The sequence below is a fragment of the Amycolatopsis sp. NPDC104587 genome, assembly GCF_055583645.1.
Genome location: NZ_JBVJNO010000007.1, coordinates 54,691 through 100,996 on the forward strand (window position 1 = coordinate 54,691; position 46,306 = coordinate 100,996).

General features: G+C 71.3%; 42 protein-coding genes and 1 tRNA gene. 29 read left to right on the top strand and 14 right to left on the bottom strand.

What is annotated here, in order from left to right:
* Positions 1 to 6: 6 nt before the first annotated feature.
* The 3 genes from ACZ61C_RS22135 (at position 7) to ACZ61C_RS22145 (ending at position 4,509) form a co-directional block, all read left to right on the top strand.
* Positions 7 to 1,281 (top strand): deoxyguanosinetriphosphate triphosphohydrolase, encoded by a 1,275-nt coding sequence (locus ACZ61C_RS22135; protein ID WP_465309570.1) that lies wholly within the window; start codon positions 7 to 9, stop codon positions 1,279 to 1,281.
* A 325-nt stretch (positions 1,282 to 1,606) separates the two neighbouring features.
* Positions 1,607 to 2,701, top strand: a complete 1,095-nt coding sequence (locus tag ACZ61C_RS22140; protein WP_465309572.1) for a serpin family protein — start codon at positions 1,607 to 1,609, stop codon at positions 2,699 to 2,701.
* Positions 2,702 to 2,703: 2 nt separating this feature from the next.
* Entirely contained in the window at positions 2,704 to 4,509 is a 1,806-nt protein-coding gene (locus ACZ61C_RS22145) for a glycosyl transferase (protein WP_465310205.1), read from the top strand.
* 4 nt (positions 4,510 to 4,513) lie between these two features.
* Here the strand turns inward: ACZ61C_RS22145 and ACZ61C_RS22150 are convergent, their stop codons facing one another.
* A complete protein-coding gene (locus tag ACZ61C_RS22150) occupies positions 4,514 to 5,194 on the bottom strand; it encodes an alpha/beta fold hydrolase (RefSeq protein WP_465309574.1) in 681 nt (226 codons plus the stop codon).
* 58 nt (positions 5,195 to 5,252) lie between these two features.
* On the opposite strand from ACZ61C_RS22150, the gene ACZ61C_RS22155 reads away from it, so the two are divergent.
* Complete coding sequence (locus ACZ61C_RS22155) at positions 5,253 to 5,783, top strand: DinB family protein (protein WP_465310206.1); 531 nt, start codon at positions 5,253 to 5,255, stop codon at positions 5,781 to 5,783.
* A gap of 1 nt (position 5,784) precedes the next feature.
* On the opposite strand, the gene ACZ61C_RS22160 is transcribed toward ACZ61C_RS22155, so the two are convergent.
* From ACZ61C_RS22160 to ACZ61C_RS22175, 4 genes are all read right to left on the bottom strand, one after another.
* Positions 5,785 to 7,200: a serine/threonine-protein kinase gene (locus tag ACZ61C_RS22160; protein WP_465309576.1), complete on the bottom strand. Its 1,416-nt coding sequence runs from the start codon at positions 7,198 to 7,200 to the stop codon at positions 5,785 to 5,787.
* 98 nt (positions 7,201 to 7,298) lie between these two features.
* Positions 7,299 to 7,688 (bottom strand): VOC family protein, encoded by a 390-nt coding sequence (locus tag ACZ61C_RS22165; protein ID WP_465309578.1) that lies wholly within the window; start codon positions 7,686 to 7,688, stop codon positions 7,299 to 7,301.
* Entirely contained in the window at positions 7,685 to 8,032 is a 348-nt protein-coding gene (locus ACZ61C_RS22170) for a VOC family protein (protein ID WP_465309580.1), read from the bottom strand. The genes ACZ61C_RS22165 and ACZ61C_RS22170 overlap by 4 nt, the downstream gene beginning before the upstream one ends.
* Positions 8,033 to 8,097: 65 nt before the next feature.
* Positions 8,098 to 8,550 (bottom strand): MarR family winged helix-turn-helix transcriptional regulator, encoded by a 453-nt coding sequence (locus tag ACZ61C_RS22175; RefSeq protein WP_465309582.1) that lies wholly within the window; start codon positions 8,548 to 8,550, stop codon positions 8,098 to 8,100.
* 24 nt (positions 8,551 to 8,574) lie between these two features.
* Here ACZ61C_RS22175 and ACZ61C_RS22180 point away from each other — a divergent pair, with 24 nt between their 5' ends.
* From ACZ61C_RS22180 to ACZ61C_RS22190, 3 genes are all read left to right on the top strand, one after another.
* Positions 8,575 to 9,933: an MFS transporter gene (locus ACZ61C_RS22180; RefSeq protein ID WP_465309584.1), complete on the top strand. Its 1,359-nt coding sequence runs from the start codon at positions 8,575 to 8,577 to the stop codon at positions 9,931 to 9,933.
* Between the two features lie 22 nt (positions 9,934 to 9,955).
* Positions 9,956 to 10,522 (top strand): carboxymuconolactone decarboxylase family protein, encoded by a 567-nt coding sequence (locus ACZ61C_RS22185; protein WP_465309586.1) that lies wholly within the window; start codon positions 9,956 to 9,958, stop codon positions 10,520 to 10,522.
* 63 nt (positions 10,523 to 10,585) lie between these two features.
* A complete protein-coding gene (locus ACZ61C_RS22190; protein ID WP_465309588.1) occupies positions 10,586 to 11,356 on the top strand; it encodes a hypothetical protein in 771 nt (256 codons plus the stop codon).
* On the opposite strand, the gene ACZ61C_RS22195 is transcribed toward ACZ61C_RS22190, so the two are convergent.
* Entirely contained in the window at positions 11,328 to 12,281 is a 954-nt protein-coding gene (locus ACZ61C_RS22195) for a sigma-70 family RNA polymerase sigma factor (RefSeq protein ID WP_465309590.1), read from the bottom strand. The genes ACZ61C_RS22190 and ACZ61C_RS22195 overlap by 29 nt on opposite strands.
* Before the next feature lie 32 nt (positions 12,282 to 12,313).
* Here ACZ61C_RS22195 and dnaG point away from each other — a divergent pair, with 32 nt between their 5' ends.
* The 3 genes from dnaG to ACZ61C_RS22210 are packed head-to-tail and all read left to right on the top strand — an operon-like array spanning position 12,314 to position 15,563.
* The gene (dnaG, locus tag ACZ61C_RS22200) at positions 12,314 to 14,230 is read left to right on the top strand and encodes a DNA primase (RefSeq protein ID WP_465309592.1); all 1,917 of its coding nucleotides are present in this window, start codon (positions 12,314 to 12,316) and stop codon (positions 14,228 to 14,230) included.
* 1 nt (position 14,231) lies between these two features.
* Positions 14,232 to 14,753 (top strand): hypothetical protein, encoded by a 522-nt coding sequence (locus tag ACZ61C_RS22205; protein ID WP_465309594.1) that lies wholly within the window; start codon positions 14,232 to 14,234, stop codon positions 14,751 to 14,753.
* A gap of 48 nt (positions 14,754 to 14,801) precedes the next feature.
* Entirely contained in the window at positions 14,802 to 15,563 is a 762-nt protein-coding gene (locus ACZ61C_RS22210; RefSeq protein ID WP_465309596.1) for a trans-aconitate 2-methyltransferase, read from the top strand.
* Here ACZ61C_RS22210 and ACZ61C_RS22215 read toward each other — a convergent pair.
* Positions 15,560 to 15,730, bottom strand: a complete 171-nt coding sequence (locus ACZ61C_RS22215) for a hypothetical protein (protein ID WP_465309598.1) — start codon at positions 15,728 to 15,730, stop codon at positions 15,560 to 15,562. The two genes, ACZ61C_RS22210 and ACZ61C_RS22215, sit on opposite strands and share 4 nt — an antisense overlap.
* 166 nt (positions 15,731 to 15,896) lie before the next feature.
* Here ACZ61C_RS22215 and ACZ61C_RS22220 point away from each other — a divergent pair.
* A tRNA-Asn gene (locus tag ACZ61C_RS22220) sits at positions 15,897 to 15,969 on the top strand.
* 87 nt (positions 15,970 to 16,056) lie between these two features.
* Here ACZ61C_RS22220 and ACZ61C_RS22225 read toward each other — a convergent pair.
* Entirely contained in the window at positions 16,057 to 17,124 is a 1,068-nt protein-coding gene (locus tag ACZ61C_RS22225) for an FkbM family methyltransferase (protein ID WP_465309600.1), read from the bottom strand.
* 125 nt (positions 17,125 to 17,249) lie between these two features.
* Between ACZ61C_RS22225 and ACZ61C_RS22230 the strand changes: the two genes are divergently transcribed.
* Both ACZ61C_RS22230 and ACZ61C_RS22235 read left to right on the top strand, forming a co-directional pair.
* Positions 17,250 to 17,750, top strand: a complete 501-nt coding sequence (locus tag ACZ61C_RS22230) for a SigE family RNA polymerase sigma factor (protein WP_465309602.1) — start codon at positions 17,250 to 17,252, stop codon at positions 17,748 to 17,750.
* Complete coding sequence (locus ACZ61C_RS22235) at positions 17,750 to 18,775, top strand: hypothetical protein (protein ID WP_465309604.1); 1,026 nt, start codon at positions 17,750 to 17,752, stop codon at positions 18,773 to 18,775. The genes ACZ61C_RS22230 and ACZ61C_RS22235 overlap by 1 nt, the downstream gene beginning before the upstream one ends.
* Before the next feature lie 5 nt (positions 18,776 to 18,780).
* Here ACZ61C_RS22235 and ACZ61C_RS22240 read toward each other — a convergent pair whose 3' ends face one another.
* On the bottom strand, positions 18,781 to 19,797 hold the full coding sequence (locus ACZ61C_RS22240; RefSeq protein WP_465309606.1) for a LacI family DNA-binding transcriptional regulator: 1,017 nt from the start codon (positions 19,795 to 19,797) through the stop codon (positions 18,781 to 18,783).
* 149 nt (positions 19,798 to 19,946) lie between these two features.
* Between ACZ61C_RS22240 and ACZ61C_RS22245 the strand changes: the two genes are divergently transcribed.
* Positions 19,947 to 21,206: a polysaccharide lyase family 7 protein gene (locus ACZ61C_RS22245; protein WP_465309608.1), complete on the top strand. Its 1,260-nt coding sequence runs from the start codon at positions 19,947 to 19,949 to the stop codon at positions 21,204 to 21,206.
* A gap of 3 nt (positions 21,207 to 21,209) precedes the next feature.
* On the opposite strand, the gene ACZ61C_RS22250 is transcribed toward ACZ61C_RS22245, so the two are convergent.
* From ACZ61C_RS22250 to ACZ61C_RS22265, 4 genes are all read right to left on the bottom strand, one after another.
* Positions 21,210 to 22,631, bottom strand: a complete 1,422-nt coding sequence (locus ACZ61C_RS22250; RefSeq protein ID WP_465309610.1) for a M1 family metallopeptidase — start codon at positions 22,629 to 22,631, stop codon at positions 21,210 to 21,212.
* A 73-nt stretch (positions 22,632 to 22,704) separates the two neighbouring features.
* Complete coding sequence (locus tag ACZ61C_RS22255) at positions 22,705 to 23,910, bottom strand: RNA polymerase sigma factor (protein WP_465309612.1); 1,206 nt, start codon at positions 23,908 to 23,910, stop codon at positions 22,705 to 22,707.
* On the bottom strand, positions 23,907 to 24,260 hold the full coding sequence (locus ACZ61C_RS22260) for a YciI family protein (RefSeq protein WP_465310207.1): 354 nt from the start codon (positions 24,258 to 24,260) through the stop codon (positions 23,907 to 23,909). Before ACZ61C_RS22260 ends, ACZ61C_RS22255 begins: the two co-directional genes overlap by 4 nt.
* A gap of 23 nt (positions 24,261 to 24,283) precedes the next feature.
* Positions 24,284 to 25,000, bottom strand: coding sequence for a dihydrofolate reductase family protein (locus tag ACZ61C_RS22265; protein WP_465309614.1), 717 nt, complete (start codon positions 24,998 to 25,000; stop codon positions 24,284 to 24,286).
* 255 nt (positions 25,001 to 25,255) lie between these two features.
* Between ACZ61C_RS22265 and ACZ61C_RS22270 the strand changes: the two genes are divergently transcribed.
* A complete protein-coding gene (locus ACZ61C_RS22270; protein ID WP_465309616.1) occupies positions 25,256 to 26,170 on the top strand; it encodes a hypothetical protein in 915 nt (304 codons plus the stop codon).
* A gap of 55 nt (positions 26,171 to 26,225) precedes the next feature.
* The gene (locus tag ACZ61C_RS22275) at positions 26,226 to 27,926 is read left to right on the top strand and encodes a beta strand repeat-containing protein (protein WP_465309618.1); all 1,701 of its coding nucleotides are present in this window, start codon (positions 26,226 to 26,228) and stop codon (positions 27,924 to 27,926) included.
* Between the two features lie 81 nt (positions 27,927 to 28,007).
* On the opposite strand, the gene ACZ61C_RS22280 is transcribed toward ACZ61C_RS22275, so the two are convergent.
* Positions 28,008 to 28,790, bottom strand: a complete 783-nt coding sequence (locus ACZ61C_RS22280; protein ID WP_465309620.1) for a maleylpyruvate isomerase family mycothiol-dependent enzyme — start codon at positions 28,788 to 28,790, stop codon at positions 28,008 to 28,010.
* A gap of 100 nt (positions 28,791 to 28,890) precedes the next feature.
* Between ACZ61C_RS22280 and ACZ61C_RS22285 the strand changes: the two genes are divergently transcribed.
* From ACZ61C_RS22285 to ACZ61C_RS22345, 13 genes are all read left to right on the top strand, one after another.
* Positions 28,891 to 29,262 (top strand): hypothetical protein, encoded by a 372-nt coding sequence (locus ACZ61C_RS22285; RefSeq protein ID WP_465309623.1) that lies wholly within the window; start codon positions 28,891 to 28,893, stop codon positions 29,260 to 29,262.
* A gap of 4 nt (positions 29,263 to 29,266) precedes the next feature.
* On the top strand, positions 29,267 to 31,024 hold the full coding sequence (locus ACZ61C_RS22290; RefSeq protein WP_465309625.1) for a hypothetical protein: 1,758 nt from the start codon (positions 29,267 to 29,269) through the stop codon (positions 31,022 to 31,024).
* 19 nt (positions 31,025 to 31,043) lie between these two features.
* Positions 31,044 to 31,865, top strand: coding sequence for a hypothetical protein (locus ACZ61C_RS22295; protein ID WP_465309627.1), 822 nt, complete (start codon positions 31,044 to 31,046; stop codon positions 31,863 to 31,865).
* Between the two features lie 68 nt (positions 31,866 to 31,933).
* Positions 31,934 to 33,136, top strand: a complete 1,203-nt coding sequence (locus ACZ61C_RS22300; RefSeq protein WP_465309629.1) for an ROK family transcriptional regulator — start codon at positions 31,934 to 31,936, stop codon at positions 33,134 to 33,136.
* 267 nt (positions 33,137 to 33,403) lie between these two features.
* The gene (locus tag ACZ61C_RS22305) at positions 33,404 to 34,564 is read left to right on the top strand and encodes an ROK family protein (RefSeq protein WP_465309631.1); all 1,161 of its coding nucleotides are present in this window, start codon (positions 33,404 to 33,406) and stop codon (positions 34,562 to 34,564) included.
* Positions 34,561 to 36,063 carry a sugar ABC transporter ATP-binding protein gene (locus ACZ61C_RS22310; RefSeq protein ID WP_465309633.1) on the top strand — a complete coding sequence of 501 codons (1,503 nt, stop codon included), beginning with the start codon at positions 34,561 to 34,563 and terminating at the stop codon, positions 36,061 to 36,063. Before ACZ61C_RS22305 ends, ACZ61C_RS22310 begins: the two co-directional genes overlap by 4 nt.
* Positions 36,060 to 37,058, top strand: a complete 999-nt coding sequence (locus tag ACZ61C_RS22315; RefSeq protein WP_465309635.1) for an ABC transporter permease — start codon at positions 36,060 to 36,062, stop codon at positions 37,056 to 37,058. Before ACZ61C_RS22310 ends, ACZ61C_RS22315 begins: the two co-directional genes overlap by 4 nt.
* A 20-nt stretch (positions 37,059 to 37,078) precedes the next feature.
* The gene (locus tag ACZ61C_RS22320) at positions 37,079 to 38,134 is read left to right on the top strand and encodes a substrate-binding domain-containing protein (RefSeq protein WP_465309637.1); all 1,056 of its coding nucleotides are present in this window, start codon (positions 37,079 to 37,081) and stop codon (positions 38,132 to 38,134) included.
* 94 nt (positions 38,135 to 38,228) lie between these two features.
* A complete protein-coding gene (locus tag ACZ61C_RS22325; protein ID WP_465309639.1) occupies positions 38,229 to 39,371 on the top strand; it encodes a Gfo/Idh/MocA family protein in 1,143 nt (380 codons plus the stop codon).
* A complete protein-coding gene (locus ACZ61C_RS22330; RefSeq protein ID WP_465309641.1) occupies positions 39,368 to 40,372 on the top strand; it encodes a sugar phosphate isomerase/epimerase family protein in 1,005 nt (334 codons plus the stop codon). The genes ACZ61C_RS22325 and ACZ61C_RS22330 overlap by 4 nt, the downstream gene beginning before the upstream one ends.
* A 9-nt stretch (positions 40,373 to 40,381) precedes the next feature.
* Complete coding sequence (locus ACZ61C_RS22335) at positions 40,382 to 41,236, top strand: TIM barrel protein (protein WP_465309643.1); 855 nt, start codon at positions 40,382 to 40,384, stop codon at positions 41,234 to 41,236.
* Between the two features lie 19 nt (positions 41,237 to 41,255).
* Positions 41,256 to 42,236, top strand: coding sequence for a multicopper oxidase domain-containing protein (locus ACZ61C_RS22340; protein WP_465309645.1), 981 nt, complete (start codon positions 41,256 to 41,258; stop codon positions 42,234 to 42,236).
* 10 nt (positions 42,237 to 42,246) lie between these two features.
* Positions 42,247 to 46,194, top strand: a complete 3,948-nt coding sequence (locus ACZ61C_RS22345; protein WP_465309647.1) for a ThuA domain-containing protein — start codon at positions 42,247 to 42,249, stop codon at positions 46,192 to 46,194.
* The last annotated feature ends 112 nt before the right edge of the window (positions 46,195 to 46,306 follow it).

Sequence of the window (46,306 nt, forward strand, 5' to 3'; positions counted from 1 at the left end):
GAGCGGGTGAACGACGGCTACACCGAGCACGACACCGCCCGCCTGCTGCCGGAACCGGCGAAGGGCGCGGCGCTGCCCGGCACGCGCGCGGACGGGCGCAGCGCGTTCTCCCGCGACCGGGCCCGCGTGCTGCACTCGGCGGCGTTGCGGCGGCTCGCCGGCAAGACCCAGGTGGTCGGGCCGGGGGAGGGCGCGGAGGTCACCGGCGTCCCGCGCACCCGGCTGACGCACTCGCTGGAGGTCGCGCAGATCGGCCGGGGCATCGCCGAGGAGCTGGGCGCCGACCCGGACCTCGTCGACACCGCGGGGCTGGCGCACGACATCGGGCACCCGCCGTTCGGGCACAACGGCGAGCGCGCGCTCGACGAGGTCGCCACCGCGTGCGGCGGGTTCGAGGGCAACGCGCAGACGCTGCGCATCGTCACCCGGCTGGAGCCGAAGCTCCTGGAAGGCGACGCGACGTCCGGCCTCAACCTGACCCGCGCGTGCCTGGACGCGACGACGAAGTACCCGTGGGTGCGCAAGCCCGGCCAGGCGAAGTACGGGGTGTACGCCGACGACGCCAAGGTGTTCGAGTGGTTCCGCGAAGGCGCCCCGGCGGAGCGGACGTGCCTCGAGGCCCAGATCATGGACTGGGCCGACGACGTCGCGTATTCGGTCCACGACGTCGAGGACGGGGTGCTGGCCGGCCGGATCAAGCTGGGGGTGCTGGCTCATCCGGACGAACGCGCGGCCGTCGCCGCGGCCGCCGCGAAGCACTTCTCCGGCCAGTCGGTGTCCACTTTGGAGGGTGCGGCCGAGGAGCTGCTGGCGCTGCCGGTGGTGGCCGCGGTGATCGAGGCGGGCTCCGACGGCTCACCCGGCGCCCAGGTGGCGTTGAAGAGGCTGACGAGCGAGCTGGTCGGCCGCTTCACGACGGCGGCGGTCACCGGCACGCGGGCGGAGTTCGGCGAGGGCCCGCTCGGCCGCTACCGGGCGCGGCTCTGCGTCCCGGAGCAGGTCGCGGCGGAGGTTGCCCTGCTGAAGGCGCTCGCGCTGCGGTACGTGATGAGCGACCGGCGCCGGCTCGCGATGCAGGAGGGGCAGCGGGAGCTGCTGGCGGAGCTGGTGCACGCCCTGGCGCGCCGGGCCCCGGAGTCGCTCGACCCGCTGTTCGTCCCGGCCTGGAACGCCGCACCGGACGACGCCGGCCTGCTGCGCGTGGTGGTCGACCAGGTCGCCTCCCTGACCGACGCCCAGGCCCACGTCTGGTACTCCTGGCACGTAACCCGCCTGCACTGACCCGCCCCGCGCGTGTCCGGCGAGGCATCACGCGTGTCTGAAGGGGCATCACGCGTGATTGGCGGGGCATCACCCGTGTCTGAAGGGGCATCACCGCGATGCCCGCTCAATCACGGGTGATGCCTGTCGGATCACGCGTGATGCCCCTTCCGTCACGCGCGTGTCGTCCGGCTGGGTGCGGGTGTCGGGCGGGTGGGGAGGTGGACCGCGGGGGGTGGGTGGTTCTGGCACCGGGGATGGGCCGTTCGGTGGGGGATTTGTCACCCGTGGGCGGAGTTCCGCGTAGCCGGTCGACGGGGTGAACCGTTCCGGTAGTCTCGCCCGCATGGCCACGGACAGCCACCTCAGGTTCGCCCTCGCCGTCCACGCGGCCCTCGGCTCCGACGGCGGGAACTCCTGTTTCTCGCCGTATTCGGTGGCCAGCGCGCTGACCCTCGCCGCACTGGGCGCCCGGGGCGACACCCGCGAAGAGCTGGTCGCGCTGCTGGGCGACCCGGCCGAGCAGACGTCGCTCCTGCGGGACGCCGCTCAGCTCGTCGAAGAGGCCCGCGGCGCCCAGCAGCCCGAGCTGGCCGTCGCGAACACGCTGTGGGCCGACGACCGCCTCCCGCTCGAGGACTCCTTCAAGACGGAGCTAGCCGGGTGGCCCGGCGCGGCCGTCGCGAGCGCGCCGTTCGAGAAGGAGCCCGAAACCGCCCGGGCGACGATCAACGAAGACGTCGGCCGCACGACGCACGGGTTGATCCCCGAGCTGCTGCCGGCGGGCTCGATCGACTCGAGCATCGCGGCCGTGCTGGTCAACGCGCTGTACCTCAAGGCCGCGTGGATGAAGCCGTTCCGTGAGGCCAACACCTCGGACGCGCCGTTCCACGCGCCGTCCGGCACGCGCGACGTGCCGACGATGTGGCTGAGCGAGAGCGTCGGGTACGCGCACACCGGCGGCTGGCAGGCGGTGCAGCTGGCCGCGGCGGGCGGCCTGCAGACCGTCGTGCTGCTCCCGGACGACGACCTCGCCGAGGCCGAAGCGGCGCTCGACCAGGCGGCGCTGACGAGCCTGCTCGGCAAGATCCGCTTCAAGCCGCTCGAGCTCGCCCTCCCGAAGGTCTCGCTCGACATCCCCAGCCAGCTGACCCGCGTGCTGCAGGGCCTCGGCGTGCGCACGATGTTCACCGACCGGGCCGACCTGAGCGGGCTCTCCCCGGACCCGCGGCTCGCGGTGTCCGAGGTGCTGCACCAGGCCGTCCTGCGCGTCGACGAACAAGGCTTCGAAGGCGCCGCGGCGACCGCGCTCACCATGCGCCTGACCTCGATGATGACCGACGCCCCGGTCGCCGTCACGGTCGACCGGCCGTTCCTGCTGCTGGTCCGGCACACCGGCACCGGGGCCCTCTACTTCTTCGCCAGGGTGGTCGAACCGTGAGCTTGAAGTCCGAAGCCGTGCCCGAGCTCGTCCCACCCGCGCCCGAGGCCCTGGCCGCCCCGAAGCGCTGGGCGTGGCAGGACTCCGCGATCGCCGGCGGCTTCCTGCTCTTCACGATCCTGCTCTACAACGGCCTGTGGTTCGACCTCAAGCGCGGGTACCTCTGGAACGGCGCGTCCGACCAGAGCCAGTGGGAGTGGTACTCGACGGTCGTCGCGAAGTCCGTCCTGCACTTCCAGAACCCCTTCACGACGGACCTGCAGAACTACCCGCACGGCGTGAACATGGCGGCCAACGCGGCGATGTTCGGGCTCAACATCCCGCTCGCCCCGCTGACGCTCACCTTCGGCGCGACGCTGACCTGGGCGATCGTGCTCACCGCCGGCCTCGCCGGCACCGCGATCGGCTGGTACTGGGTGTTTTCCCGGCACCTGGTGCCGAACCGGACCGCGGCCGCGATCGGCGGCGCGTTCTGCGGGTTCGCCCCGCCGATGATCTCGCACGGCAACGCGCACCCGAACTTCGTCGTGCTGTTCGTGCTGCCGTTCATCGCGCTCAAGACGATCCAGATCGCCCGCGGGGAACGCCCGGTGCGCAACGGGATCTTCCTCGGGCTGCTCGTCGCGTGGCAGATCCTGCTGGGCGAAGAGCCGCTCGCGATCTTCGCGCTGACGTTCCTCGTGTTCGCGGTCGCCTACCTGATCCCGCGGCGCGCGGAGATCCGCGGCATGCTGGCGCCGCTGGCCAAGGGCGTCGGGGTCGGCGCGGTCGTCGCGCTGCTGATCGCCGGGTTCCCGTTGTACTGGCAGTTCTTCGGCCCGCAGAGCTTCCATTCGCTGCTGCACGGCCCGGCGGGCAACGACACGGCGGCGTTCACGCGCTTCGCGACGCAGTCGATCGCGGGCGCGCCGGAAGCCGCCGCGGACGTCTCGATGAACCGCACCGAGGAGAACGCGTTCTTCGGCTGGCCGTTGATCGTGCTCATGGTGATGGTCACGATCTGGCTGTGGCGCGACGTCGTTTCGCGAGCGCTCGCGATCACGATGTTCGTGATGGCGTTCCTTTCCCTCGGTGTCGAGATCACGGTGGCGCACGAGGACACCGGCATCCCCGGGCTGTGGAAGTGGCTGGGGCAGCTGCCGTTGCTGGACTCGCTGCTGGAGTCCCGGCTCGCGATGGGCTGCATCCCGGTGGTCGGCGGGCTCCTGGCGATCGCGACGCACCGCGTCTGGACGGCGGCGGCCGAACAGCCGGAGCCCCTGGAGGGCAAGACCCGCTTCCCGCTGCGCATGGTCTGGGTCGGCGCGCTGGTGGCGGTGCTGCTCCCGATCGCCCCGACGGAGCTGGTGACGCACGAGCGCCCGCTGTCGCCGTCGTTCTTCGCCGACGGCACCTGGCGCCAGTTCGTCGCTCCCGGCGGCTCGCTCGTGCCGGTGCCGCTGCCGAGCACCGGTGAGGCGGAACCGTTGCACTGGCAGGTGGACGCGGGCCTCGGCTACCCGATGCCGGAGGGGTACTTCGTCGGCCCGACCTCCGCGGACGACCGCCGCGGCCGCTACGGCGCGGTGCCGCTGCCGACGTCGGACCTCTTCGCCGAGGTCGAACGCACCGGCCAGACGGCGGACGTCACCGAAGCCGACCGCACGCAGGCCTTGGCGGACCTGCGCGCGTGGAACGCCGACGTGCTCGTGGTGGGCCCGCGGCAGAACCAGGAAGCGTTGAAGTCCACTGTGGAGCTCCTGCTGCGGAAGCCGGCGGAGTTCGTCGGCGGGGTGTGGGTCTGGGATGTGCGCGCGCTGACGCCGTGAGCGGTCACCCGGCCGCCACGAGGATCCGGGCCAGCTCTTCGGGCCGGGAGAACATCGGCCAGTGGCCGGTGTCCATTTCGACCAGCTGCCAGCGTTCGCTCCTGAGCAGCTCGACGACGTCCGGGCTCGGCGTGTCGCCGTCGAGCAGGCACTTGATGTACGTGGCGGGGATTTCTCCCAGCGGCCGGGCCAGCACCGCCGGTTCGGTCAGCGACGCCGCCGGGTGCGGGGTCGAGCCGCCGACGATGCGGGCGATCTGCTCCTCCGAAAGCCCTTGCCCCGCATAGTCTTCCGCAGTCAAAGGCGGCCAGAAGCCGCTCTCGGTGAGGGCGGCCAGCCGCTCGGCGCTCCAGTGCGAGGCGAACGCTTCACCGTCGGCGGGGACGTTCGAGTCGACGAACACCGCGCGGTGCAGCCGGTCGCCGATCCGCTCGGCGGCCTGCCCGGCCGGGATGCCGGAGTAGCTGTGGCCGACCACCACGACGTCCCGCAGGTCACCACGCTCGACGACGTCGACGATGTCCTGCACGTGGGTCTGCTGCCCCGCGGGCACGGCCCGCCGTTCGGCGAGCCCGGAGAGGGTCACGGCGTGGGCGCCGTGGCCGGCCGCGCGTAATGCCGGAACCACGTCGTCCCACGCCCACGAGCCGAGCCAGGCGCCGGCGACCAGTACGAATTCAGCCATGCCCGGAACCTAGCGGAGGGCACCGACATTTTCGGTAGAGTCGGCGGTCGTGACCTCAATGGACGAACAAGGCCGGCCCGAGCCGCCCTTCGACGGTGACGAAGCCGCGACGCTGGTCGGGTTCCTCGAGTACCACCGCGCGACCCTGGCGTGGAAGTGCGCGGGCCTGGACGCGGCCGCCCTGCGCACGACGCTCGCCCCGGCCGCGATGACGCTGGGCGGGCTGCTCAAGCACATGGCCTACGTCGAGGACAACTGGTTCTCGTTCGTGCTCTTCGACCACCAGCGGGCCGAGCCGTTCACCACGGTGGACTGGGCGCGAACTCCGGACTGGGACTGGGAATCCGCCGCGGACGACTCGCCGGAGGAGCTCCGGAAGCTGTGGGAGGACGCCGTTTCCCGCTCGCGGACGGCGCTGGCGGGCGTGCTGGAGACCGGCGATCTGTCCCAGCGCTCGGCCCGGCGGTTGCGTGACGGTGGCTGGCCCAGCCTGCGCTGGATCCTGGCCCACATGGTCGAGGAGTACAGCCGCCACAACGGCCACGCCGACCTGATCCGCCAGTCGATCGACGGCAGCACGGGCGAGTAGCTCAGCGGCTCTTGCCCACCGAGTCGGAGTCGATGCACAGCCGGTCGTCCCGCAGCGCGAGGCCGAGGACGTGGGTTTCGGTGACGTCCGGGCGGCCGTCGCGGTAGTGCAGCCGGATCCGGGCGGTCACCGTGCTGCCGGCGACCGAGGGCGTGCCGACGACCTCGGCGCCGCTGAACTTGCTCCAGAACTTGTCGTAGCTGTCCCGGGTCCGCAGCCGCAGGTTCGGGCCGATCAGGTCCCAGCCGGCGTCGGTGTCCGGCATCAGCCCGTAGTAGTGGACGACGAACCCGGACAGGTCACCGGGCGACGGCCGGCTCGCCCCGGCCGTCGTCACCGCGACGGGCACGGTGGTCTCCGCCACCGGAGCGGTGGTGCGGACCGGCGCGGCCACCGGCGCCGACGTCGGTGTCCCGGACGGCGTCCGCGTCTGCAGCGCGGGCAAGGCGATCAGCGCGCCCACCCCGCCGAGCAGGATGAGCACGACCACCGTGAGCGCGAGCGCGAGAGCCGGTCCGCGCCGCGGTGCGGCGGCCTCCGGTTCGACCCGGGTGAAGGCCCGGGTTTCGGCGGGCGGCGGCGCGAGGACGGGACGCGGCGGCGCCGAGCCCAGCGCGGCACGTGCCCCCGCCGCGAGCGCCGCGGCGGTCGGGTACCGGTCGTCCGGGCTCTTCGCCATCCCGCGGGCCACCACGCCGTCGAGGGCCACCGGCGTGCCGGGGCGCAGCAGGCTCGGCCGCGGTGGCGGCTCGTTCAGGTGGGCGTTGAGCAGGGACGCCGCCGTGGTCGCGGCGAACGGCTTGGTGGCGGTCAGGCACTGGTGCAGGACGCACGTCAGGGCGTAGACGTCGATGCGCTGGTCGGGGCGGGCGCCGGTGAACCGTTCGGGCGCCATGTAGTCGAGCGTGCCGATGGCGGCGCCCGCGCCGGTCAGCCCGGTCGCCGACTCCTGGGAGCGCGCGATCCCGAAGTCCACCAGGTAGGCGAACCCGTTGTGGTTGAGGAGGATGTTCGACGGCTTGACGTCGCGGTGGACCAGGCCTTCGGCGTGCGCGGCCGTGAGGGCCTGCGCGATCTGGCCGACGACGTCGACGGCTTCGCCCGGGTCCATCGGCCCGCGCGTGCTCAGCCGGGTCGCCAGGTCCTCACCTTCGACGAGCTGCATGTCCAGGTAGAGGCGGCCGTCGATTTCCCCGAACGAGTGAATCGGCACGATGTGGGGCTCGCGCAGCCGGGCCGCCGCGTGCGCTTCGCGGCGGAAGCGTTCGCGGTACTCCTCGTCGGCGGCGAGGTGGGCCGGCAGCACCTTCAACGCCACGACCCGGTCGAGCCGGGTGTCGTAGGCGCGCAGGACCTCGCCCATGCCGCCGCGCGCGATCGGCCGCTCGATCCGGTACGGCCCGAATTCGGTGTCCACGTGGCTCCTTCGCAGGCGGATTACCCCCGAAGTCGCCCGGTGACCGGCAGCGCGTTACACGTCGGTCATTCCCGGAAACCGGTCCTGGTACGGCGAAATCAGCCGACGAAGAGGCAGAACGGGTGGCCCGCCGGATCCGCGTACACGCGCAACGGCTCCTCCGGGTCGTCCGCGTGATCGGCCAGCAGCCGCGCACCCAGCGCCAAGGCCCGCTCGTGCTGTTCGTCCAGCTCGGCCATCGTTTCCACGGTCAGGTCGAGGTGCAGCATCTGCGGCCGCGGCCCGGCCGGCCACGTCGGCGGCTCGAGGGAGTCGACGCGCTGGAACGCCAGCCGCGGCACGCCGGCGGAGTCGAGGAGGACGGCCCAGTCGTCACCGTCGCCCGAGCGGAGGGTGAACCCCAGGAGCCGCCGGTAGAAGCCGGCCAGGCCGCGGGCGTCGGTCGTGTCGAGGACGACCTGGCGCAGGTGCGGCACCCGGTCGGTCACGCCGCCTGCGCGATCTGGAAGACGTTGCCGAACGGGTCGCGGACCATCGCGCGGCGGTCGCCGTAGGGCATGTTCGCCGGTTCTTCGAGGCTCTGCGCGCCGCAGTCGAGCGCGCGGCGGTACGTCGCGTCCGCGTCGGGGACGTAGACGTAGAGGAACGCGGGAAAGAGCGCCCGCTCGCCTTCGGCGGACACCAGCACGAGCGAGTCGCCGATGCGGATCTCGGCGGGGCGGCCGCCCTCGACCTCGCCGGTCGCGCCGAAGACCGTGCGCAGGAACGCGACGGCAGCGACAAGATCGCTCACCACCATCCGCGGGACGACCGTCTGGGAACCCGGGTTCATACCGGCCCACCCAAGCCCGTTCCGGCGCCGAGCACAAGTCAGAGCCGCAGGCCGGCGCGCCTGGCCTACCCGAGGACTTCGTCGGCGAGCCGGCCGAGGTAGCCCGCGAAGCGGTCGCGATCTTCCTCGGGCCAGTGGCCCACCAGTGCCTCGAACGCCTGACGCTGGTGGGCGCGCGAAGCTTCGAGGAACCCCTTCGCCGGGTCGGTCAGGGTCAACACCGCGCGGCGGGCGTCGCGGGCCGACGTCGAGCGCACGACGAAGCCGTCCCGCCCCGCTTCGCCGACCATGCGGCTGGCCACCGAGCGGTCGATGCCCAGCTGGTGCGCGACGTCGGCGACCGTCACCTCGTCGTTCGCCGACCCGGCGATCGCCTGGATGACGAAGAGGTTCGGCACCGTCCACGCCGGTGGGGCGCCGTCGGCGAAACGCTCGACGACGTCCGGTGCCCACTGGCGCGCCCAGTGGCGGACCAGGCGGAAGAGGGCCGGTCCGCCGTCCGGGCTTGATGCGTGCATAAGGCACACTATAACGTGTGCTTTATGCACACATCTCGGAACCTCGCCTTTGCCGGCCTGCTGCTCGGGATGGCCATGGCCCAGCTCGACGGCCTGGTCGTCACCGCCGCCCTGCCTTCGATCGGCGAAGACCTGCGCGCCCGCACCGGGCTCGTCGCGGTCACCGCGGCCGGCCTGCTGACCCTCACCGTCGCGACGCCGCTGCACGGCCGCCTCGGCGACCTCTACGGCCGCCGGGTGTCCTTCGCCGCGTCGGTGCTGGTGTTCGCCGCGGCCTCGGCGTGGTGCGCCGCCGCGCCCGGCGTCGGCTCGCTGATCGCCGCCCGCGCGCTGCAGGGGCTGGGTGGCAGCGGGCTGATCGTGACGGCGATGAGCGCGCTCGGTGAGCTGTTCGACCGCGACGAGCTGCTGCGCCGCCAGAGCTGGCAGACGGCGGTGTTCGCGGCCGCGACCCTCGGCGGCCCGCCGCTGGGCGGGCTGCTCGCGGCCGGCCCGGGCTGGCGCTGGATCTTCCTGGTCAACCTGCCGCTCTGCGTGCCCGCGCTGGTGCTCGGCCTGCGCGGCCTGCCCGCGAAACGCCTTGGCACGCAAGAGAAGTTCGACGTCGTGAGCAGCCTGCTGCTCACCGCCGCAGGCTCTGCCGTGGTCGCACTCGGCACCGTCGACACGCTTGCCCGGAGTCCACTGTGGACACCGCTGCTCGTGGTGACCGCCGTCGCCGCCGGGGTTCTGTTCGTCCGGCGCCAGCGGCGCGCGAAGAGCCCGCTGATCTCGCCGAAGGTGTTCGCGGACGCCGTCCTGGCGCGCGCGGCGCTGGTCAACGGCCTGGCGGGCGCGGCGCTCTACGGCACGTTCACCTACGTCGCCCTGGTCGCCGCGCTGGGCGCCGCCGCGGCCGGCACCGGGATCCTGCTCGTCGCGATGACCGCCGGGCAGCTCGTGCTTTCGGCGTCCTTCGCCGCGCTGGCCCGCAGGCACCCGGAAATGACGGCGTGGGGCCGGTTCGGCTGCCTGCTCGGCACCGCCGGGCTCGCGGCGATCGCCGTCTCCGCGGCTTTCGACGGCACGCCGTGGGTGCTCGCGCCCGGGTTGTTCGCGATCGGCGCCGCTTTCGCCGTCTGCACGTCGGCGTACACCGTCCTGGGCCAGACGCGGGCGAAGCGCGAGCTGATGGGCGTCACCCTGGGGTCGCTGACCTTCGCGCGCCAGGCCGGCGGGCTCGCCGGGGCCGCGGTGTTCGGCTGGCTCGCGCTGGCCACGACCGGCGGGCTGGGCGGGGCGGGCCTCACGGTCGTGTTCGGCGCGGCGGCCGCGACGATGCTGGTGGCGTGGCTCACTTCGCCGGTCGTCACGTCTTCGGACGCCGTCTCGTCCTCCTCGTGACCGAGACGAAGGAGACCGGAAAATGCCTCGCATCGCCGCGAAGAAGACCACCGAAGCCGGGCCGTTCCTCAAGCTGATCTACCGCTTCGCCGGCCGTCGTTACGGCGCGGTGCCGGAGCCGATGGCCGTCGTCGCGCACCACCCCGGTCTGCTGCGGGCCAACGCCGTGCACGAGCTGATGGTGGAGCGTGCGTCGAAGAAGCTGCCGCCGAGCGTGCGGGAGCTCGCCGTCTACCGGGTCGCGACCCGGATCGGCTGCTCGTGGTGCGTCGACTTCGGCACCATGCTGCAGAAGCACGACGGCCTCGACATCGAGCGGCTGAAGGAGATCGACGGCTACGCGACGTCGGAGGCGTTCAGCCGGCCGGAGCGGCTCGCGATCGCCTACGCCGACGCGATGTCCGCCGAGCAGGTGACGGTGACCGACGAGCAGGTCGCCGAGCTCGAGCGCGAGTTCGGCCGGGAAGGCGTCCTCGAGCTGACCTACCAGATCGCGCTGGAGAACTCCCGGGCCCGGATGAACAGCGCGCTCGGCATCGTCGACCAGGGTTTCACCTCGGGTGACGCCTGCCGGGTCCCGCTCCCGTAGGACCCGCCGAACCCGACCCCGGTGGGACGCGCCACCGGGGTCCGCCGCGGGACCGTTCCGGGCATGCACCTCGTAGCCAGTGAACGGATCAAGCTCTTCAGCATCAGGACACCCTGGGTGTGCGGCCTGCTCGCGCTGGGCGCCCTCGTCGTGCCGGCCGTGCTCACCGCCGCCACGGCCACCGAGTCGGCGCTGCCGCCGACGGTCGCGAGCACCCAGTTCGGCTCGCCGTTCGGGTTCGTCGCCGTGCTGGTCCTGGGTGCGCTGGCGGTGACGAGCGAGTACCGCAGCGGGACGATCCGCACCGCTTTCCAGGCCGTGCCGAGCCGGATGCCGGTGCTGGTGGCGAAAGCGGCGGTCGTCGGCGGGTACGCGTTCGCGCTCGGCGAAGCCGCCGCCTTCGCGGCCTGGCTCGTGGCGCGGCTCGTCGCGCCCGCCGCCGACCTCGCGCTCGACAGCGCCGCGGACTGGACGATCGTCGCCGGGACCGGCCCGGTGTTCGCGCTCACCGCGGTCTGCGGGGCGGGGTTCGGCCTGCTCGTGCGGCACACCGGCGGCGCGGTCGCGCTGCTCGTCGCCTACCCGCTCGCCGCGGAGAACGCGATCGCGCTGATCCCGGACGCAGGCCCGGCGATCCACCGGTGGCTGCCGCTGAACGTCGCCGCGAAGTTCCTCAGCGGCACCGGCGGCGCCAACGGTGGCCGGGACGGCGGCAACGCGGCGGTGCTTTCCGACTCACCGCTGAGCCCCGGCTGGGCGCTGGCCTGCTACGCGGCCTTCGCCGCGTTGGTGCTGGCCGCCGGGATCACGGCCGCGCGGCTCCGGGACGCGTGATGCGGGCCAGCTTGTCCGGGTTGACGACGTCGTAGATCGCCACGATCTTCCCGTCGCGGACGCTCACCGACTGCACGTGCTCGTCGAGCGCCAGGAAGCCGTCGCGGCCGGGCATCGGCGGCAGGTACATCCCCAGGTCGCCGTTGACCAGCACCGCCTCGCCGCGCTCGACCATGCCGGGGGCGTACTTGCGCACCAGCCCGAGGAAGAACCGGGCGATCTTGTCCGGGCCGAAGATGAGCTGGCGGGTGGTGCGGCCCTTGCCGTTCGAGTCGCCGACGAGCACGACGTCCGGGGCGAGCAGCTCGGTCATCGCCCGGATGTCGCCCTGCTGCAGCGCGGTGACGAACTTCTCGAGGATCCGCGCCTGGTCCTCGAGCGGCGCGCGCGGCGGCGGGTCGGCGTCGGCGAGGGCCTTGCGCCCCCGCGAGGCGTGCTGGCGAGCGGCCTCGACCGAGACCCCGAGCGCGTCGGCGATCTCCGCGAACGGCACCGAGAAGGCGTCGTGCAGCACGAACGCGACCCGCTGCTCCGGGGTCAGCTTGTCGAGGACGACCAGCGCGGCCATCCGGAGCCCGTCGTCGCGGACCGCGACCTCCAGGGGATCCTCGCTCACCGGCTGCCCGAACGGCGTGACCACCGGCTCCGGCAGCCACTGGCCGACGTACCGCTCGCGCTGCGCGGCGGCCGACTTCAGCCGGTCGAGGCAGATCCGGCCGACCACCGTGGTCAGCCAGCCCCGCAGGTCGCGGATCGCGGCGCGGCTGGCGTCGTCGAGCCCGGCCAGCCGCAGCCAGGACTCCTGGACGGCGTCCTCGGCGTCGGCCCGGGTGCCGGTCAAGCGGTAGGCGACCCCGATCAGGTGACCGCGGTGCTCGGCGAACCGCGCGGCGAGCGTGTCCTGGGCGGTGGGCGTGGAGGCCATGCCCCGAGTGTGCCGCAAACGGCACGTCTAGAGTGGATGACGTGGCAGGACGGATTCGGGAGAGCGACATCGCGGAGGTGCGCGAGCGGAACCGGATCGACGAGGTCGTCGGCGAGTACGTGGCGCTGCGGCGGGCCGGCGGGGGCAGCCTGAAGGGCCTCTGCCCGTTCCACAACGAGAAGACCCCGTCGTTCAACGTCCGCCCGACGCACGGCACCTTCCACTGCTTCGGCTGTGGTGAGGGCGGCGACGTGATCAAGTTCGTCCAGAAGATCGACCTCATCACGTTCGTGGAGGCCGTCGAGCGCCTCGCCGACCGCGTCGGCATCCGCCTCACCTACGAAGGCGGCGGCGCGACCATCCAGCGTGACCGCGGTAGCCGCAGCCGGCTGATCGAGGCGCACCGCGCCGCGCAGGAGTTCTACGCCGAGCAGCTGGTCACCGACGAGGCGCGTGCCGCGCGGGACTTCCTGTCCGAGCGCGGGTTCGACGCCGCCGCGGCCAAGACGTTCGGCTGCGGGTTCGCCCCCGGCGGCTGGGACAAGCTGACGAAACACCTGCTCACGCGCGGGTTCGAGGTCAAGGAGCTGCTGACGGCGGGGCTGTCCAAGGAGGGCCAGCGCGGGCCGATGGACCGCTTCCACCGCCGCCTGGTCTGGCCGATCCGCGACGTCGGCAACGAGGTCGTCGGCTTCGGCGCGCGGCGGCTGTTCGACGACGACCGCATCTCGGCGAAGTACCTCAACACCGCCGAGTCGCCGATCTACAAGAAGTCCCAGGTCATGTTTGGCCTCGACCTGGCCAAGCGCGAGATCGCGAAGCGGCACCAGGTCGTCGTGGTCGAGGGTTACACCGACGTGATGGCGATGCACGCGGCGGGCGTCCCGACCGCGGTCGCGTCTTCGGGCACGGCGTTCGGCGAAGACCACATGAAGGTCCTTCGCCGGCTGATGATGGACGACGACGCCTTCCGCGGCGAAGTGATCTTCACCTTCGACGGCGACGAAGCGGGCCAGAAGGCCGCGCTGAAGGCGTTCGAAGGCGACCAGACGTTCGCCGGGCAGACGTACATCGCGGTCGCCCCGGACGGCATGGACCCCTGCGAGCTGCGCCTGGCCAAGGGCGACAGCGCGGTGAAGGACCTGGTCGCGCGGCGGACCCCGCTGTTCGAGTTCGTCATCCGCAGCACGCTCAAGAACTACGACCTCGACTCGGTCGACGGCCAGGTCGCGGCGCTGCAGAAGACCGTGCCGATGGTCGCGGCGATCAAGGACCGCGCGGCCCGCGACGGGTACGCGTCCAAGCTCGCCTGGTGGGTCGGCTGGCAGGACGTCGCGCAGGTGGTCAACCGGGTCCGCGGCAGCGCGGGCGCGACCGACAAGCGCGGCGGCGCGCCGTTGAAGCAGCCCGCCCGCGTCGGCGCTCCGGCCGTCCAGGCGCCCGCCGAGGACCTGGCGCGCCCGGCGCCGAAGGACCCGCGGTTCGCCATCCAGCGCGAGGCGCTCAAGGCGGCGCTGCAGCAGCCCGCGATCGCCGGGCCCGAGTACGACGCGCTGCCGCTGGAGGCGTTCACGCACCCGGTGTACGTCGCGGTGCACGAAGCCGTGCTGAAGGCGGGCGGGGCCGGTTCGGGCCTGACCGGCCCGGCGCTGCTGGACGCGGCCGCGCCCCACTGTCCGGAAGGGACGGTCCGGCGCGTGCTCTCGGAGCTGGCCGTGGAACCGTTGCGGGCCAAGGACGAAGTCGACTCCCGGTACATCTCGTCGATCCTCGCCCGGCTGCAGGAGAGCCTCGTCGGCCGGCAGATCGCGGAGATCAAGGGCAAGCTGCAGCGGCTGTCGCCGGTCGAAGCGCCGGACGACTACCGCGCGCTCTTCGGTGACCTCGTGGCGCTGGAGCAGTACAAGAAGTCGCTGGGCGAGCAGGCCGCCGCCAGCTCGTGGAGCTGACGTGAGCTTCCTGCGCCGGTTGCTGGGCGACCGCACCCCGCCCGACTTCGCCGGAGCGCTTTCGGACGGCGAAGACGTCATCGACAGCGCCCCGGTCGAGGGCGGCGGCTACCTGGTCGTGACGCAGCTGGGGCTGTGGATCCCGGACGGCGACGGCGCGCGGCGCGTCGGCTGGCACCTCGTCGGCAAGGCGACCTGGGCGGACGGCGTGTTCACGCTGACGGAGTCGGCCGAGGCCGGCACGGCGGGTGCGGCGGTGATCCTGGCCGACCGGCCGCCGGTCCGCTTCCGGCTGGCCGCGCCGGGCAAGGTGCCGCGCGAGGCCTACCAGCGCGTCGAGGGCTCGATCCGGTCGCGGCACCGGCAGGAGATCGGCGCCGGGGGAGCGTGGTTCGTGCAGCGCAAGGTGCCCGGTCGCGACGGCAGCGTCCTGCAGGTCCGGCCCGACCCGGGCACGGACGCCGAGCTCGTGGCGGCCATCGCCGAGCAGGCAGCGGCGAAGCTGGTCAACCCCGCCGAGTAGCAGTACGCTCGTACTCAGTACAGACGTACTGTTTACCGGGAGGCGGCCGTGTGGGATCCGGACAAGTACCTCGACTACGCCGACCTGCGGGCCCGGCCGTTCCACGACCTGGTCTCCCGCATCGGTGCCACATCGCCGCGCCGCGTCGTCGACCTCGGGTGCGGCCCGGGGAACCTGACTGTTGCGCTGCGGGAACGCTGGCCTTCCGCGGCCCTGGAGTGCGGTGACAGTTCACCCGAAATGGTGACGGCCGCACGCTCCCGGGGTCTCGAGGCGTCCCTGCTCGACGTCCGCGACTGGACGCCGGCGCCGGACACCGACGTCGTGGTGTCGAACGCTGTGCTGCAGTGGGTGCCGGACCACTCGGTCCTGCTTCGCCGCTGGGTCTCGTTGTTGCCTTCGGGCGCGTACCTGGCGATTCAGGTCCCGGGCAACTTCAACGCGCCTTCCCATGCATTGACGAGGGAGCTGGCGGCGTCCCCGGCGTGGGCGTCCCGGCTGGCCGAGGTGGTCCTGCGCGAGGACGACGCGGTCTCGAGCCCCTTGGAGTACGCGAACCTCCTGGCCGACGCGGGCTGCGGAGTGGACGCCTGGGAGACGACGTACGTGCAGCCGCTGCGGGGGCCGTCACCGGTGCTGGAATGGATCACGGGGACGGCGCTGCGCCCGGTCCGGGCGGCGCTGCCGGACGCCGAGTGGGAGCAGTTCCGCGCGGAGCTGGCCCCGCTCCTGGCCTCGGCCTACCCGGCCCGCGCCGACGGAACGACGTGGTTCGAGTTCCGCCGGGTGTTCGTGGTGGCCCAGGTCTAGCGGCGCACCTTCTCCCCGATCTTGGCCCGCGCAACCCCGGCGGCACCTTGCACCATGGGGTGGTCGACGACCCGGCGGTAGGTGCGCACGAGCTGCTCGTACCGCCCCCGGCCTGCCTTGGCGCCCAGCACGTAGCCCAGGCCCGCGCCCAGCAGGAACTTCTTCATCCGCGTCCACGCCTCTCATCGATAGGTCGTCCGACTGTCCATTGTCCAGGAAAACAGCGCGGAGGGGGCGGTTGCGCCAAGTGGGGGGTGGGTGCGGAGGGTGTGCGGGCATGGGCTAAAGTTCTTCTTGTCGGTCGGCGAGACCGGCACCGGAAGTGAGCGACATTCCCCTGTAGCTCAACTGGCAGAGCATTCGGCTGTTAACCGGAGGGTTCTTGGTTCGAGTCCAAGCGGGGGAGCAAAAGCCCAGGCCAATGGCCTGGGCTTTTTGTGTTCGGGCGCCGAAACCCCCAACTCTCCAGATTCACCAGCCCGTCACCGGCGGCTCATCCCCAGCTCGGCTTCGGGATTGCCGCGCTGTGTGACGTTGTCAGCTCGTCGCGTTCGGTGGTGATGCGGGCCAGTTCTCGCTCGAGATGCTTCGCGTACTCGTCGGCGGACTTCCAGGCTTGCTCGGCGTCGTTCCTGGCCGACAGGGCGGCGGCGAGGTCGTGTTCCAGTTCGCCGAACAGGGACTCGCGGTAACGAGCGTGGCTGACGGGGACGGCGAAGTCCTTGTCGCGTGGGTCGAAAGAGACAGCGATCAAGCCGTCCCCGCTGAAGGACTCGCCGACGCTGTGTTCGGCGATGACATGGGCGCCGGCGTCGAGCAGGGAGCGGAGGGCCTTCTGGTGGGTGAGCGGGTCGCCGGAGATTGCGTGGTGGTGGGTCGACACGATCAGGAAGCGCACGCGGCCGGCTTCGAAGTCGCCTCGGGCGCGCTCGAGCAGCAGCGTCTCCGCACCCTGGACGTCGGCCAGGACGAGGTCGACCCGGGCCAGATCGGCTTCGTGCATCAGGGAAGTGAGGTCGTGCTGGGCTACCAGGTGGGTCTGTCCGTCGCTTTCGGCCTTGAAGTCCAGGTGTCCGCCGGGTTCGCCGATCGCGGCCTGGACGAACCGGACGCGGTCCTGGTAGCCGTTGAGTACTGCGTTGCGGTGGCCGACGTCGAGGTACGCGGGGTCGGGCTCGAGCGCGACGACGCGGCCGGTGGGGAACGCGTGGCAGAACCAGAGGCCGTAGTACGTCCAGAAGCTGCCGAACTCGATCATGGCCGGTGTGCCGCCCTCGCCGGCCAAGCGTTCGATGATCCGGTGGAAGACCCGCTCTTCCTGGGGTTCGTGATGGCCGCGCAGTGCCCGGATGATCTCGGTCATCCAGCCGCCGTAGTAGCCGCCTTCCTCGACGAGCAGGCCGTTGTGCATGACCTGGACCCGGCCGCCGTCGTGGTCGCGGGTCCGGCCGGCGCCCTCGACCTTGGTGATGTCGTCGGCGTCGGTGCAGCCGGCCGTGGCCAGCATCCGGCGGCCCAGCGCGGGATCGAACCCTGTGATGTCCGGAACCAGCCGCTCCACGAAACCTCCAAGAAAGTAACCGCGGATCGAACCTTAGATCTTGCCGGCCCGGTTGCCTCGGCGGCCCGGTGAGAAAGTTCTGCGCGGAGGTACACGGATTGTGCGCCGCGCCAGTCTTCCTGGTGATGGCTGACTACGAGGACTTCGTCCGGGCGCACCTGCCGCGGCTGCTGCGCTACGCGACGATGCTGGCCGGGGAGCGGGAACAGGCCGCCGACCTGGTGCAGGACGTGCTGGTCAAGGTGTACCGGCGGTGGTCGCGGATCAGCGACGCCGAGCACCCCGACCGCTACGTCCTGCGGATGGTCACCAACGACTACCTGTCCTGGCGGCGCAGCCGGTCGGCGCGGCTGATCGCCGTGGGCGACCCGCCGGACGCGGCGCGGCCGGACGACTTCGCGTCGGACCACGCGGCGCGCGAGGACATGTGGCAGCGCCTCGCGCGGCTGCCCCGGCGGCAGCGCGCGGTCGTGGTGCTCCGGTACTACGAGCAGCTCGCCGACGCCGACATCGCGGACCTGCTCGGCTGCGCCCAGGCGACCGTGCGGGCCCACGCCCGCAAAGCCCTGACGACCCTGCGACACGGCTTGAGCACCGACCGGATGGCCCAGGCGAAGGAGAGCTGATGGACATCGAGAACCTGATCAAGGACACCTTCACCGCCCACGAGCAGGACGCCCCCGACAGCGACCAGGTCCTGGCGGCCACGCGTCAGCGCCTCGACCGCGCCGTGGTGAGCCGTCCGCTCGCGGCGGGTGCCGGGGTGGTCCTGCTCGTCCTGGCCGCGGTCGCCGTCGTCGTGCTGAACCGGCCCGCGCACGACAACCAGGTCGCCACGAGCAGCGGTCCGGTCGCCGTCGAGGCGCCGGCCAAGGCGGGCGTCGCGGAGCTGACCATGCCCTACTCGCTCGGCTGGCTGCCGCCGGGCAAGGCCGACTACCTCGCGCGCCGGATCAACATCGGTGGCAGCGCGGCGAACCCCGGCAAGCCGGTGTACGGCGGCGAGTACATGCTGACCGTCACCTCCGGGCCCCAGGTCCTGCTCGTGGACGTGCAGGAGATGCGGATGATGCCGGTCAAGCAGGCCGCCTTCAAGTCCGGTCCGGGCCAGCCCGTCACCATCGGCGGGCGGGCCGGCGTGGAGAGCTCGCGCTCCGGCGGCCCGGGCGGCTACGAGGTGTACCTGACCCACCCCGACGGCGGCTCGCTGTACGTCAACGTGGCCGCGCAGCCGGGCAGCACGGCGTCGGCGCAGCAGCTGGTCGACGCGGGCCGCCGCGTCGCGGGGACCGTCGCCTTTCCCGGCGCCACCACCGTCACCCCGGCGTTCGGCCCCGGCAAGCTGCCCGGCGGCCTGCGGATGTGCGCGTTCGACGTCGAGCAGGACGGTCCGAGCGGTCTGCGCACGAACTACTCACTGGGCACGTGCGGCGTCCTGCCGCCGGTCCAGGTGCGCAGCGACGAGGCCGGCCAGGTGCGCGGCACCGCGGGGAAACCGGTCCAGGGACACGCGACCCGCTACCTGGACGAGAACGGTTACCGCACGCTCTGGATCCTCGAAGCCGTTCACGGCGCGCCGATCGCCGTCGCGGGCTCCAGCGCGCAGGCGGAGCTGTACGCCATCGCCGAGCACCTCGTCCTGCCCCACTGACGGCTTCACGTCACGTTCGGTCCGGTTGAGCCGCGGATGACGAGCTCGGGGCGGAAGAGCTGGGACTCGGGCGCTTCGCCTTCGACCCGGGCGCGGAGGTGGGCGAAGGCGGTCGCGGCCATCCGGGCGACCGGCTGGCGCACGGTCGTGAGGGGCGGCGCGGCGAGGTCGGCGAGCATGATGTCGTCGAAGCCGGTGACCGAGACGTCGGCGCCGACTTCGAGGCCGGCGTCGCGGATGCCCGCGCAGACTCCGAGCGCGCAGAGGTCGTTGATCGCGACGATCGCCGTCGGTGGTGCGGGTTCGGCCAGGAGTTCGGCGGCGGCCGCGCGGCCGAGGCCGGCCATGTCCGTGTCGCCGTAGGAGCGGCCGTCCCACACCGTGCTCTCCGACCCGGCCTCGTCGAGTGCCCTGCGGAACCCGCGGAGGCGTTCGGTCCGGTTGACGCTGCCCAGCGACCCCGAGACGAACGCGAGCCGGCGGTGGCCCAGGCCGAGCAGGTGCCGGGTGGCCAGCCCCGTGCCCATCGCGTTGTCCACGGCGATGTTCACCAGGCCCGGCGGGTCCTCGGCCTGCGCGGTGCGGTCGAAGGCGACCACCTGCATGCCGCGCTCGGTCAGGGGTGTCACGTGGGCGAGGGAGGGGAGGGCCGAGCAGAGCACCACACCCCGGACGCCGTCGTCCCACAGTTCCTCGAGGTACGTGCGCTCGCGTTCGGGGTCGCGCTCGCTGTTGCACAGCAGGACGTGGTAACCCGCGGCCAGCGCGGCGCCCTCCAGGTGCCGGGCGAAAGTGCCCCAGAACGGGTTCGCCACCGACGGGACGATCAGGCCGGCCACCTGGGTGCGCCCGGTGCGCAGCTGCCGGGCCGCGCGGTTCGGGCGGTACCCCAGCCGGGTGATCGCGTGCTCGATCCGGGTCCGGGTGCCGGCCTGCATGCGGCTCGTGCGGCCGTTGAGGTAGTTGGACACCGTGCTCGGCGAGACGCCGGCTTCCTCGGCCACCTGGTAGATCGTCACCACGTCGCCAGTGTATCGATCTACCCGCAAACATACTGCTCTTGACGGTGATCAATTTCCGACTTAGCGTGTTTTCCGATCAACATGGTAAATCGATGCACCACGTGATCGGGGGAACGATGAAGCTTCGAGCCATCCTGACGGGGTCGTGTGTGACGGCCGCGTGCCTGTCCGGGGTCGCCGGCGGAACGGCCGCCGCGGCGCAGTGCCCGTACCCCGCCCAGGTGCTGGACCTGGCGAACTGGAAGGAGACGCTGCCGATCGGGTCGGCCGGCAGCCCCACCGAAGTCAAGCAGCCCGCGCTGGCGACCTACGCGCGCTCGCCGTGGTTCACCACGACGCCGTCGTGCGACGGCGTCCAGTTCCGCGCCGCGGTCAACGGCGTGACGACGAGCGGGTCGAAGAACCCGCGCTCCGAGCTGCGCGAGATGACGGACAACGGGCGGGACAACGCCTCCTGGTCGTCGACGTCCGGCACGCACACGATGACGATCTCGCAGGCGATCACGAACCTGCCGGCCGGGCGGCCGTACGTCGTGGCCGGGCAGATCCACGACGCCGACGACGACGTGGCGGTGTTCCGGCTCGAAGGCAGCAAGCTGTACGTCACCAACGGGGACGACAGCCACTACCAGCTCGTCACGTCCGACTACGCGCTCGGCACGACCTTCGAGGCCAAGTTCGTCGTGGCCCGCGGCAAGATCCGGGCCTACTACAACGGCGTCCTGAAGGCGACCATCTCGAAGAAGTTCTCGGGCGCCTACTTCAAGGCCGGCGCCTACACCCAGGCGAACTGCGACACCACGTCTCCGTGTGACGACGGAAACTTCGGCCAGGTCGTGGTCCACCGCGTCACCGTCACCCACGAGAAGGCCGACGTCGCGGCCGCGGGGAGCCAGGACAGCTGCACCGCGCCGGACGGCCTGAAGCTGAAAGACCAGGACTACGAAGACGACCAGCTTCCGTGGCAGCGCAAGAACGGCGAGGAGGTCGTCGTCTACTTCGCCACCCAGGGCCTGCCCGCCGAATACCTCGACGACGTCAAGCAGGGTGTCGCGTCGTGGGACCGCAGCCCGTGCGTCCAGCCGCGGCTGACCGAAACCTGCGCGACGGGGACGAACTGCGTCACGATCGGCCTCAAGAGCTCGGACGAGGATGACGACGACGGCAACTTCGACGCCGTGGAAAAGGGAAAGTTCACCGTCGGCGGCCACATCACGTACTACGCCAAGCCGCTCGCCGAAGAAGGCCCCGTCGCCACGCTCAACGTCGTCAAGCACGAGATGGGCCACGCCATCGGCCTTCGTCACCGTGCGACGAAAGGTGTCCTGATGTACGCGGACACGAACCACACGACCGAACCGGACAACGTCGACTACGACAACCTGCTCGTCCTCTACGGCAGGCAATAAGGGTCAGAGGGTCGGCTTTCCCGGCTGGTAGAGCCACTTCTGGAAGAACGAGTCGAGGTTGCGGTCGGTCAGCCGCTCGACGAACTGGATGAACTGCCGTGTCGAAACGTTGCCGTACCGGTGGGTCGCCGGCCATTGCGTGAGGACCTTGAAGAAGGCGCGGTCGCCGATCTTCAGGCGCAGGGCCTGCAGGGTCATCGCGCCGCGGTTGTAGACCAGGTCGTCGAAGATGCGGTCGCGGCCCGGGTCGGCGACCTGGCCGGTCCAGTCCTTCTCGTCGGCGTAGGTCTTCGCGAAGGTCTGCTGCACCGGGACGCCGTTGAACTTCTCCTGGTAGAGCCATTCCGAGTAGGTCGCGAAGCCTTCGTTGAGCCAGATGTCCGCCCAGCGCACCGGGGTGAGGCTGTCGCCGAACCACTGGTGGCCCAGCTCGTGGGCGAGCAGGTCGCCGTCGACGTCGCCGGTGGTCTGGTCGTAGACCGGGCGGCTCTGGGTCTCGAGGGCGTAGTCGACGCCGACGTCGGCGAGGATGCCGCCGGTCGAGTCGAACGGGTACGGCCCGTACATCGAGGATTCCCACTTGACGATCTGCGCCGTGGTTTCGTTGAACACCTTGCCCTGACCGGGTTTGGTGGTGATCGACTTGCCGATCGCGGTGATGTTCGGCAGGCCGCCGGCCGCCACGCCGCGGGTGACGTCGTAGTTGCCGATCGCGAGCATGCTCAGCTCGCTGGACATCGGCCGGTTCATCGACCAGCGGAAGGTGGTCTGGTGATCGCGCGTGGTGGTGGGCCCGGGTTCACCGTTGGCCAGCACGGTGAGCCCGGCCGGGACGGTGATGGTCTGGGTGTAGGTCGCCTTGTCGTCGGTCGTGTCGTTCACGGGGTAGTAGGTCGCCGCGCCGATCGGCTGGTTGAGCGCGACCGCGCCGTCCTTGGTGGTGACCCAGCCGGAGACGCCCAGCGCGGGGTCGTCGATCTTCTGCGGGACGCCCGCGTAGGTCACCGAGACGACGAACGGGCTGCCCTTCCGCAGCCCGGACGGCGGGGTGATCACCAGCTCCTGGGCGCCGCTGCGGGTGAACGCGGCGTTCAGGCCGTTCACTGAGAGCCGGCTGATCTTCAGCGGTCCCTGGAAGTCCAGGTCGAAGCGCGAGAGGTCCTGGGTGGCCGTGGCGAGAATCGTCGTGGTCGCGTTGATGGCCTGGGTTCGGGGGTTGTACGCCAGCCGGATGTCGTAGTGGCCGACGTCGTAACCGCCGTTGCCCATGTCCGGGAAGTACGGATCGCCGGCGCCGGGCGCGCCGGGGGAGTACCGCGGCGCCGGGGCCGCTTCCGCCGCCGGGCCAGTCGCGGCCAGCAGACCCGCGGACAGCGCGCAGGAGATGATCACCAGGTGGACACGGCTACGGTGGGCGCCTCGCATGGGTCCTCCTCGGCAGTCATCGACGCTGAAGAGTAGGACCGAGGCGACAGGCGGATCAAGCGGCAGCACCCGCTCACCCCAGCCGGGCGGCACGCGACAGCAGGTGACGCCGCTCGGGCTCGCTGGTCGTGCGCCGGGCCGCCTCCTGGTAACCCGCGCGGGCCGCGGTGGGGTCGCCCGCCATCTCGAGCAGGTGCGCTCGCACCGACACCAGGTGGTGGGACGCGGAGATGCGCTCGTCCGCCGACAAGGCGTCCAGTACCGCCAGCCCGGCCGCCGGGCCGCGCACCATCGCCACGGCCACCGCCCGGTTGAGCGTAACCGTCGGGTTCGGGGCCACGCGCTCCAGAACCGTGTACAGCGCCAGGATCTGCGGCCAGTCGGTGACGTCCGCGGTGGGCGCCTCGTCGTGGACGGCGGCGATCGCGGCCTGCAGCCGGTACGGCCCGATCGGGCCCTTCGCCAAGGCCTCGGTCACCAGCGCTACGCCCTCGGAGACGGCTTCGGCGTCCCAGAGCGTCCGGTCCTGCTCGCTCAGCGGCACCAGCGAACCGTCCGGGGCCGTGCGGGCCCGGCGGCGGGCGTCGGTCAGCAGCAGGAGGCTCAGGAGCCCGGCCACCTCGCCGTCGCCGGGGACCAGGCGGTGGAGGTCGCGGGCCAGGCGGATCGCCTCGGCCGTCAGGTCGGCGCGCACCAGCCGCGTCCCCGAGGTGGCCGTGTACCCCTCGTTGAACACGAGGTAGACCACCTGGAGCACGACGGCGAGCCGGTCCGCCTGCTCGGCCGGCGGCGGCAGGGCGAAGACGGCCCCGGCTGCCTTGATGCGCTGTTTCGCGCGGCTGATGCGTTGCGCCATGGTCGCTTCGGGCACGAGGAACGCCCGGGCGATCTCGGCGGTCGACAGGCCGCCGACGGCCCGCAGCGTCAACGCGATCTGCGACGGCGGTGTCAGCGCCGGGTGACAGCAGAGGAACAGCAGCGTGAGCGTGTCGTCGTCCGGGTACGGCTCGCCGCCGGCGGGCGGAGTGCCGAGGGCGTCGGCCTCCTCCCGCCGGCGACGGGCGACGTCGCTGCGCACCTGATCGGCGAGACGCCGCGACGCCACCGTCACCAGCCAGCTGCGGGGGTTCTCCGGCCACCCCTCCGCCGGCCACTGGGCCGCGGCCGCCGCCAGCGCCTCCTGGACGGCGTCCTCGCAGGCGTCGAACTGGCCGTAGCGGCGCACCAGCGTGCCGAGCACCTCCGGGACCAGCCGCCGGACGGCCCGCCAGCCGGTCACGGCGCGACTTCGGCCTCGTGCATCAGCGGCCGGACCTCGACACCCCAGTGGCGCGCCGACGGGTTGCGCGCCGCGATCTCCAGGGCCCGGTCCAGGCTGTCGCAGTCGAGGATCGTGAAGCTGCCCAAGAACTCCTTGGCCTCGGCGTACGGGCCGTCGGTCACCGCCGGCGTCGCGCCGGAGACCCGGACCATCTTGGCGTTCACCTGGTCGGCCACCCCGTAGGCGCCGACCAGCTCGCCCGACTCGAACAGCTCCTGGTTTAGGGCGTCGGTCTCACGGATGAGCTCGGCGAGGGCCTCCGCGCCGATCGAGGTGAAGGCCTCTTCGTTGCCGTAGATCAGCAGCATGAACTTCACGGCTCGCTCCTCTCTCAGTGCGCCGGCCCGACCAGCTCGCCGCCCGCGCCACGATCGTCCAGCACCAGCTTCGCCCGTCCGGTGACGGTATAGCGGAGGTGGGTGACCCCGGGCGCGTCGACGACCCGCGTCGGGACCAGCTCGACACCGTCGTCCGCGCCGAGGCCGAGACCGGCGTCGAACAGGCGCTGGCCGTCGCCCAGCAGCACCGGGGCGACGTGCAGCTCGAGCTGGTCGAGCAGCCCGGCGGTCAGCACCTGGCGCAGGAGCTCGCCGCCGCCGGCCACCGCCACGTCCTTGCCGCCGGCGGCGGCCCGGGCCAGCTCGACCGCCCGCGCGGGGCCGTCGGTGACGAAGGTGAAGGACGTGCCGCCCCGGCGTTCGAGCACCTCGCGCGGCCGGTGGGTGACCACGAAAACCGGGGCGCGGAACGGCGGCTCGTCGCCCCAGGGGACCTCACCGGCGTCGAACATGCGCCGGCCCATGACGTAGGCGCCGGCGGCGACGAACGTCTCCGCGACGATGTCCGAATCGACCGACTGCGCACCGCCGGCGAAGCCCTGCCGCTCACGCCAGGCCATGGCGTCGACGGCCCAGCGCGTGACGCGGAAGAAGCCGGGCGCTTCGGGGCCGCGCATCCAGCCGCTCATGTCCTGGGGATCGGCGGTGTCCCGCGGTCCGGTGTAGAAGCCGTCGAGGGACACCGACATCTGGGCGGTCACTCGGGTCATGGTTCCTGCTCCTCAGGGGGTGCGGGGCGGCCCTGGTGGCCGCCCGTGCCCCTGGGTCGGAGCCGATCGTGGGTTCTCGACACGCGCCGCGGGTTGGCTTTTCGGGAGAAAAACTCGACCTGTTTACCCGCTACTCAGCGGTAGAAACCTCGTTGGAGGGAAAGAAAAAACTTCGATCTACACCCAATCCGGTGAGGGTTGCCGTGCCGAAATCTGACTGACGGTGAAGTCCCCACTCGAAAGGGGGTGAGATGGATGGATACTTCCCTGACGGACACGACCCCGGCCGGGCCGCCGCTGATACTGCGGATGCTCGTGCTGGCCGGGGCGTTGTTCGGGTTCACCCTGCTGGCCATGGCCCTGTCCGGGACCGCGCACGCGGCCGAAGGCGGGTCGCCGGATCGGCCCGGGCTGCTTGATCGGGCCGGGAGCACCGTGCACGACAGTCCGGCCCTCGGGCCGGTCACGGACACGGTGCACGCGGTGTCGTCGCAGGTGGCGCCGGTGGCCAAGCCGGTGACGGACACGGTGCATGGGGTGCTCGACAGTCCGGCCTTCGGGCCGGTGACGAACACCGTGCACGCGGTGTCGTCGCAGGTGGGACCGGTGACGAGCGGGCTGGCGCCCGTGGTTTCCGCGGTCACCCGGCCGGTGCTGGAAACGGCGGAACCCGTGCTGTCGGCCTTGCGGCCGGTGGTGCACGCTGTGTCGCCGGTCCTGCACGCCACGGCCCCGGTAACCGCACCGGTGGTGCGGGCGATCGGGGGCGAGCGGGCCGATCCGGTGGTGGTCGGACAGCCGGTCACCACGGTCGCCGGAAGCCCGGCGGTTCCCGCGTCGCGCAGTGCGGTCGGTGCCTCGCCGGTGGTGACCGTCCTGACGCGGGCTCACGAACCGCCACGTGAAAGGACGGCCGTCGAGGCCGAGGCCGAGGCCGAGGCCGGTGTTGCCGGTCCCGCGTCCGGCTCCGGGGGCAGCGGGCTGCCCGCGGACCTCGCCGGCATGAGCGGTGCGATGTCGGTGAGCGGCGGGAGCGCGCACGGCGGCGAGTTCGCCGTGACCGCGTCCGGCTCGGTCATCCCGGGAACGGACCGGACCTGGCGGGCTCCGCCGGGCGGCCGGGCGTCGCCGTACTGGCTGGTCTTCTACGGAAACGACCATCCGAGCTGACGAACCCTTTCCATCCTCAAAATCCACAATGGACAGAGAGTGTGAAAGGGAAGTCATGCACAAGTACGTACGACGCGGCCTGACCGCCGCGTTCATCTCCGGCGGGTTCGTCCTGCTGGGCAGCGCGGTGGCCAGTGCGGACACCGGGAGCTCGGGCCCGCTCGGCGGGCTCGGGAACACCCTGCACTCGGTCGTCTCCGGAACCGCCTCCGGCGGCAACGGCGGCGACTCCGGCTCCGGCGGGAACGCCACCAGCGGCAACAACGCTGTCAGCGGGAACTCCGGGAACTCGGGCAACTCCGGTTCGACCGGCGGGAACAGCGCCTACGGCGTCTGCGTCCTGGCCAAGTGCAACACCTCGGTGTCCTCGGGCAACTCCGGGAACACGGGCGCGACCGGCTCGACCGGGAACGCCTCGAACACCAGCAGCACCACCGGTGGGAACTCCGGGAACGCCGGCCACGGCGGCTCCGGAACGTCGGCGGCGGCCGGGAAGAACACCGCGGACTCGCGGGGCGCCCGCGGCGGCCTGACCGGTGTCCTCGGCTCGGTGACGGGCACCGCCAAGGGCGGTAACGGTGGCAACTCCGGCGATGCCGGGAACGCCACCAGCTCCAACTCGGCGGTCTCGGGGAACTCGGGCAACTCCGGGAACTCCGGCTCCACCGGCGGCAACAGCGCCTACGGCCTCTGCCTGCTGGCGCAGTGCACCACCACCGTGTCCTCGGGCAACTCCGGGAACACCGGCGCCACCGGGTCGACCGGCGACGCGACCAACACCAGCACCACCACCGGCGGGAACTCCGGCTGGGCGGGCAACGGCGGCGACGCCACCACGGTCGCGTCCGGTCAGAACTCCGCCACGAACAACGGTGGGCACAGCTGGAAGCGTCACGAGCAGGGCGGCACCACGGGCGTCCTGGGTGTCGTGACCGGCACCGCCAAGGGCGGCAACGGAGGCAACTCCGGTGACGCCGGCAACGCGAACAGCAACAACAGCGCGGTGACCGGGAACTCCGGCAACTCGGGTGACTCGGGCTCGACCGGTGGCAACAGCGCGATCGTGTGGACCCTCGGCGGCGAGCGTCAGGGCCGCGGCCACCACGACTGCGGTGGCAAGCACGAGGACGGCACGAAGTCGGCCACCACGGTGACTTCGGGCAACTCGGGTGACACCGGCGCCACCGGCTGGACCGGTGACGCGACCAACACCAGCACCACCACCGGCGGAAACTCCGGCTCGGCGGGCAACGGCGGCGACGCCACGGTTGTCAGCACCGGCCACAACTCCGCCACGAACAGCGGTGGGCACAGCTGGAAGCGTCACGAGCAGGGCGGCCGCACCGGCGTCCTGGGTGTCGTGACCGGCACCGCCAAGGGCGGCAATGGTGGTGACTCCGGTGACGCCGGGAACGCCACCAGCCACAACAACGCGGTGACGGGCAAGTCCGGCAACTCGGGCGACTCGGGCTCGACCGGCGGCAACACCGCCGTCTCCTCGACCCGCGGGCACGAGCAGCAGGGCCGCCACAGTGGCTGGAACAACGGTGGCTGGAAGCACAACGAGGGCACGAAGTCGCACACCAAGGTGACCTCGGGCAACTCGGGTGACACCGGCGCCACCGGCTCGACCGGCGACGCCTGGAACCACAGCACCACCACCGGCGGGAACTCCGGCTGGGCGGGCAACGGCGGCAACGCCGACGTCCTCACCTCCGGCTGGAACACCGTCGCGCACACCCCGCACACCGTCTGACGGACAGCGGGTTCAGCAGTACAGGGAGCGGGGCACCGGGATCATCCCGGTGCCTCGCTTTCGGTTGCGGGCCACGCCCGGTCAGCCGCTGACGTGCGCCGTGTTGTCCAGCCAGTGCCGCACGAGACCGGCGTCGCCCTCGATGGTGAGGTCTTCGGTGAGCGGGAGGCGCCGGGTCAACGTCAGCAGCAGGGACCGTGCCGGGCCGGTCACCGTCACGTCGGCCGGGCCGGTGGTGGGCTGCCACGTCGCCCCTTCGGGCCGGCGTTCGACCAGCCAGGCGACGTCGACGTCGGTCGCCCGCCACTGCAGGGTCTGGCCGGTGCCGCGGATCGCGTGGGCCGACGCCGGTCGCTGCAGCTCCCACGTGGGGGAGGTGAGCATCGCGAAGTGGTTGCCGATGAGCGCCGCCGCGATGTCGGCGTCGACGTCGGCCGGGCGGTTCGCCGCGGCGGCCGCGTCGAAGCCGTGGACCACCGCCTCGTTGAGCATGCCGGAGAGCCAGAACCGCGTCCCGGTCCGCCCGTCCGCCGCGGGGTTGAACACCGGTGCGTCGAGCGCCTCGGCCGAGCACGCGTCCGCGACCCGCCGCGCGGACCCGGCCAGCCAGGCCGGCCACTCGCCGGGGTCGGCCGGGAGCACAGCCATTTCCGTGGGCAGCCGGGCGGGATCGGTGACGCGCCGCTCGATCATCTCCGCGACCCAGTGCTGGGTCTGGCCCACGTGCTCGACCAGGGCGGTGACGGTCCACTCCGGAGCCGTCGGGACCGCGGCGTCCGGCCCGGCCGCCGCGGCCGACTCCGCCAGCCGCCGGGTGTGGTCGACGATCGCCCGCCGGGCCCGGTCCGCGTTCGGTTCCGTCATCGGAGGTCCTTCCTCGGGGGTGTGCAGTCAGGAATTAACGCTATTGAACCGAGACTGCGCAAGGGGGCCGGGCCCGTTCTTCGCGAGCTATCGTTCGGGCATGGAACCGCCGCGGATAAGACTGGCCGGTCTCGGCTACGACGACAAGCTGGAGATCGAAGAACAGATCGCCGAAGCGGGCGGGGGCGACGTCGAGTTCGAAGAGGCGGCCGTTCCCGACGGCTCATCCGGGGAACCGGTCACCCTTGCCGTCATCGTCGGCGGGTTGGCGATTAAAGGGCTGATCACCTATTTGGTCCTTCGCAACCGGCCGGACCGTTTCCGGGAGAAGGTCGAAATCGTCTACCCGGACGGGACGCGGGTCGTGCGTGCGGTCGACATTTCCCTTTCGAAGGACCGGCCGGCCTCCGAGCAGGTGCTGGGCGAGCTCGGCAAGCTGGCCGAGGTCCCGGTCGCGGACCTCATCGGCTAGGCCGATGGCTGCCCAGGAGTTCCGGAGCTTCACCCACCCGGTGACCAACTTCGGCGAGCTGAGCGCGGGCGACGCCCGGTCGCAGCTGGCCGGCTTGATCGAGGGCGAGCTGCCGGACTCGACCTGTCCGGCGTTCGTCCACGAGCTGACGCACCACTGGTGCTTCACCTCCCCGGTCGGCACGGCCTTGACGTACTTGTACTTCCGGCCCGTCCTTCCCCTGATCACCGAAGAACCGGCGGGATCCGAAGAGGTGATCTTCAGTTCCGGGCTGGATTTCGTGGCCTACGACATCGCGTCGGGCATGCTGTGGCCGATCATCGAAGGCCTGGCGTTGTTCGCCGAATTCGACACGATTCCCAGCCGGGCGGCCGACGTTTGTTCCACACCGATGAAATGGACGTTCCTCCTCTACGCGCGGCGCCTGCTCAAGAGCGTGCCGGCCACCGGGAACGCCTCGGAACAGCTCGACGAAGCGGTGCTGTCCTACCTCGTCAAGAACCGGACCAGTCCCCGGCTCGTCAAGCGCAAGTCGAACGTGCTGGCCCAACCGCTCCTCGCGGCCCGGGAGGGCTATCTCGGCGGTTACCTCCTGGTCAAGAACCTCTGGATCTCACTGGCGCTGCGCGACGAACGCCTGGCCGACACCGACGTCTTCCTGCTCTTCGCCGTGCACTACTTCTTCTCCGACTTCGGGCTGGTGGCGCGTCTGCTGGAGCCGGACGACGGCCGGAACGAACGGTGGCTCGTGGTCCGCAAGCACCTCTTCGACTCCCTGGACCGCCTCGCGACCATCACCGCGGCCGAGCTCCGGCCGATGGTCGACTACGTGCTGACCGCCGGACCGTCCGGCCCGGGTGCCTACCTGCCGTGGCGGTCGCGGGCCGAGCAGCGGGCCGGTTTCGAGGGGCTGCTGCACGCTTCCGGTGACTCCGAGCTGTGGCGGAAGGGTGTCGAGCACCTGCTCGACGAGTACGCCACGCTCGTCGAGCTGGCCGACCACGGCGACCACGGCGCGTTCGGGAGCCGCCTGATGTGGCTCATGACGCAGCGGGACGCGTTCTGCGTCATCCACGAGCCGGTCCGGGTGCAGGTCGGCGCGAGCGGCCGCCTCGCCGCTCAGCTGCGCGGCTCGCCGGTCATCTCCGCGCCGGCCGTCGACGGCTTCCACCGGGCGGCGGGAACCTGCGACGGGACCATCATCGGATACGTCCTGCCCGGGATGGACACCGTTTTCGTGTCGATCGCCGTGGACGGTGAGATCGGCGCGCTGGTGCTGCCCGAGCCGGTCGAACGGCAGCTCCGCGGCTACCACATGGACGGACCCGGCACGCTGGAGAGCCTCCGCGAACTGCGGCGGTTCGCCCGCGACCGCGTCGCCGCCGACCCGGTCGTGCAGGCTCTCATCGACGTCGGCGCGCGGAACGTGACCGAGTGGCAGCAGCGGCTCGCCGCCGACCACGCGCTGCCGCACGTCGAGGTGGAGCGCCGCGACGAGGTGACGAAGCTGTTGAACGAGGCCGGGTTCGGCGGAGTGCTGGGCTCGGCGGGCCGGCTGCGCGGCCTCGCCATGGCTTCCCTGCTGGCGTCGGTCCGGCTGACGAGGAAGAACAGCGCCGCGCTGTTCGACGCCCAGCGGCAGAGCCACCGGTGCCCGGACGACTTCGCCACGCTGGTCGAGTTCGTCCGGAAGCGGGGACGCGCGGTGCTCAACGACCCGCTGCTCGCGGACTGGGGTTCGGGGCTGCTCAGCATGGTGTGACCGGAGAGGTGGTGGACAGATGACGGACCTGACGCGGCGGATCGACGCCCTGCGGGCCGAGCTGGGACTGGCGACCGAAGACGACCGCGCCGTCGTCGTCGACGAGCTCGGCCGGCTCAACCGGGAAAAGGTGCTGGCGCCCCGGGAACCGCCCGATCCGGCGGACTGGATGCCGCTGCCCGTCGTGACGTACCGCCGGCCGGTCGGCACGGTTCCCTTGCGAGAGGCCAAAGACGTGGTGAAGGCGTTCTTCTGGGCCTTCGCCGCCGGCCTTTCGGCGGACCCGGCGCGTCCGGTGCCCGACCAGTTCGTGGCTCTCGTCCGGTTGCGGATCGACGACGAAGCGTTGAGCTTGACCCTGATGTGCCCCTACGAAGCTCCGGTCCGCTTCGTGCACGACATGTCCACTGTGGACCTGACCGGTCCGGCCGGCGCCGCGGTCGAGCGGCGCATCCACGACCTGGAGATCCACCACAGGTACAGCCTCACCGACGACCTCCTGCTGCCGGTCGTGGTCGACCGCGACCGGGCGGCGAACCGGTTGTCCCTGCTCAACCGCAACCAGTTCGACGACCCCGACCAGTTCATCACCCCGGCGTCGCTCGGGACGACGTCCGGCTTCCTGAACTTCGTCGGCGCGATCCAGATCGCGTACGGGGTGCAGGGGCGCCGGAAGGTGGTTTTCGAGAATCCGGAAGCGCTGATGAACCAGGGGTTCGACGACTGGTTCCGGTGGATGTACTCGTTCGTCGAAGAAGGGGCGCTCTTCGAACCCGAGCGGCTGTACGTGAACCGGGAGGACCCCGAAAGGTACCGATACGCTGTGCGCGTCGAACCGTAGGGAGCTCGACGAGAGCGATGAGGGTCGTTCCGCCACCGCCGGAACCGGGGACCCGTAGGCTGAGGCGAATGAGCGCGGCATCCACCCCGGAGCAGTCGATGGTCGAAACCCGGCACCAGACCCGGTTGCTCACGCTGCTCCGCGACGAAGGCCCGATGTCGCGGGTCGAGCTGGGCGAGCGGCTCGAGCTGCCGCGCGCCCGCGTCGGGGCCGAGGTGGCCCGGCTCGACGAGGTCGGCCTCGTCGAGACCGCCGGGCCGTCGGCCAGCCGGGGCGGGCGCCGGTCGACCTTGGTGCGGCTTTCGGGTGAGCTGCGGGTGCTCGCGGTGGACGTCGGCGCGACGTCGGTCGGGGTGGCCGTCACCGACGCTTCGTGCGAGGTGCTCGCGCACACCGTCGAGGACTGCGACGTCCGGCAGGGGCCGCACCCAGTGCTGCGCCGGGTGGCCGAGCTGGCGGCGAAGGTCCGGGACGGCGCGCCCGGCAAGCTGGTCGCCGCGGGCATCGGGCTGCCGGGGCCGGTCAGCTTCGCCGAAGGCATGGCCGTCGCCCCGCCGATCATGCCCGGCTGGGACCGGTTCAACGTGCGAGACCACCTCGGCGGGCTCTGGGGCTGCCCGGTGGCGGTCGACAACGACGTCAACGCGATGGCGCTCGGCGAACGGCACGCCGGGGTCGCGCGCTCCACCGACGACCTGATGTTCGTCAAGATCGGCACCGGGATCGGCTGCGGGATCGTGCTCGGCGGCAGGGTCTACCGCGGGGTCGCCGGCACGGCGGGCGACATCGGGCACATCCGCCTCGACGACTACGGCCCGACCTGCGCCTGCGGGGAGGTCGGCTGCCTGGAGGCCTACTTCGGCGGGGCCGCGCTGGCCCGCGACGGGCTGGCCCTGGCCCGCAGCGGCCGCTCGGCCCACCTCGCCGAGGTGGCCGCCGAACACGGGGCGGTCACCGCCCGCGACGTCGGCCGCGCGGCCGCGGCGGGCGACTTCGGCGCGGTCAACCTGATCCGCGACGGCGGGCGCCGGCTCGGCCAGGTCGTCGCGTCGCTGGTCTCGTTCATCAACCCGGGCATGGTGGTGATCGGCGGCGGGGTCGCGCAGCTCGGGCACCAGCTGCTCGCCGAGCTGCGTAGCGCGGTGTACCGGCGGTCGTTGCCGCTGGCGACGGGCAACCTGCCGATCGTGCTGTCCGAGCTGGGGGACACGGCCGGGGTGATCGGTGCGGCTTGGTCGGCGACGGATCGGGCGTTCACGCTCAGCAGCTGACCCTGGCCTGCGGTAGGGGGCTCACCCTTGGTTGCTGACCCTGTCCTCGCAGTAGTGCTCAAACTGGACAGACTTTTGCACTCTCGAATCGAAAGTCTGCACACTTCCGCGCGTCTATCCGGGTGAAAACGGGACTTAACACGCCGTCTTCACCTTGACGGGTGATGGCCGTCACCCTACTTTCGCATCCTGCGTGACAAAGTCCGTTCAAAGCGCAGCTTAGGTGAGGGCAATGTGGCCAAGACCGGTGCCAGGCGAGCCGAACCGGTGAGCCCGCGTACGGCCAACCTGGCCGCCGTCCTGCGGGCGCTCCGGGGCGGACCGCTCTCGCGCACGCAGCTGGCAGCCCGCTGCGGGGTCGCGAAGTCGGCGGTTCCCGGCCTGCTCGCCGAGCTCGCCGAGCGTGGCCTCGTCCGGCCCGCCGGGGTCCTTCCCGGCAACGGCCGACCGAGCCGGCTGGTCGAGCTGGACGGCGAAGACGCATACGCGCTGGCTCTGAGCATCGAGGCGGACCGGCTGTCGGCGGTGGTCACCGACCTGTCCGGCCGGGTACTGGCCGAGCACGCCGAGACCGTCGACGTCGCCGCGGCCGGGCTGCAGCGAGGCATGGACGAGCTCGCCCACCTCGCCCACCGCGTGCTGCCCGGCCCGCCCGTCGGCGTCGCGATCTCGGTGCCCGGGCTGGTCGACTCGGCCGCCGCCGTGCTGCGGTTCGCCCCCGCCCTGCGGTGGCGCGACGCGGAGATCGCCGGCCTGATGGCGGCGCGCCTGAACCTGCCCGTCGACGCGGTCGCCGTCGACAACGAAGCCAACCTGGGCGCGCTCGCCGAGTCGCTCACCGGAGCCGGCGAGCTGTTCTACCTCAGCGGCGGGACGGCCGTCGGCGGCGGGCTCGTGTCCGGCGGGGCGATCCTGCGCGGCGCGCGGGGCTTCGCGGGCGAGGTCGGGCACATCAACGTCGACCCGTCCGGCGAGCGCTGCGCCTGCGGCCGGACCGGCTGCCTCGAGACCAAGGCGAACCTGGCCGCCGTCCTGCGCGCCGCGGCGGCGCCGGGGGACCGGCTGCAGGACCCCGCGCTCGGTGTGGCCGAGCGGGTCGCGCTGCTCACCGAGCGAGTCCGCCTCGGTGACCAGCGTGCGGTCACCGCGGTGCACGAGCTGGGTGTCGCGCTCGGCGTCGCACTGTCCACTGTGGTCGACGTGCTCGACCCGGACGTCGTGGTGCTGGGCGGGTACTTCGCGGAGCTCGGGCCGTGGCTGGTCGAACCGGTCCGCGTCGAGCTCTCCGCCCGGCCGCTGGGCCACGCCCGCGTGGTGCCGTCCGAGCTCGGCCTCGAAGCTCCCCTGCGGGGCGCCGCGCACGTCGCGGCCGAACGGCTCTTCGCCGACCCGACCCTCGTCCCCGCCACCGAGGAGGCCTCGGTATGAGCCTGCTTTCCGTCCGCGGGATCGTGAAGTCCTTCCCGGGGGTGCGCGCGCTCGACGGGGTCGACCTCGACGTCGAACCCGGCGAGGTGCACTGCCTGCTCGGCCAGAACGGCGCCGGGAAGTCGACGCTGATCAAGGTCCTCGCCGGCGCGCACCAGCCGGACGCGGGGGAGATCACCTGGCAGGGGGAGCCGGCAAACCTCGGCTCCCCGGTCGACGCGCTGCGCCTGGGCATCGCCACCATGTACCAGGAGCTCGACCTCGTGCCCGGGCTTTCGGTGGCGGACAACATCTTCCTCGGCCACGAACGCGCCCGCTTCGGGTTCACGCGGATCTCCCAGGCCCGCGACGAGGCTGCCCGGCTGATGGCGCGGCTGGGCCACCCCGGCATCCGGCCGTCGGACGAGGTCGGCCGGCTCTCGGCGGCGGGCCAGCAGCTCGTCTCGATGGCCCGCGCGCTGGCCCACGACGCCAAGCTGCTCGTGATGGACGAGCCCACCGCCGCGCTGGCCGGCGAGGAGGTCGACAACCTCTTCCGCATCGTCGGCGAGCTGACCGCGGACGGCGTCGCGGTCGTCTACATCTCGCACCGGCTCGAGGAGCTGCGCCGGATCGGGCACCGGGTGACCGTGCTCAAAGACGGCCGGACCGTCGGCACCGGGCTCGACGCGCGCACCACGCCGACCGCCGACCTCGTCGCGCTGATGGCCGGGCGCAAGGTGGAGACGGTCTTCGGGCCGCGTCACGACGGCCACGCCGACCGGAGCAAGCGGGCGCTCGAGGTCGAGTGCCTGTCCCGGGCCGGGGAGTTCGAGAACGTGAGCTTCACCGTCCACGCCGGGGAGGTCGTCGGGATCGCCGGCCTGGTCGGGTCCGGCCGCAGCGAGCTGCTGGAGACGATCTTCGGCGCGCGCAAGGCCGACCGCGGAACCGTTGCGGTGGAAGGGAAGCCGCTGAGCCCGGGCGACATCCGGGCCGCCGTCAAGGCCGGTGTCGGGCTCGCCCCGGAGGAGCGCAAGAGCCAGGGCCTGCTGCTCGACCTGCCGGTGGTGCACAACGTGACCCTCGCGAGCCTCGGCCGCTACGCGAAGCTCGGGTTCACCGAGCGCGGCAAGGAGCTCAACGACGCCGGCGCCAGCCTGCGCCGTCTCGACCTGCGCCCGGCCGACCCGCGCCGGATCGTCCGCACGCTCTCGGGCGGCAACCAGCAGAAGGCGGTGCTCGCCCGCTGGCTGGTCCGCGGCTGCCGGGTGCTGCTGCTGGACGAGCCCACGCGCGGGGTCGACGTCGGCGCGCGCGCCGAGCTGTACCGGCTGATCGACGAGCTGGCCGCGACCGGCGTCGCGATCGTGCTGGTGTCCAGTGAGATCCCCGAGGTGCTGGGGCTGTCCGACCGGGTGCTGGTGCTGCGCGAGGGCCAGGTCCTCGCCGACCGGCCCTCCGGTGGGCTGACCGAGGCCGCGGTGCTCGACGTGATTCTCGAGGGGAGTGCGGCATGACCGACACCGAAGCGCCACCACGCAAGGCGGTGACCACCGAAGGACGGCGGTTCGCCTTCCGGGCCGACCCGCGGCTGCTCGGCCTGGCCGCCGTGCTCGTCGTGCTGTGCCTGGTCGGCCAGTTCACCCGGCCCGAGCTGTTCTTCACCGAAAGCAACATCTCGACGATCCTGCGGCTCGCCGCGGCGATCGGCGTGGTGAGCGTCGGGATGACGTTCGTGATCATCAGCGGTGGTATCGACCTGTCCGTCGGCTCGATCGTCGCGCTCTCCAGCGTCTGGCTGACGACCCTGGCCACGCAGTCCTACGGGCCGTGGGTGATGGTCCTCTGTGGACTCGCCGTCGGCCTCGGCTGCGGGCTGGTCAACGGCGTGCTTGTCTCCTACGGCAAGGTCGTGCCGTTCATCGCGACGCTCGCGATGTACGTCTCGGCGCGCGGGCTCGCCGAACGGCTCAGCGGCCGCCGCACGCAGGTGGTCGCCGACCAGGACTTCCTCACCTTCTTCCGCGGTGACCTGCTGGGCATCCCGGTGCTGATCTGGCTGTTCGCGCTCGTGTTCGCGGTCGGCTGGGTGGTGCTCAACCGCACCACGTTCGGGCGGCGGACCTACGCGGTCGGCGGCAACGCCGAGGCGTCGCGGCTGGCCGGGATCAATGTGAAGCGGCACCTCGCGCTCGTGTACGGCGTCGCCGGGCTGTGCTGCGGGATCGCCGCGCTCATGGTCGTCGCGCGGACGACCGCCGGCGCGTCGACCAACGGCATGTTCTACGAGCTCGACGCGATCGCGGCGGTGGTCATCGGCGGCACGCTGCTCACCGGCGGCCGCGGCTCGCTGATCGGCACCCTGATCGGCGTGCTGATCTTCACCGTGCTGTCCAACCTCTTCACGCTCAACAACCTGGACACCGACATCCAGAACATCGCCAAGGGCGTGATCATCGTCCTCGCCGTGCTCTTGCAGTTCCGGGCCAGGAAAGCCAGGACCGGTCCGTAGTACCACCTTTGGAGGCCGTCATGACCGAACAACCCTTCCTCGGCCGCCGGGGATTCCTGCTGGGCGGAGCCGCCGTCGGCGCCGGCGCGCTGCTGGCCGGCTGCACGTCGAACACGCCCGCGAACTCGGAGTCCAACGCGCCGGTCGCGAACGCGGGCAACAACGCCCAGCCCGGAAAGCCGGTCACCATCGGCTTCTCCGCGCCGGCCGCCGACCACGGCTGGATCGCGGCGATCACCAAGAACGCCAAGGCCCAGGCGCAGAAGTTCACCGAGGTGAAGCTCAACGCCACCGAAGGCACCAACGACGTCAACCAGCAGATCTCCCAGGTGGAGACGCTGATCAACGCCAAGGTCGACGTCCTGGTGATCCTGCCCTTCGACGGCAAGGCGCTCACCTCGGCCGGGCAGCAGGCGATGGACGCCGGCATCCCGGTGATCAACCTGGACCGCGTCTTCGACACCCCGCTCGCGTATAGAACCTGGATCGGCGGCGACAACTACCGGATGGGCGTCAACGCGGGCAACTACCTCGCCGCGGAGCTCAAGAAGAAGAACGTCGCGAACCCGATCATCGGCGAGGTCGCCGGAATCGACTCGCTGCCGCTGACCCAGGAACGCAGCAAGGGCTTCGCGGACGCGCTCGGGCGGGCCGGGTTCAAGGTCGGGCCGCGGGTTTCGGCGCAGTTCACCTCGGAGTCGGGTGAGCAGCAGACCGCGAACCTGCTCCAGGGCGCGCCCAAGCTGGACGCGCTGTGGAACCACGACGACGACCAGGGCATCGGCGTCAACGCGGCGATCGACACCGCGGGCCGCAAGGAGTTCATCATGGTCGGCGGCGCCGGCTCGAAGAACATGATGAACCTGATCAAGGCCGACAGCTCGCCGATCAAGGCGACCGTGCTCTACAGCCCGTCGATGGCCTCGACGGCGATCGCCCTCGCGCGCCTGCTCGGGCAGGGCAAGGGGATCGGCGACCTCGCCGAGCACGACATCCCGGCCGAGATCACCACGTACTCCGCGGTGGTCACCAAGGAGAACGTCGACCAGTACCTCGACGTCGGCTTCGACTCCTGACCGAAGTCTTCCGCGGCTGTCGTGAGTGGTAATTCGGGTTAGAACCCTAATTACCACTCACGAGGACTTGCACCGAACGTATCAAAGGAGGGGTATGAGCCCGGCACGGGAAACCATCGGGATCGGGATGGTGGGCCACGCGTTCATGGGTGCGGTGCATTCGCACGCCTGGCGCAGCGTCCACCGGTTCTTCGACCCACCGCTGGTGCCGCGACTCGCCGTCCTCGCCGGTCGCGACGAGAAGCGGGCCGGTGACGCGGCGGCCAAGTTCGGCTGGGAGGCCGTCGAGACCGACTGGCGGAAGCTGATCGCCCGCGACGACGTCGGCCTGGTCGACGTCTGCACCCCGGGGGACAGCCACGCGGAGATCGCGATCGCCGCGCTGGACGCCGGGAAGCACGTGCTGTGCGAGAAACCCCTGGCCAACTCGGTCACGGAGGCCGAGGCGATGGCCGAGGCGGCGCGGAAGGCCCGGGAGCGCGGGGTCCGAGCCATGGTCGCGTTCAACTACCGCCGGGTGCCCGCGCTCGCGCACGCCAGGAAACTGGTCGCGAGCGGGGCGCTCGGCGAGATCCGGCACGTGCGGTCGGTCTACCTGCAGGACTGGCTGTCGGACCCGCAGGCGCCGATGACCTGGCGGCTCCGGAAGGAATCCGCCGGGTCGGGTGCGCTGGGCGACCTCGGCGCGCACATCGTCGACGCGGCGCAGTTCGTCACCGGCGAGACGATCACCGGGGTTTCCGCGCTGACGAACACCTTCGTGAAGCAACGGCCGTCCGAGACCGGCGGGACGGACGACGTGACGGTCGACGACACCGCGTTGTTCCTCGCCCGGCTGTCCGGGGGCGCCGTGGCGAGCTTCGAGGCGACGCGGTTCGCGCTCGGCCGCAAGAACGCGATGCGGCTGGAGGTCAACGGCTCGAAGGCGAGCCTGGCGTTCGACTTCGAGTCGATGAACGAGCTGCAGTGGTACGAGGGCGGCGGCACCGAGGCCGGTTTCCGCCGCATCCTCGTCACCGAACCCGAGCACCCGTACGTCGGGGTGTGGTGGCCGCCGGGCCACCTCCTCGGGTACGAGCACACGTTCACCAACGAGGTCGCGGACCTCCTGCAGGCCATCGGCACGGGCACCGATCCCGAGCCGAGCTTCGAGGACGGCCTGCGGGTCCAGCGCGTGCTGCACGCGGTCGAGGTAAGCGCTTCCGCTCAAGCCTCGTGGACCGAGGTGCCCCGATGAGCCGTCCGGTCACGCTGTTCACCGGCCAGTGGGCGGACCTGCCGTTCACCGAAGTCTGCAAGCTCGCCTCCGAGTGGGGGTACGACGGCCTCGAAATCGCCTGCTCCGGCGACCACTTCGAGGTCGACCGGGCACTGTCCGAAGAGGACTACGTGCCGGGACGGCTGGCGCTGCTCGCCGAGCACGGGCTCAAGGTGTGGGCGATCTCGAACCACCTCGTCGGGCAGGCCGTCTGCGACGACCCGATCGACCACCGGCACCGCGCGATCCTCCCGTCCCGGATCTGGGGTGACGGCGAACCCGAGGGCGTCCGGCAGCGGGCGGCCGCGGAAATGGCCGACACCGCGCGGGCGGCGGCGAAGCTCGGCGTCGACACCGTCATCGGCTTCACCGGGTCGAAGATCTGGCAGTACGTCGCGATGTTTCCGCCGGTCACGCGCGATGTCATCGTTGACGGTTACGAAGACTTCGCGTGTCGCTGGAACCCGGTCCTCGACGTCTTCGACGAGGTCGGCGTCCGGTTCGCGCACGAAGTGCACCCCTCGGAGATCGCGTACGACTACTGGACGACCAAGCGGGCTCTCGAGGCCGTGGACCACCGGCCCGCGTTCGGGCTGAACTGGGACCCGTCGCACTTCGTCTGGCAGGACCTCGACCCGGTCGGGTTCATCCTCGACTTCGCCGACCGGATCTACCACGTCGACTGCAAGGACACGAGGAAGCGCTTCGACGGCCGCAACGGCCGGCTCGGCTCGCACCTGGCGTGGGCCGATCCGCGGCGCGGCTGGGACTTCGTGTCCGTCGGCCACGGCGACGTCCCCTGGGAGGACTGCTTCCGGGCGCTGAACTCGATCGGCTACACCGGTCCCGTCTCGGTGGAGTGGGAAGACGCCGGGATGGACCGCCTCCGCGGCGCGGCGGAGGCGGTGAAGTACCTGCGCGAGCACCTGTTCGACCAGCCGTCGGCGGCTTTCGACGCGGCTTTCAGCAACCAGAGATGAGGGAGTTCCATGTGCGGTGACAGGCCAGAGCAGCACTCCCGAAGGACGTTCCTGAACGTGGCGACGGCGGCCCTCACGGTGGGGGCGGCGGCCATCGCGCTGCCCGGCACCGCGGACGCGGCCCAGGCCCGGCAGCGGGTCCCGATCGACAAGATCAGCATCCAGCTCTACTCGCTGCGGTCCCTGCTGCAGAACGACCCCGAAGGCACGCTCTCCGCACTGGCCGACATCGGCTACCGGAAGGTCGAGCTGGCCGGGACGTACGGCCGCAGCGCCGCCGAGTTCCGCGCCATCCTCGACCGCAACCACATCAAGGCGTCCTCGACGCACGTCGGCATCGACGGCGACCTGAACCAGACCATCGCCGACGCGAAGGTCCTCGGCAACCGCTCCGTCGTGGTGCCCTACGCGAACTTCGGCACCATCGCCGAGTGGGAGGCCTTCGCGGGCCGCATGAACACCGCCGGGGCGACCTTGAAGAAGGCCGGGCTCGCGCTGGGTTACCACAACCACGACCACGAGTTCGCCCCGATCGGCGGGGTGGTCCCGTACGACGTCCTCACGAAGAACACGAACAAGCGGGACGTGCACCTGGAGATCGACCTCTTCTGGGCGGTCAACGGCGGCGCGGACCCGGTCGAGCTGTTCCGGCGCAACTACCCGCGCGTGACCCAGTACCACGTGAAGGACCGGACCGCGGACGGCCAGATGGTCGACCCCGGCGCCGGCGTCATCAACTTCCCGCGCATCTTCGCCGCGTCCTGCCACAACATCGGCGAGTACATCGTCGAGCACGACCAGCCGGCCGACCCGCTCAACACCGCCAAGGTCGGCTTCGAATACCTCCGCACCGTGCGGTTCTGAGACCCCGGGGGAAATCCACATGCGAGTGTCACGTCGGTCGATGCTGGCCGGAACCGCCGCGGGGGTGCTCGTGCCCGCCATCGGCGTGGGCGCCGACTCGGCGTCGGCGGCGGGTCTGACCCGCAAGATCACGATCTACGCGGAAGCGCTTCCCGGCGGCCTCTACGGCTACGGCCTCGAGCCGGGCAAGGCCACGATCCCGGGACCGCTGCTGGAGATCTACGAGGCCGACACCCTCGAGATCGAACTGGTCAACCGGACCGACCAGCGGCTGTCGATCCACCCGCACGGCGTCAACTACGACACCGCGTCCGACGGCGCCCCGCTCAACGCGTCGTTCAACAACCCGGGTGAGACGCGGACCTACACCTGGAAGACGCGGACCCGCTACGAGGCGAGCGGCGGGTTCTGGATGCCGGGCAGCGCCGGCTACTGGCACTACCACGACCACGCGATGGGCACCGACCACGGCACCGCCGGCCTCGCGCGCGGGCTCTACGGCGGCCTGATCGTGCGCAAGCGCGGGGACCTGCTGCCCAGCAGGCAGTACACGGTCGTGTTCAACGAGATGATGATCAACCACAAGATGGCGCCCGACACCCCGATCCTCGAGGCGCGGCTCGGCGAGCGCGTCGAGTGGGTGTGCGTCGGGTACGGCAGCCTGCCGCACACGTTCCACCTGCACGGGCACCGCTGGGCCGACACCCGGACCGGGATGTTGAGCAGTGCCAACGACAACGTGCAGGCCGTCGACAACAAGAACCTCGACCCCGGCAGCTCGTTCGGCTTCCAGATCATCGCCGGCGAGGGTGTCGGGCCGGGGGTGTGGATGTACCACTGCCACGTCCAGACCCACTCCGACGGCGGGATGGTGGGCGTGTTCCTGGTCCGCAACGCCGACGGCAGCCTGCCGGACGGCGCGCAGGAGGCGCTCGACCGGTTCAAGCAGCACGACCATTCGGGGCACTCGATGACCCCGGACGCCCACACCCATTCTTAGGAGGGCAGTCATGAGGAGACGATGGTTCGGCAGGCGCGGGGCGCTCGTGCTCGCCATCGGGGCGGTGCTCGCGGCCGGGGCCCCGCTGATCGTGCAGCCGGTGGCCCAGGCGGCGCCCGCCGCGGTGAACGTCCCGGTCAACGTGCTGGTCTTCCACGGCGCGGCGGACGGCCAGAAGGACCCGGTGCTGCGCGCGGCGGACGCGATCGCGCGGCTGGGCTCGGACAACGGCATCACGGTGACGGCTTCGTCCGACCCCGCCGTGTTCAGCGCGGCGAACCTCGCGCGCTACCGCGGCGTGGTGTTCCTGTCCGCGCAGGGCGTCACGCTCAGCCGTGACCAGGAAGCCGCGCTGCAGGCCTACATGAAGGCCGGCGGCGGGTTCCTCGGCATCTCCGACGCGGCCCGCGCGCAGGACTCGTCCCAGTGGTTCACCGGCCTGATCGGCGCCCGCCCGGTCGGCGCGCGGCCGACCCCCGAGGCCGTGGCTTCGGTGACGGCCAGCGCGGAGAACCCGCCGAACGAGACCAAGGAGAAACTGGCCGACAACAACGAGAACACCAAGTGGCTGACGTTCGCGACGACCGGCTGGGCCGCCTACAAGCTGGCCACCCCGGTCGCGGTCAGCAGCTACTCGCTGGTGTCGGCGAACGACTTCCCGGGCCGCGACCCGAAGAGCTGGACCCTGCAGGGTTCGGCCGACGGGCAGGCCTGGACCGACCTGGACACCCGCACGAACGAGGTGTTCACCGACCGGTTCCAGACCCGGACGTTCACCTTCGCCAACACGACGGTCTACCCGAACTACCGGCTCAACATCACCGCGAACTCGGGTGAGCCGCTCATCCAGCTGGCCGACCTCAAGCTGTTCAAGGACACCTCGACGACCCCGCCGCCGCCCGAGCCGGCGCCGCAGCAGGCCGTCGTCGACGTCCTCGACGCCCAGCACCCGGCCACCGCCGGGCTGCCGCAGAACTGGACGCGCACGGACCGCTGGCTCAACTGGGAGTCCAACCCGGTCGGCACCGTCCACACGGTCGCGCAGGTCGAGGAGAAGGGCTACAACCCGGGGGTCGGCGCGAACGGCGCGTTCCACCCGATCTCCTGGTGCCGCGACTACGACGGTGGCCGCTCCTTCTACACCGGCATGGGCCGCACCGAAGGGTCGTACGGCGAGGCGCAGTTCCGGCAGCACCTGCTCGGCGCGCTGCGCTGGACGACCGGCATGGTGCGTGGCGACTGCCAGGCCGGGATCGCCGCGAACTACAAGGTCGAGCGGCTGACCGACAAGAACGCGGCCGGGCAGCTCGACCAGATCGGCGAGCCGCACGGCCTCACCATCGCCCCCGACGGCAAGGTGTTCTACATCGGCAAGGCGGCCTGCCCGACCGGGCCGATCGTCAGCTGGGACGACCCGAACGTCGGCCTCGGCTGCGGCACGGTCCACCAGTGGGACCCGGCCACCAAGAAGGTCAAGCTGCTCACGACGTTGCCGGTGATGGGCAACCGCGGCAGCGGTGACGAGCTGGTCAAGAACGAAGAGGGCCTGCTCGGGCTGACGCTGGACCCGAAGTTCACCGAAAACGGCTACATGTACGCCTATTGGATGCCGCACGCGTCGATCGACCGCGACAAGCGGATCGGCAAGCGCACGGTGTCCCGCTTCACCTACGACCTGGCGAAGCAGACGCTCGACCAGGCCACCCGCAAGGACCTGCTGTCCTGGGACGTCCAGATCCACAGCTGCTGCCACGCGGGCGGCGGCATGGCGTTCGACAAGGACGGCAACCTCTACGTCGGGTCCGGGGACAACAACTCCTCGGGCGGTTCGAACGGCTACTCGGGCAACAACTGGACGCTCGACTACAAGGGCATCTCGTTCCAGGACGCGCGCCGCACGGCGGGCAACACGAACGACCTCGACGGCAAGATCCTGCGCATCCACCCGGAGGCGAACGGGACGTACACCATCCCGCAGGGCAACCTCTTCCCGAACGGGCCGGCGGACAAGACGCGCCCGGAGATCTACGTGATGGGCGTCCGCAACATCTCCCGGTTGCAGATCGACCCGGTGCACAACTGGATGACCGCGGGCTGGGTCGGCCCCGACGCGTCTTCGCCGAGCCCGGAGCTCGGCCCGGCGAAGTACGAGACGGCGACGATCATCACCGAGGCGGGCAACCACGGCTGGCCGTACTGCATGGGCAACCGGCAGCCCTACCGCGACCGCAGCAGCACGAACGCCGCGGAGCTGACCGGCTGGTACGACTGCAACAACCCGGTCAACACCTCGCCGCGCAACACCGGCCTGGTGAACCTGCCGCCGATCAAGGACAACATGATCTGGTACTCGCCCGACGGCGGTGGCCCGGTCTTCCCCAACCGCCCCAACAGCTCCATCCCGACGTACAACGCGGCGGACGCCACCTACACCCAGCCCTACCTGCGCGGTGGCGGCCAGGCGGTCATGTCCGGGCCGACGTACCACCGTTCGCTGGTCAACACGAACAGCGGCGTGGCGTGGCCGGCGTACTGGGACAACAAGTGGTTCATCGGCGACGAGTCCAACTCCCAGAACCGGGTCGCGGTGACCGTCGACCCGGCGGGCGTGCCGACGCACCAGCCGCCGGTGTTCGCCGAGACGTTCCGCCAGATCATCCCGGGCGGCTCGGGGGACACCAAGGTGCAGAGCTGGATGGACGCCAAGTTCGGGCCGGACGGCGCGCTGTACGTCCTGGACTACGGCAACGGCTTCTTCTCCCTGGACGCCAACCAGAAGCTGCTGAAGATCAGCTACACCGGCGGAGCGCCGACCCCGGCGCCGGCCGCGTCGTCGACGCTGGTGCAGAACAAGGCGCTGACGGCGGCGTTCACCGGGTCGAAGTCCGGCGGCGTGTCCTACCGCTGGGAGTTCGGCGACGGCTCGGTGTCGACGCAGGCCGACCCGCGGCACACCTATCCGCGCACCGGCGTCTTCACCGCCAAGCTGACCGTGACCTACGCGGACGGCGAAGCGGTGACCACCCGGTCGGCGGTGAACATCGGCTGCGTGGTGGCCGATCCGAGTCCAGTGGTGACCTTGGGCGACACGATCACTAAGGTGGTGAACCGCAACGCGGGTGGCGGCTGCACGGTCGACGACTTCATCGACGACGAAGGCACGTGGAGCACGCACGCCGCGTTCGTCAACCACGTCGACCAGGCCACCGCGACGCTCAAGGAGCTCGGGGTGCTCAGCAAGGCCGAGGTGACCGAGCTGAAAACCGCGGCCAAGGCGTCCCCGATCGGGAATCCGGGCACCACCGGTTACGACGCGCTCTTCGACGGCACGGCGGAGTCGTTGCGCGGCTGGGAACAGGCGCCGTCGGGGCAGTTCTCCTTGCAACCCGACGGGTCGATCCGGTCGGCCGGCGGGCTGGGCATGCTCTGGTACGCCCAGCGGCAGTTCGGCGACTTCTCGGTGAAGGTCCAGTTCAAGGACATCGCCCCGGACACCTTCCGGGCCAACAGCGGGGTCTTCGTCCGGTTCCCGGACCCGCGGACGCCGCTGGAGCAGCGGCCGCCGGGCAGCTGCGGAACGGTCGGCTCGGCGCGGACGTCGCAGGCGTGGGTCGCGATCTACTGCGGTCACGAGATCCAGATCTACGACGGCGACAGCGGTGAGCCGCAGAAGACCGGGTCGGTCTACAACTTCGACCCGCGCCCGCTCGACCAGGCGGGCGCGCGGCCGAAGGGCACCTGGAACGAGTACGAGATCAAGGTCGTCGGGCAGCACTACACGATGATCCGCAACGGCGTGGTGATCAACGAGTTCGACAACACGCCGGGTCAGCAGTCCTCGCGCGCCGGGGACCCGCCGACCGACCTGCGGCAGTTCGTCAGCGGGTTCATCGGGCTGCAGAACCACAGCGACAACGATCTGACCGAGTTCCGCAACATCCGGGTGCGGCAGCTGTAGCACGGCCGCGGCGGGGGGGGGGGGGGGGGGGGGGGGGGGGGGGGGGGGGGGGGGGGACAGGGAGAAAGGCTCCCCCCCCCAACGAGGGTCTCTTGTCGTGTCCTGCATCCTC

Coding starts and splice junctions, on each gene's coding strand:
- ACZ61C_RS22335 (WP_465309643.1), top strand. CDS start 40,382: ATGTGCGGTGACAGGCCAGAGCAGCACTCCCGAAGGACGTTCCTGAAC.
- ACZ61C_RS22275 (WP_465309618.1), top strand. CDS start 26,226: ATGCACAAGTACGTACGACGCGGCCTGACCGCCGCGTTCATCTCCGGC.
- ACZ61C_RS22330 (WP_465309641.1), top strand. CDS start 39,368: ATGAGCCGTCCGGTCACGCTGTTCACCGGCCAGTGGGCGGACCTGCCG.
- ACZ61C_RS22340 (WP_465309645.1), top strand. CDS start 41,256: ATGCGAGTGTCACGTCGGTCGATGCTGGCCGGAACCGCCGCGGGGGTG.
- ACZ61C_RS22180 (WP_465309584.1), top strand. CDS start 8,575: ATGCACACATCTCGGAACCTCGCCTTTGCCGGCCTGCTGCTCGGGATG.
- ACZ61C_RS22175 (WP_465309582.1), bottom strand. CDS start 8,550: ATGCACGCATCAAGCCCGGACGGCGGACCGGCCCTCTTCCGCCTGGTC.
- ACZ61C_RS22150 (WP_465309574.1), bottom strand. CDS start 5,194: ATGGCTGAATTCGTACTGGTCGCCGGCGCCTGGCTCGGCTCGTGGGCG.
- ACZ61C_RS22290 (WP_465309625.1), top strand. CDS start 29,267: ATGGCTGCCCAGGAGTTCCGGAGCTTCACCCACCCGGTGACCAACTTC.
- ACZ61C_RS22265 (WP_465309614.1), bottom strand. CDS start 25,000: ATGACCCGAGTGACCGCCCAGATGTCGGTGTCCCTCGACGGCTTCTAC.
- ACZ61C_RS22295 (WP_465309627.1), top strand. CDS start 31,044: ATGACGGACCTGACGCGGCGGATCGACGCCCTGCGGGCCGAGCTGGGA.
- ACZ61C_RS22170 (WP_465309580.1), bottom strand. CDS start 8,032: ATGAACCCGGGTTCCCAGACGGTCGTCCCGCGGATGGTGGTGAGCGAT.
- ACZ61C_RS22235 (WP_465309604.1), top strand. CDS start 17,750: ATGGACATCGAGAACCTGATCAAGGACACCTTCACCGCCCACGAGCAG.
- ACZ61C_RS22285 (WP_465309623.1), top strand. CDS start 28,891: ATGGAACCGCCGCGGATAAGACTGGCCGGTCTCGGCTACGACGACAAG.
- ACZ61C_RS22300 (WP_465309629.1), top strand. CDS start 31,934: ATGAGCGCGGCATCCACCCCGGAGCAGTCGATGGTCGAAACCCGGCAC.
- ACZ61C_RS22270 (WP_465309616.1), top strand. CDS start 25,256: ATGGATACTTCCCTGACGGACACGACCCCGGCCGGGCCGCCGCTGATA.
- ACZ61C_RS22185 (WP_465309586.1), top strand. CDS start 9,956: ATGCCTCGCATCGCCGCGAAGAAGACCACCGAAGCCGGGCCGTTCCTC.
- ACZ61C_RS22310 (WP_465309633.1), top strand. CDS start 34,561: ATGAGCCTGCTTTCCGTCCGCGGGATCGTGAAGTCCTTCCCGGGGGTG.
- ACZ61C_RS22215 (WP_465309598.1), bottom strand. CDS start 15,730: ATGAAGAAGTTCCTGCTGGGCGCGGGCCTGGGCTACGTGCTGGGCGCC.
- ACZ61C_RS22190 (WP_465309588.1), top strand. CDS start 10,586: ATGCACCTCGTAGCCAGTGAACGGATCAAGCTCTTCAGCATCAGGACA.
- ACZ61C_RS22325 (WP_465309639.1), top strand. CDS start 38,229: ATGAGCCCGGCACGGGAAACCATCGGGATCGGGATGGTGGGCCACGCG.
- ACZ61C_RS22230 (WP_465309602.1), top strand. CDS start 17,250: ATGGCTGACTACGAGGACTTCGTCCGGGCGCACCTGCCGCGGCTGCTG.
- ACZ61C_RS22320 (WP_465309637.1), top strand. CDS start 37,079: ATGACCGAACAACCCTTCCTCGGCCGCCGGGGATTCCTGCTGGGCGGA.
- ACZ61C_RS22315 (WP_465309635.1), top strand. CDS start 36,060: ATGACCGACACCGAAGCGCCACCACGCAAGGCGGTGACCACCGAAGGA.
- ACZ61C_RS22195 (WP_465309590.1), bottom strand. CDS start 12,281: ATGGCCTCCACGCCCACCGCCCAGGACACGCTCGCCGCGCGGTTCGCC.
- ACZ61C_RS22345 (WP_465309647.1), top strand. CDS start 42,247: ATGAGGAGACGATGGTTCGGCAGGCGCGGGGCGCTCGTGCTCGCCATC.
- ACZ61C_RS22260 (WP_465310207.1), bottom strand. CDS start 24,260: ATGCTGCTGATCTACGGCAACGAAGAGGCCTTCACCTCGATCGGCGCG.
- ACZ61C_RS22140 (WP_465309572.1), top strand. CDS start 1,607: ATGGCCACGGACAGCCACCTCAGGTTCGCCCTCGCCGTCCACGCGGCC.
- ACZ61C_RS22280 (WP_465309620.1), bottom strand. CDS start 28,790: ATGACGGAACCGAACGCGGACCGGGCCCGGCGGGCGATCGTCGACCAC.
- ACZ61C_RS22250 (WP_465309610.1), bottom strand. CDS start 22,631: ATGCGAGGCGCCCACCGTAGCCGTGTCCACCTGGTGATCATCTCCTGC.
- ACZ61C_RS22155 (WP_465310206.1), top strand. CDS start 5,253: ATGGACGAACAAGGCCGGCCCGAGCCGCCCTTCGACGGTGACGAAGCC.